This is a genomic window from Binatus sp. (SeqCode), from assembly GCF_049584895.1.
GTDB lineage: Bacteria > Desulfobacterota > Binatia > Binatales > Binataceae > Binatus.
The window spans coordinates 1-57,671 of the sequence record NZ_JBAUYR010000042.1 but is presented as its reverse complement, the minus strand read 5'-3'; the positions used below and the strand labels follow the sequence as shown (position 1 = coordinate 57,671).

Annotated in this window: 49 protein-coding genes (1 of these 49 running past the window's edge); 19 read left to right on the top strand and 30 right to left on the bottom strand. The window is 61.7% G+C overall.

Going from position 1 to position 57,671, the window contains the following annotated elements; all coding sequences use genetic code 11:
• The 6 genes from WB650_RS08690 to WB650_RS08665 form a co-directional block, all read left to right on the top strand.
• Positions 1–1,052 carry the 3' portion of a ribonuclease J gene (locus WB650_RS08690; protein WP_422306174.1) on the top strand. The gene continues 616 nt to the left of window position 1, outside the view, so 1,052 of the gene's 1,668 nt are visible here — the last part of the coding sequence; the start codon falls outside the window, past its left edge; its stop codon occupies positions 1,050–1,052.
• Entirely contained in the window at positions 1,049–3,286 is a 2,238-nt protein-coding gene (locus tag WB650_RS08685; RefSeq protein WP_423960174.1) for a DNA translocase FtsK, read from the top strand. The genes WB650_RS08690 and WB650_RS08685 overlap by 4 nt, the downstream gene beginning before the upstream one ends.
• A 14-nt stretch (positions 3,287–3,300) precedes the next feature.
• Positions 3,301–3,978, top strand: coding sequence for an outer membrane lipoprotein chaperone LolA (gene lolA / locus WB650_RS08680; RefSeq protein WP_423960172.1), 678 nt, complete (start codon positions 3,301–3,303; stop codon positions 3,976–3,978).
• 96 nt (positions 3,979–4,074) lie between these two features.
• Positions 4,075–5,415: a 30S ribosomal protein S12 methylthiotransferase RimO gene (gene rimO / locus WB650_RS08675; RefSeq protein WP_422306180.1), complete on the top strand. Its 1,341-nt coding sequence runs from the start codon at positions 4,075–4,077 to the stop codon at positions 5,413–5,415.
• Between the two features lie 21 nt (positions 5,416–5,436).
• On the top strand, positions 5,437–5,892 hold the full coding sequence (locus tag WB650_RS08670; protein ID WP_422306182.1) for a TraR/DksA family transcriptional regulator: 456 nt from the start codon (positions 5,437–5,439) through the stop codon (positions 5,890–5,892).
• Between the two features lie 132 nt (positions 5,893–6,024).
• Positions 6,025–6,957 (top strand): P-loop NTPase, encoded by a 933-nt coding sequence (locus WB650_RS08665; RefSeq protein WP_422306184.1) that lies wholly within the window; start codon positions 6,025–6,027, stop codon positions 6,955–6,957.
• Between the two features lie 3 nt (positions 6,958–6,960).
• Here the strand turns inward: WB650_RS08665 and WB650_RS08660 are convergent, their stop codons facing one another.
• The 7 genes from WB650_RS08660 to WB650_RS08630 are packed head-to-tail and all read right to left on the bottom strand — an operon-like array spanning position 6,961 to position 17,559.
• Positions 6,961–8,751 carry a hypothetical protein gene (locus WB650_RS08660; RefSeq protein WP_422306186.1) on the bottom strand — a complete coding sequence of 597 codons (1,791 nt, stop codon included), beginning with the start codon at positions 8,749–8,751 and terminating at the stop codon, positions 6,961–6,963.
• Entirely contained in the window at positions 8,751–9,518 is a 768-nt protein-coding gene (locus tag WB650_RS08655) for a CDP-alcohol phosphatidyltransferase family protein (RefSeq protein ID WP_422306188.1), read from the bottom strand. The genes WB650_RS08660 and WB650_RS08655 overlap by 1 nt, the downstream gene beginning before the upstream one ends.
• A gap of 1 nt (position 9,519) precedes the next feature.
• The gene (locus WB650_RS08650; RefSeq protein ID WP_423960168.1) at positions 9,520–10,056 is read right to left on the bottom strand and encodes a dual specificity protein phosphatase family protein; all 537 of its coding nucleotides are present in this window, start codon (positions 10,054–10,056) and stop codon (positions 9,520–9,522) included.
• A 39-nt stretch (positions 10,057–10,095) separates the two neighbouring features.
• Positions 10,096–14,451, bottom strand: coding sequence for an AMP-binding protein (locus WB650_RS08645; protein WP_422306192.1), 4,356 nt, complete (start codon positions 14,449–14,451; stop codon positions 10,096–10,098).
• The gene (locus WB650_RS08640; RefSeq protein WP_423960166.1) at positions 14,441–16,081 is read right to left on the bottom strand and encodes a lactate racemase domain-containing protein; all 1,641 of its coding nucleotides are present in this window, start codon (positions 16,079–16,081) and stop codon (positions 14,441–14,443) included. Before WB650_RS08640 ends, WB650_RS08645 begins: the two co-directional genes overlap by 11 nt.
• Positions 16,068–16,889, bottom strand: a complete 822-nt coding sequence (locus tag WB650_RS08635) for an HAD family hydrolase (protein ID WP_422303307.1) — start codon at positions 16,887–16,889, stop codon at positions 16,068–16,070. Before WB650_RS08635 ends, WB650_RS08640 begins: the two co-directional genes overlap by 14 nt.
• 1 nt (position 16,890) lies before the next feature.
• The gene (locus WB650_RS08630) at positions 16,891–17,559 is read right to left on the bottom strand and encodes a TetR/AcrR family transcriptional regulator (RefSeq protein WP_422303308.1); all 669 of its coding nucleotides are present in this window, start codon (positions 17,557–17,559) and stop codon (positions 16,891–16,893) included.
• Positions 17,560–17,744: 185 nt separating this feature from the next.
• On the opposite strand from WB650_RS08630, the gene WB650_RS08625 reads away from it, so the two are divergent.
• Positions 17,745–18,197: a pyridoxamine 5'-phosphate oxidase family protein gene (locus tag WB650_RS08625; protein WP_422303309.1), complete on the top strand. Its 453-nt coding sequence runs from the start codon at positions 17,745–17,747 to the stop codon at positions 18,195–18,197.
• A gap of 2 nt (positions 18,198–18,199) precedes the next feature.
• Here WB650_RS08625 and WB650_RS08620 read toward each other — a convergent pair whose 3' ends face one another.
• On the bottom strand, positions 18,200–18,700 hold the full coding sequence (locus tag WB650_RS08620; RefSeq protein ID WP_422303310.1) for a 4Fe-4S dicluster domain-containing protein: 501 nt from the start codon (positions 18,698–18,700) through the stop codon (positions 18,200–18,202).
• A gap of 206 nt (positions 18,701–18,906) precedes the next feature.
• On the opposite strand from WB650_RS08620, the gene WB650_RS08615 reads away from it, so the two are divergent.
• Positions 18,907–19,665, top strand: a complete 759-nt coding sequence (locus WB650_RS08615) for a hypothetical protein (protein ID WP_422303311.1) — start codon at positions 18,907–18,909, stop codon at positions 19,663–19,665.
• Positions 19,666–19,728: 63 nt separating this feature from the next.
• On the opposite strand, the gene WB650_RS08610 is transcribed toward WB650_RS08615, so the two are convergent.
• Positions 19,729–20,130: a PQQ-binding-like beta-propeller repeat protein gene (locus WB650_RS08610; RefSeq protein WP_422303312.1), complete on the bottom strand. Its 402-nt coding sequence runs from the start codon at positions 20,128–20,130 to the stop codon at positions 19,729–19,731.
• An 83-nt stretch (positions 20,131–20,213) separates the two neighbouring features.
• On the opposite strand from WB650_RS08610, the gene WB650_RS08605 reads away from it, so the two are divergent.
• The gene (locus WB650_RS08605) at positions 20,214–21,287 is read left to right on the top strand and encodes a hypothetical protein (RefSeq protein WP_422303313.1); all 1,074 of its coding nucleotides are present in this window, start codon (positions 20,214–20,216) and stop codon (positions 21,285–21,287) included.
• Between the two features lie 39 nt (positions 21,288–21,326).
• Here WB650_RS08605 and WB650_RS08600 read toward each other — a convergent pair whose 3' ends face one another.
• The gene (locus WB650_RS08600; RefSeq protein WP_423960163.1) at positions 21,327–22,922 is read right to left on the bottom strand and encodes a PQQ-binding-like beta-propeller repeat protein; all 1,596 of its coding nucleotides are present in this window, start codon (positions 22,920–22,922) and stop codon (positions 21,327–21,329) included.
• Between the two features lie 433 nt (positions 22,923–23,355).
• On the opposite strand from WB650_RS08600, the gene WB650_RS08595 reads away from it, so the two are divergent.
• Entirely contained in the window at positions 23,356–24,351 is a 996-nt protein-coding gene (locus tag WB650_RS08595) for an aldo/keto reductase (RefSeq protein ID WP_423960162.1), read from the top strand.
• Positions 24,352–24,460: 109 nt separating this feature from the next.
• On the opposite strand, the gene WB650_RS08590 is transcribed toward WB650_RS08595, so the two are convergent.
• Positions 24,461–25,309 (bottom strand): SDR family NAD(P)-dependent oxidoreductase, encoded by an 849-nt coding sequence (locus tag WB650_RS08590; protein ID WP_422307018.1) that lies wholly within the window; start codon positions 25,307–25,309, stop codon positions 24,461–24,463.
• Between the two features lie 100 nt (positions 25,310–25,409).
• A complete protein-coding gene (locus tag WB650_RS08585) occupies positions 25,410–26,234 on the bottom strand; it encodes an SDR family NAD(P)-dependent oxidoreductase (RefSeq protein ID WP_422307016.1) in 825 nt (274 codons plus the stop codon).
• A gap of 150 nt (positions 26,235–26,384) precedes the next feature.
• Between WB650_RS08585 and uvrC the strand changes: the two genes are divergently transcribed.
• The 6 genes from uvrC to WB650_RS08555 all read left to right on the top strand — a co-directional run bounded on the left by uvrC (position 26,385) and on the right by WB650_RS08555 (position 35,744).
• The gene (uvrC, locus tag WB650_RS08580; protein ID WP_422307014.1) at positions 26,385–28,499 is read left to right on the top strand and encodes an excinuclease ABC subunit UvrC; all 2,115 of its coding nucleotides are present in this window, start codon (positions 26,385–26,387) and stop codon (positions 28,497–28,499) included.
• Between the two features lie 219 nt (positions 28,500–28,718).
• Positions 28,719–31,277 (top strand): DNA internalization-related competence protein ComEC/Rec2, encoded by a 2,559-nt coding sequence (locus WB650_RS08575; RefSeq protein WP_423960159.1) that lies wholly within the window; start codon positions 28,719–28,721, stop codon positions 31,275–31,277.
• Between the two features lie 90 nt (positions 31,278–31,367).
• Positions 31,368–32,513, top strand: a complete 1,146-nt coding sequence (locus tag WB650_RS08570; RefSeq protein WP_422307010.1) for an acyl-CoA dehydrogenase family protein — start codon at positions 31,368–31,370, stop codon at positions 32,511–32,513.
• Between the two features lie 24 nt (positions 32,514–32,537).
• On the top strand, positions 32,538–34,172 hold the full coding sequence (locus tag WB650_RS08565) for an acyl-CoA mutase large subunit family protein (protein WP_422307008.1): 1,635 nt from the start codon (positions 32,538–32,540) through the stop codon (positions 34,170–34,172).
• Positions 34,173–34,175: 3 nt separating this feature from the next.
• Positions 34,176–34,580, top strand: a complete 405-nt coding sequence (locus WB650_RS08560) for a cobalamin B12-binding domain-containing protein (RefSeq protein ID WP_422307006.1) — start codon at positions 34,176–34,178, stop codon at positions 34,578–34,580.
• A gap of 6 nt (positions 34,581–34,586) precedes the next feature.
• On the top strand, positions 34,587–35,744 hold the full coding sequence (locus tag WB650_RS08555; RefSeq protein WP_422307004.1) for an acyl-CoA dehydrogenase family protein: 1,158 nt from the start codon (positions 34,587–34,589) through the stop codon (positions 35,742–35,744).
• Between the two features lie 4 nt (positions 35,745–35,748).
• Here the strand turns inward: WB650_RS08555 and WB650_RS08550 are convergent, their stop codons facing one another.
• Positions 35,749–36,465: a tyrosine-protein phosphatase gene (locus WB650_RS08550; RefSeq protein ID WP_423960155.1), complete on the bottom strand. Its 717-nt coding sequence runs from the start codon at positions 36,463–36,465 to the stop codon at positions 35,749–35,751.
• Between the two features lie 126 nt (positions 36,466–36,591).
• Here WB650_RS08550 and WB650_RS08545 point away from each other — a divergent pair, with 126 nt between their 5' ends.
• Together WB650_RS08545 and WB650_RS08540 are read left to right on the top strand one after the other, a co-directional pair.
• Positions 36,592–37,242, top strand: coding sequence for a TetR/AcrR family transcriptional regulator (locus tag WB650_RS08545; protein ID WP_422307000.1), 651 nt, complete (start codon positions 36,592–36,594; stop codon positions 37,240–37,242).
• A 54-nt stretch (positions 37,243–37,296) separates the two neighbouring features.
• A complete protein-coding gene (locus tag WB650_RS08540; protein ID WP_423960153.1) occupies positions 37,297–38,673 on the top strand; it encodes an NAD(P)/FAD-dependent oxidoreductase in 1,377 nt (458 codons plus the stop codon).
• Positions 38,674–38,675: 2 nt separating this feature from the next.
• On the opposite strand, the gene WB650_RS08535 is transcribed toward WB650_RS08540, so the two are convergent.
• The 6 genes from WB650_RS08535 to WB650_RS08510 form a co-directional block, all read right to left on the bottom strand.
• Positions 38,676–39,590: a transglutaminase family protein gene (locus WB650_RS08535; RefSeq protein WP_422306996.1), complete on the bottom strand. Its 915-nt coding sequence runs from the start codon at positions 39,588–39,590 to the stop codon at positions 38,676–38,678.
• 9 nt (positions 39,591–39,599) lie between these two features.
• Positions 39,600–40,541 carry an alpha-E domain-containing protein gene (locus WB650_RS08530; protein WP_422306994.1) on the bottom strand — a complete coding sequence of 314 codons (942 nt, stop codon included), beginning with the start codon at positions 40,539–40,541 and terminating at the stop codon, positions 39,600–39,602.
• Positions 40,541–41,830 (bottom strand): circularly permuted type 2 ATP-grasp protein, encoded by a 1,290-nt coding sequence (locus WB650_RS08525; protein ID WP_422307024.1) that lies wholly within the window; start codon positions 41,828–41,830, stop codon positions 40,541–40,543. Before WB650_RS08525 ends, WB650_RS08530 begins: the two co-directional genes overlap by 1 nt.
• Positions 41,831–42,119: 289 nt before the next feature.
• Positions 42,120–44,102 carry an ABC transporter ATP-binding protein gene (locus WB650_RS08520; protein WP_423960151.1) on the bottom strand — a complete coding sequence of 661 codons (1,983 nt, stop codon included), beginning with the start codon at positions 44,100–44,102 and terminating at the stop codon, positions 42,120–42,122.
• Entirely contained in the window at positions 44,095–45,969 is a 1,875-nt protein-coding gene (locus tag WB650_RS08515; RefSeq protein WP_423960150.1) for an ABC transporter ATP-binding protein, read from the bottom strand. Before WB650_RS08515 ends, WB650_RS08520 begins: the two co-directional genes overlap by 8 nt.
• 15 nt (positions 45,970–45,984) lie before the next feature.
• Positions 45,985–46,467: a hypothetical protein gene (locus tag WB650_RS08510; RefSeq protein ID WP_422302203.1), complete on the bottom strand. Its 483-nt coding sequence runs from the start codon at positions 46,465–46,467 to the stop codon at positions 45,985–45,987.
• A 153-nt stretch (positions 46,468–46,620) separates the two neighbouring features.
• Between WB650_RS08510 and WB650_RS08505 the strand changes: the two genes are divergently transcribed.
• Complete coding sequence (locus tag WB650_RS08505) at positions 46,621–47,427, top strand: enoyl-CoA hydratase-related protein (RefSeq protein WP_422302201.1); 807 nt, start codon at positions 46,621–46,623, stop codon at positions 47,425–47,427.
• Between the two features lie 115 nt (positions 47,428–47,542).
• On the opposite strand, the gene WB650_RS08500 is transcribed toward WB650_RS08505, so the two are convergent.
• The 11 genes from WB650_RS08500 to gspE all read right to left on the bottom strand — a co-directional run.
• A complete protein-coding gene (locus tag WB650_RS08500) occupies positions 47,543–48,553 on the bottom strand; it encodes an LLM class flavin-dependent oxidoreductase (protein ID WP_422302199.1) in 1,011 nt (336 codons plus the stop codon).
• Positions 48,554–48,762: 209 nt separating this feature from the next.
• Positions 48,763–49,623 carry a type II secretion system protein GspN gene (gene gspN, locus WB650_RS08495; protein ID WP_423960145.1) on the bottom strand — a complete coding sequence of 287 codons (861 nt, stop codon included), beginning with the start codon at positions 49,621–49,623 and terminating at the stop codon, positions 48,763–48,765.
• A complete protein-coding gene (gene gspM / locus WB650_RS08490) occupies positions 49,616–50,260 on the bottom strand; it encodes a type II secretion system protein GspM (protein WP_423960143.1) in 645 nt (214 codons plus the stop codon). The genes gspN and gspM overlap by 8 nt, the downstream gene beginning before the upstream one ends.
• A gap of 5 nt (positions 50,261–50,265) precedes the next feature.
• Positions 50,266–51,756, bottom strand: a complete 1,491-nt coding sequence (gene gspL / locus WB650_RS08485; RefSeq protein WP_422302193.1) for a type II secretion system protein GspL — start codon at positions 51,754–51,756, stop codon at positions 50,266–50,268.
• Between the two features lie 15 nt (positions 51,757–51,771).
• Complete coding sequence (gspK, locus tag WB650_RS08480; protein WP_422302191.1) at positions 51,772–52,719, bottom strand: type II secretion system minor pseudopilin GspK; 948 nt, start codon at positions 52,717–52,719, stop codon at positions 51,772–51,774.
• The gene (locus tag WB650_RS08475; protein WP_422302189.1) at positions 52,713–53,381 is read right to left on the bottom strand and encodes a type II secretion system protein GspJ; all 669 of its coding nucleotides are present in this window, start codon (positions 53,379–53,381) and stop codon (positions 52,713–52,715) included. Before WB650_RS08475 ends, gspK begins: the two co-directional genes overlap by 7 nt.
• Entirely contained in the window at positions 53,378–53,824 is a 447-nt protein-coding gene (locus WB650_RS08470) for a prepilin-type N-terminal cleavage/methylation domain-containing protein (protein ID WP_422302187.1), read from the bottom strand. The genes WB650_RS08475 and WB650_RS08470 overlap by 4 nt, the downstream gene beginning before the upstream one ends.
• On the bottom strand, positions 53,821–54,414 hold the full coding sequence (locus WB650_RS08465) for a type II secretion system protein (protein WP_423960141.1): 594 nt from the start codon (positions 54,412–54,414) through the stop codon (positions 53,821–53,823). Before WB650_RS08465 ends, WB650_RS08470 begins: the two co-directional genes overlap by 4 nt.
• 7 nt (positions 54,415–54,421) lie before the next feature.
• Positions 54,422–54,841 carry a type II secretion system major pseudopilin GspG gene (gene gspG / locus WB650_RS08460; RefSeq protein ID WP_423960139.1) on the bottom strand — a complete coding sequence of 140 codons (420 nt, stop codon included), beginning with the start codon at positions 54,839–54,841 and terminating at the stop codon, positions 54,422–54,424.
• Between the two features lie 38 nt (positions 54,842–54,879).
• Positions 54,880–56,109, bottom strand: coding sequence for a type II secretion system inner membrane protein GspF (gene gspF / locus WB650_RS08455; RefSeq protein ID WP_422302182.1), 1,230 nt, complete (start codon positions 56,107–56,109; stop codon positions 54,880–54,882).
• Between the two features lie 28 nt (positions 56,110–56,137).
• Positions 56,138–57,671 (bottom strand): type II secretion system ATPase GspE (gene gspE / locus WB650_RS08450; RefSeq protein ID WP_423960137.1); only part of this gene is annotated, 1,534 nt, incomplete at its 5' end.

Sequence of the window (57,671 nt, the reverse complement as noted above, 5' to 3'; positions counted from 1 at the left end):
GACGCTCGGGCTCTGAAAGTTCGCTCAAACCCGTGCTGCGCGAATTGGCGTCGCGCGCGCGCGGCAGATTTTTCCTGTCAGCATTTTCGTCGCATCTGCATCGGATTCGCCAGGTGGTCGAGGTCTCGCGCGAGTTCGGACGCCGCGTCGTTCCACTCGGGCGCGCGATGGCCGAGAGCGTGCGGCTGGGACTCGAGACCGGGCAGCTTCCGTTTGGGCACGCGATGTTCGTCGAGCCGGGCGAGGCGGAGTTCCTCGACGGCAATCGGCTCAGCTACCTGACCAGCGGGAGCCAGGGCGAGCCGCTCTCCGCGCTGGCGAAAATCGCCGGCGACGCGCACCCACGCGTGCGTATCGAGCATGGCGACGTGGTCGTGCTGTCGTCGCGCTTCATCCCTGGCAACGAGCGCACCATCAACACGCTGGTGAATCGCCTCTACAAGCAGGGCGCCGACGTTGTCTACGACGCGGTCGCTCCGGTTCACGTTTCGGGACATGCGAGCCAGGACGAGCTGACCGAGATGATCACGCTGACACGGCCGCGGCACTTCGTCCCGATTCATGGCGAGTACCGTCATCTGAGCCGTCACGTCGCGCTCGCGATTGCCGCCGGAATTCCTGAGCAGAACTGCTTCCTGCTCGAGGACGGCGACTCGCTGGTGTTGAACGGTGGCGACGCGCGTCGCGGATCGACGGTCGAGGCGGGGCGCGTGATGCTCGAAGGCGCGGACGGCGATCCCGCGGTGGTCGGCGAGCGTCGGGTTCTCGCGCGCGACGGCACGGTAACGGCGGTGGTAGTGCTGTCGGCGAAGACCGGGCGCATCGTCGCGGGTCCCGATTTGCTGTCGCGGGGTCTGGTGAGCGGCGACGGAACTTCGGCGCACATGCGTCGCGCGAAGGAAGAATTGACCCGGCGCCTGAACGCGCTCGGCGGTCCGTTGCATGCAAATGATTCCCGGGTGAAAGAAGAAATCGTGCGCGCGATTCGGCGCTACTTCAGCGATGAGCTGGGCAGGCGGCCGCTAGTGATTCCTTACGTGACGGAGGTGTGATCCTCATCGCGCGCAGGGAAAAAACGGTCATTGAGCTGCCTCTGCCCAGTGTGGTCGAGGAGGTTTCGTCTGCACTGTCGCCGAGCATTCGGATCGCGCGCGAGCTATGTGCGCTCGCGCTGCTGGCATTCGCGGCCTTCGGCACGGTCAGCCTGGTAAGCGTCGATATCGGACGGAGTCCGAACCTCGGCGGTCCGGTCGGTGCGGCGATCGCGGCGATGCTCGGTGGTATCGTTGGATACCAATCGTATACCGCGATGATCCTGGTGGCATGGCTCGCGCAGCGCGTATGGACCGGCGCGAGCGTCGTCACAGTTGCGCGCGAGATTGCCGGCGGCGTGCTTTTGATTCTTGCACTCGCGACCGCCAGCGCGTTGTGGGACTTGAACGATGTCCGCATGGGCGGCGAAGTCGGCGCGAGTATCGCGACGCTTCTCAACGACTCGATCAACGTCGCGGGAGGCTCGATCGTTGTCGCGCTCGGTTTCATCTGCGGGCTGGCCCTGATGCTCAAGCGGGCGCCGACTGAGCTGCTCGCGGGAATTGCCGGCAAGATTCGCCGGCGTCGTGACGAGTCCGAACTCCCTGACGTCGCGCGAGTCCCGTTCTCGCTCAGCGAGGGCGATGAAGTCGAGACCGATTCGGAGAGCGTCAATGGCAAGCCGTCGCCCTTGAAGGTCAGGCTGCTCGATATTCTCGAGAAGCGCGACAAGGCGGCGGCGTCGAAGCCGAGGCAGAAAGGCGCGTTCAAACTTCCGCCGCAGTCGCTCCTCGATCTGCCGCCTGCCGAGCATGCGCAGGTGGACGAGGGTCAGCTCGAGCGCAGTGCGCGCGTGCTCGAGCAGAAACTCGCGGACTTCGGCGTCGAGGGGCGCGTGGTCGAGGTTCAGCCGGGTCCCGTCGTGACGATGTACAAATTCGAGCCGGGCTCCGGAATCAAGGTGAGCCAGATCGTCAATCTCGCCGACGATCTATCGATGGCTCTCAGAGCAGCCGCGGTGCGAATCCAGGCTCCCGTGCCGGGCGAGGCCGTGGTCGGAATCGAAGTGCCGAACAAAAAGCGCGAACGCGTCTTCCTGCGTGAGATTCTCGAAGCCGACGAATTTTCATCCACGCAGAGCCAGCTCACGATCGCGCTCGGCAAGGATATCGCCGGGCGTCCGGTGGCGGCCGACCTCGCCAAGATGCCTCATCTGCTGATCGCTGGCGCGACCGGGACCGGCAAGTCGGTTTCTCTCCACACGATGATCGCGTCGATTCTTTTCAACGCGACCGCCGACGACGTGCGCCTGATTCTGGTCGATCCCAAGATGCTCGAGTTGTCGGTGTACGAAAATATTCCGCATCTGCTGGTGCCTGTTGTCGTCGATCCGCAGAAGGCCGCGAGCGCGCTGCTGTGGGCGACGCAGGAAATGGAGGGCCGCTACCTTCGAATGCGCGAGCTGGGCGTGCGCAATATCGACGGCTACAACCAGGCGCTCGCGTCGGGCACGTCGCTCGCGCAGCTCAAGATGGCGGGGCAGAGCGCGCCAGCGTCCGACGATCCCAACCAGCCCGCGGTCGGCGCGATCGAGCATCGCAAGCTGCCGAAAATTGTGATCGTCATCGACGAGCTCGCCGACCTGCTGCTGAGCGAGGGCAAGACCGTCGAGCGCGATATTACGCGTCTGGCGCAAAAGGCGCGCGCCGCGGGAATCCATCTGATACTCGCGACTCAGCGCCCGTCGGTCGACGTGATCACTGGCCTTATTAAGGCGAACCTGCCCGCGCGAATCTCGTTGCAGGTGACGTCGCGCGTCGATTCGCGCACGATTCTCGACTCGATCGGCGCGGAACGCCTGCTCGGCGCCGGCGATATGCTCTTCATGCCGCCCGGCAGCGCCAAACTTCGCCGGCTGCATGGGCCGTTCGTCGGCGAGCATGAGATTCGCAAGCTTACCGATTTTCTGCGGGAGCAGGGCGCGCCCGAGTACCGCATGGAAATCCTCGACACCAAGCCGCCCGGCGAGGACGGCGGCGACGGAATCGGTGGCGAGGTGCAGGACGAGATGTATGATGAAGCAGTGCGAATCGTGATGGAGACCAACCAGGCGTCGATCTCGATGATCCAGCGGCGCCTTCGAATCGGCTACAATCGCGCGGCGCGGATGGTCGAGCAGATGGAGCGCGAAGGAATCGTGATGCCCGCGGACGGCGCCAAGCCGCGCGAAGTCCGACTGCACAGCGCCCGATGACTTTTTTTAGGAAAGTGTTGCGAGCGTTGCTGGGGCCGATCGCGATGCTTCTCGTCGTCGCCGTTCCGGTGCATTCCGAGACGATGGCGCCGAGCGGTCCCCCCGTAGCCAAGGATTTGAAGCAGGCACTCGATCGCCTGCAGCGACACTACCGCGACACGAATTCATTCACGGCCAAATTCAACGAAGAGATCGCGGCGGTCGGCGCGCCGAAGAAGCAACGTCAGGGCACGGTTTCATTTCGCAAGCCGGGGCGCATGCGATGGGATTTCGAAACGCCGGAAAAACAGACGATCGTCAGCGACGGCGAGACGCTCTACAGCTACGATCCCGATCTCAACCAGGTCGTCGAGACCCCGCTGAAGCAGGCGATCAAGTCGAGCAGCGCGACCTCGTTCCTGCTCGGAATCGGAAATATCAATCGTGATTTCAAGGCCGCCTTTGCGAATCCCGCGCCGGCTAACGGTCTCGTCAATCTGATCCTCGATGCGAAGACAGGCGGCTACAAAATTGAAGTTGGACTCGATCCGAAGACGTACAATCTTATTACGTTGACGCTCACCGACCAGCTTGGTGACGTTACCAGGATCGATTTCAGCGACATTCAAGACAACGTGGAACTTGCCGATTCGCTCTTTGAGTTCAAAGTGCCGCCCGGCGCCGACATCGTGACGGCACCTGCCTCGCCGTGACGATCTGATACACTAAGAGCGCGTCGCAGCTCCCGATCGCGATTGCCTCGCGGGAATGCGACCGGTATTTTTGAAAGCCCTTTAAGTTTTCTGTCAATGGAAAAAGTTCACCTGCTCACGCTTGGATGCCCCAAGAATCTTGCCGACAGCGAGTTGATGCTTGGCGCGCTGACCTCGGCCGGTTTCGAGATCACACTCGACCCCGAAGAGGCACAGGTGCTGCTGGTGAACACGTGCGCGTTTATCGAGGCGGCGAAGAAAGAATCAATCGACGCGATCCTCGAGGCGGCGGAGGTCAAGAAGCGCGGCTTCGGCAAGCGGCTGGTGGTCGCCGGATGTTTGTCGCAACGCTATGCGACAGAGCTCGCCGCGACGATGCCCGAAGTCGACGTGTTCGTTGGCACCGGCAATTTTCTCGATCTGCCCGAGCTGCTGCGACGCACCGAAGCGCCCGAGTCGCGGCCGATTCCGTACGCCGGCGCGGCGCATTTGCTGCCGACCGCGGCAATCCCGCGAATCAAGACCGGAGATTTCTTCACGTCTTACTTGAAGATTTCAGAAGGGTGCAATCACAAGTGCGCTTTCTGCATTATTCCGAAAATTCGCGGGCTGCATGAGAGTCGCCCGACCGCCGACCTCGTCATTGAGGCGCGCAACCTCGTCAACGGCGGCGTTCGCGAGATCAATTTGATCGCGCAGGACTTGACCGCCTATGGCCGCGATCTCGACCAGCCGTCTTCGCTCGCGGCGTTGCTGCGGGAGCTCTCGACCATCGACGATCTGCGCTGGATACGGCTGCTCTACTGCTATCCGAATTTCGTCACCGCCGAATTGCTCGACGCAATCGCGGATCTGCCCAAGGTCGTGAAGTATATCGACATGCCGCTGCAGCATGCTGACGATGCGATGCTGCGCGCGATGCGCCGTGAGCGCTCGGGCGCCGCTCTGGTCAAGCTGCTCGACCGCGTGCGCGATCGAATTCCCGGAGTCGTGTTGCGGACGTCTTTCATCGTTGGTTTCCCGGGCGAGACCGACGCCGCCTTCGAGCGGCTGGCGGATTTCGTGCGCGCTGAGCAGTTCGATCGCGTCGGAGTTTTTACATATTCGCGCGAAGAGAATACTGCCGCATACGACATGCCGGACCAGGTGCCCGAGCGCGTCAAGCGCGCGCGGCGGGCAAGCCTGATGGCGACGCAATCGGAAATTTCGCTCGCCAGGAATCGCGGGCTGGTCGGACGCGAAGTCGAGGTGCTGGTCGAGGGCCCGATGCCCGGACGCTCGACGCGACTGCGCGGGCGGACCGCAGGCCAGGCGCCGGAAATCGACGGCTCGGTTTTTCTGACCGGCGACGCGGAGGCGGGTGAATTCGTTCGCGCCCGAATCGACAAGGCGCTCAGTTACGATCTGCATGCAACGGTCGCCGGCGCGGCCGCTTAATATTCCCGGAGTCTGAATCCAATGACGAAGAAACCAGTTGCCGCGGACCGAGCGAAGTTCCTTGCCAAGATGCGCGAACAACTGCTCGAGATGAAAGCAAAACTGCTCGCCGAGATCGATTCGACCTTGCGCGCCGAGCGCGAAGGCAACAAGGACGAAGGGATGGACACCTACGACCTTGCGTCGGAAGAGCGCGATCGCGAGATCAACTTCATCCTGTCCGACCGCGAACGCGTCAAGCTGAAGCAAATCGACGATGCGCTCGAGCGGATGGACGAAGGCACTTACGGCGTCTGCGAATCGTGCGGACTCGAGATCGCCGAAGAACGTCTCGAAGCGATGCCGTTTTCGCGCCTGTGCCGTGATTGTCAGCAGGACGAGGAGCGCGAGGCAAAATCGCAGCGACGGCCCGCCGACGACGAGCCAAATGCGTATCGCAAAGTAGGTTCGACCGACGCCGACGACGACGGCGCATAAAGTATGCGGGCGTGGATCGCCGGGTGTTGTTTACCGGGCTGCTTAAAACAGTCATCCTTAACACAACAACTTGCGTAAGACCCGCACGCCTCAACCATCGCCGGGATTGCGACAGATTTCAGCAGCCAGTTAATGAGAATATTTTCCGATATCGATAACGACGGATCAGCCGATCCTGCCGGCGTTCGCGAGCAAATTCGCACCAACCTTTCCGGCGTCGGCGCCACGATCGCGCTTGCGAGTGCTCGCGGAGGAGTCGGCAAGAGCATGCTCGCGGTGAATATCGCGGCGGCGTCGGCGATGAAGGGTCGCAAGGTCGCGATCATCGACGCGGACCTTAATTCGCCCAGCGTTGCCGCGATGCTCGGGATGAAACCGCAACGGCGCTACCCAATGATCGAGGGAATCGAGCCCGTCGCTGGGCCGCATGGATTGCGCCTCGTTTCGAGCGATCAGCTTTCCGGTGGTGAACCGCCGCCAATCAGCTTTGTGCAGGATCACGATCAGATCGACGGAAACGGCGGCGAGCCAATCGCACCCGCTTCTAATGGTCCCGCGGAGCTGAGCTATCGCGGAGCGCTGAGCCGAATGCTCGCGCAATCGCAATTCGGGAATGTGGATTTGTTGATAATCGATCTCGCGACCGGTCTCGATCGACTGCACGCGCTCGCGTCGATGGTAGCGCTCGACGGGGTCGTGCTACTGACTCATCCGTCGGCACAGGATACCAGCGCCGCGCGCCAGGCGATGAAAATTGGTCGCGCGATCGGCGCACCAATCGTCGGCATCGTGGAGAACATGGCCGGCTTTAATTGCGACGGATGCCGCGCGGTGCGGCCGCTGTGGCCGGAGGGCGATCTCAACGGAATCGCACGCGAGGCCGCCGTTCCAATTCTGGGGCGGCTCGCCTTTGAGCCGCGGCTCGCGGACAGCACCGATCGCGGCGTGCTGTTCGTTCGTGAATACGGATCCACCCCGACCGGTAAAGTGCTAGCCGATATCGCCGGCCGCATCGACGCGATCGTCGCCGCGCGCACTCGCGCGGTCGACACGCCCGCCAGCTAACTTTCAATCGCTATCGGAATCTTCATTCTCGTCGGATGCGGTCAGCACGGAGTCCGCAACGCGCGAATATTCAAACATCCCCGCGCCCCGATGTGCGCCGATGCTGAAGCTTGCGAATCCGAGCGACGTGTAGATGCGCGACTGCTCAGGCCCGGGGCGCGACAGCGGAATGAAGCATTCGACGCTGCCTTCGAGCTCGCACGACGATCCGTCAGCGCGCGTCAACGATGCGACGATACGATGCGGCGGTTCTTCGACCGAGGGTGTCTCGATGGTGAGATTGCGCAATTCGCACGGCGACCATCCTGCCGCTTCGAGAATCCTGGCGCTCTGATTTGGCGGCGCATCTTCAGTCGCGACCGAGCGGGCTTCGAGCGCACGCGGCGCCTTGTCGGCTTCGAAGCATGCCCAAATCATCCGGCGCGCAGTGAATTTCTGCGGGCCCAGTCCAGTGAAGGACATTCCCGCACGCGCAAATCCGTTGACCGCTCGCGATGCGCCGTCGACGCAGACCTTTCCCGAAACGCGGCCGAACGCAACGCTCGACGAGAGCGCATCCGCCGCAGCGCCTTGCGAGGATAGAATCCGGTCGAAGTCGAACTCACCACCGCCGCGATCGATTTCGAAGCGCATTTCGACTTCCGTGTTGCCATCGAGCCGGCCCGAAGCCAGCGCGCGTTCGATGCTCAAATATGCGGTAGCATCGGGCACGATCACGGCAGGTCCACGGAACGCCAGCACGATCGATTCGCCCTCGCGCCGCATCGAGAGCGGGCCGTGAGTGACGGCGCTCGCGGAACGCGTCGGACGCCCCTCGGCGGTGAACAATGCCGCGCGATGTTGATCGAACAGCATCATGATTCGCGCGCCCATGCCTGCGCCGCCGACGTCAAAGCTCGCCATCGCACCGAAGCGCGCCGCAGGATCATAGAACTCGATGCCGATACGTCCCGGCGCTGCGACTGTCGCCGCCGCACCGATTTCGGATCTGACGACCGGCGGCTGCGGCGCGCGATTAATCGCGATCGGAGCTCGAGCTACATCGGGACTACCGTTTCCCGAAAAAACTTCTGCGATCGCGTCTTCGCATCGGGCGCGCAATTCTCCGGGCATCCTCAGCGCGACCGACAATTCGAGCTGGGCCGCATCAATGACGCCGTTTGTTGCGATTTCGGAAATCGAGCGAAGCGCAGCGTTCGGACTTTGCCGATGACGCGCGGTGAAGGCCTGCAGCAGATTCTGCAAACCGCCGCCCGGATAACGCATGCCGTAGGTCGGCTTGATTCCATGCCGATGCAGGCGCTCGGCGAGGCCGGCGAGGGGGCCATTGATGAAATCGTCGCACGCCGAGACGCAAGCGGAACCGGGCGGACGCAATTCGCCGCCCAAAGTTCGTAGCCCGAGTCCGAAGTCGAGGCGCGGTTCAATAATGTTCCAACCGTGGATAAGCAGCACCGTAACGCGCCCGTGACGCGCAACCATCGCGTCGACGCGCTCCGCGATCAGTTCCAGCAGCCACGGAGCACGCTCGATTATTTGCGAGAGGCGGTTACAGTCGAGCCGGTTGCGATCCATCGCGACGTTGATCAGCGCCGACGCGCCCAGCCGCGCGGCGAGTCCCCGCGTTATCTCCGCGGTGTGAAGGTCGTTGACCTTGGGATTCAGCATCGAGCGCGTGCGCGGCTCGGCGCGTCCACCGTGCGGCGCAATCAACAGCAGCGGAGAATCGGAATCTATAACCTCGAGCCATGACTCGGCAGCAACGGCCGCAGTATGAGGCCCGGACTCAGCCATCAGGTCGACGCCGCTCGATTGGACTGGAGCACAAATCGCGCGTGAAGAATGAACGAAGCAATGAAGTAGTAAGCGATGTAACTCAGACCGGCCCACAACATGATCGGGTTCACAGTCGGCAGCATCAACAGTGACGCGACCGTCAAAAATCCCCAGATGACTCCAAGCGTGAGCGTGATTGGCCGTAGCGGCACGGTTCGATTTGGATAAATGTACTTGAGCGGCATGAACACCATCACGCCGAGGATCAAAAGCACGGCGACGTTGAAGACCGTGCTGCTGCCGAGACAGTAGAGATAAAACGCGACGAGGTTCCAATAGTTCGGGAAGCCGAGGAAGTAGTGGTCGGGCGTTTTGGCTTCGGTGTGGCAGAAGCCGTAGACGCTCGCGAGCATCACGAAACAGGCCAGCGCCAAGCCCCATCGCGAGTCCGGAATGATCCCGGCTTCGAGCATCAGAAAAACCGGCGCCACTGTGTAGGTAAGATAGTCGACGATGTTGTCGAGCAGCGCGCCATCGAAGGTCGGGACGCGAATCTTGACCATCAGCCAGCGCGCGAGGGGACCGTCGCTGCAATCGATGATCGTTGCCGCGCCCATCGCAAGGAACGCCGCGCGGAAATCGCCGCGCGAGGCGAAGAAGATCGCGAGCAGCCCGAGGGCTGCGCCGAGCGCGGTATATAGATGTACGCCCCACGCGCAGGCCGTGAGAAATTTCTGCGTCGGGAAGACCCGCGGCAGACTTCCGGCTGCGCCTGAGGTGTTCAAGTCATTTGTCCGGCTTGTAGTCGCGCGGCCCGAAGTATTCTTCGAGCACCGTCATAAACGGCCCGCATGCGCGATTTTTTTTCACGAGCACCATCGCCTCTTCGAGAGACATTTGCCGATAAGCGCGCAAAAACGCAATCGCCAGCGTCGGCGCGCGATTCATCCCGGCGTTGCAATGCAGGTAGACGCGCGAGCCCGGCGCGACCAGTTCGCGAAGATCGTTGAGCGCAACCTCGAGCCGCTCGGCCATCGCGTCCGCGCTGCCATCCTGAATTGGAGTCCGCATGTAGTCGATTCCCTGTGCAGTGTACTCCGCGACGAGCCCGCGATGGTCCAGTCCGTTCATGCGCAGGTCGTCGTCGTCCTGCAGATTGTGGACTGCGGTAATCCCATAGGTGTCCTTGAGCCAGGCGATATCAGTCTCACCGGGATATTCGCCAACCAACAATTCGTCCGAGATTACACTCACCGACGGTCGCCGGCCGTTGCGAGTCGGGCGCGGCGTGTGGTCAGGGCGTTTGCTGAACCAATCAACCATGATTCAAATGTAACCATCCGGGCGGTAAGTATTCCAGCTTCACGCTTTAGCGTGGCCTCGAGGAAGTTCGGCCGAATGATCGATTTTGGCGCGCGTCCGCTTTGCTGGCTGAGCGCCATTCGACGCCGCAGTATCAGCCTCGAGGGAGGGCGTCAATTTTGAACGCGATCCTGAAAGCGCGATGATCGCAGTGCGCATCAAGTCCGCGATTTTGCGATACGCGCCAGCGCCTTCCGAACTTTCCGCAACTTCGCGAAGCTCCGAGGCCGTGATCGCGCGACCGATGCGGACTTCTACCGGACGGCGTCGCGGGACGAGACTGCCCTTGCCCATCACGTCGTGAGTGCCGCGAATCAGCACCGGCAGCACATCGCATCGACTGCGCAGCGCGAGGAATCCGGCGCCGCTCTTGAACTCGTGAATCTCGCCGTCGGCTGAACGCGTTCCCTCGGGGAACATCAGGACGCTACGCCCCTGCGCCAATTCGGTGAGCGCGTCTTCCAGCGACTCGAGCTGCGCGCGCTCGCGATCGAACGGCATCAGCGACGTGAAGTTCGAAGCGAGAAAACGCCGCGCGGGCGTGTTGAAGAAATAATCCTTGGCGGCGAGCACGCGGATATCGTCGCCTACTGCGCCCAGCGCATAGCCGACCAGGCTGAAGTCGAGGTGACTCGAATGATTCGCGACCACGATAAAGTTGCGATTGGCCGGAATGTTGCCGCGCCCGAGAATCTTCGGCGTCAGCCATCCGTCGAAAATCGCCTGTGACGCACCGCGCACCGCAAAACGTCCGAGCCATTTTATCGGGGACGGCAAACGAACAGTGTAAGGTTCGGCGAACTTTGCGTACGAGGGCATACGAGGACGTCCGTTGCCGCCGGGCTGAGTCGCGAGGAGTTGCAGGTCCGCGACGGTGCGCAGGTCGGCAATTTCCTCGAGTGCGATTTCGCGGCTCGCGCGTTCGCCGATCAGCTCGCCGAGTTCGGCCAGGGCGAGCGAGTCGAGGCCCAGGTCCTCAATCAACCGCGTCGCCGGCGTGATGTTCACCGGCTCGGTAGCAAAGGACGTGAGCGCCTCGGCGAGCCATGTCTCGACCTCGGAGTTGCTGCTATCGTCGGCGACAGTCGCGCGGACGTCGAGCATTCGCCGCAGCGTCGCGGCCACGTCTGCACGTTTGATCTTGCGCGTGCGCGTCCGCGGCAGTTCGGCGTCGGTGAAGCGGAGGATTCTGATTCGTTTATGCGCGCTGAGCTCGAGCGCGACTTTGTCGAAGTCGCTGCGCAATCGGTCTTCCACCGCGCGTCTGCTCTCGCCGCGCGAGTAAGCGGGCACGGTCAGCGCCGCGACCTGCTCGCCCTGGCCGACCTTCAGGCCGACGACAGCCATCTCCTTCACGTACTCCGAACGGCCGTAAATTTCTTCGAGCTCCTCGATGTAGATATTGTTGCCGCCGGAATCGACGATGACTTCCTTGGCGCGGCCGACGATGTGCAGCCGCCCATCGTCGTCGATACGCCCGAGGTCTCCGGTGTGAAGCCATCCGTCGCGCAGAACTTCGGCGGTCGCGGCCTCGTTGCGATAGTAACCCGCCATCACGTTCGGCCCGTGTGCGATTATCTCGCCAATCGATCCCGTCGCGGGCATCAACTTGATCTCGACGCCGTTCAGGGGCCGTCCTACCGAGCCGACTTGCAGCGTTTCGTCGGGCCGCGCGACTGCCAGAACCGGTGCGCCCTCAGTCAAACCGTAGCCTTCAAGCAGCGGAATTCCGATGTCCTTGAAAAACTCCGCGACGCGATGGGGCAGGGCGGAGCCGCCACTGACAGCGAGCCTCAGCCGTCCGCCCAGCGCGGAATGAACTTGCCGGAAAACGATCGAGCCGAAGTTGAGGCCAGAGTTCGCGTCGAGGCGGCGATTGAGATCGCGCAGGTTGTCGAAGGCGGCGTGGAAAAACGGACCGCGCCCTTCGACTTCGTCGACGATGCGCCGATGCACCGCCTCCCACACCGCGGGCACTCCGATCAGCGCGGTCGGACGGACGTCGGAGAGCGTGCGCGATAGCGTTTTCGCATCGACCTCGAGCGGATAGACGATGGTCGCGCCGCTGGCGAGCGGCAGCAACATCCCGCAAGTGAACTCGAACGCGTGATGCAGCGGCAAGAGTGAGAGCACGACATCGTCGGCGCCCAGTGAAAAGACGCGCGAGAGCATCGCGATTTCGGCGGCGAAGTTGGCATGCGACAGCATCACGCCCTTGGGCGTGCCGGTGCTGCCAGAGGTGAACAGGATCGATGCGAGCGCTTTTCGCTCGGGCGGAGCGGGCGGAGTCTTCGCGTCGCCACGCAAAATGAATGGACGCGCGAGCTCGCCGAGGTCGATCTCGATAAGTTTCGGATGTGCATCCTTGAGCGTTGAGCCGAGGCGCTTGTGGACCGCGCTCGAGCGCAGCGCAGCCGCGGGCTCGGCGATTTTGCAAATCGGTGCGAGCTCTTCGGCGGAAATCAACTGGTCGAGCGGCACCGCAATCGCACCTGCGCACAGAATCGCGAAGTAGCCGAGCACCCAGTCAGGCGAGTTCTCGCCGATCAGAAGCACCCGATCGCCCCGCTTGATTCCGCGCGTCGCGAGCAGGAGTGCCGCGCGATGCGCCTTGTCGCGCAGCTCGCGATAAGTGGTCTGCGTCTGCTCGCCGGACGGCCGCCGCGCAATCATCGCGACGCGCGAACCGTATCGGTCGGCGGCGCGATCGAGCATGTCGACGAGGCTCCGATGACGCGGCAGCGACTTCGCTCTACCCCGCGTGTGAAGATCGAGCTGCGGGAAAATATGGCGGCGCAATCCCGGCAGATGAATGTTGATCCAGTAGTCGTGCCAATCGATCAGATCGGGACGAAACGGATGACGCTCGGCGTCGGCGGGCTTGAGCGTCGCATAAAGCGCGCGAATGTTTGCGCCATGAAAGGTGTAAACGAGTTCCTGGATGTACGGGCGATAGACCTCGACCAGCTCGCGCGCCAGGTCGGTGTTCTCCTTGAACTTGTCGATTCCCGCCTCGAGTTTTTTCGCGCGCTGATTTTCCTCACCTACTATGCTGCGGGCGAACGCCGCCGCTTGCTTGAGAACTTGCGGAACCGTGTTGCTGGCGAGGTCGTAAGTGCTCTGCGACACGACCACGGCTTCCAGATGCGGTCCGAGCCAGCGCATCGTGCCGCCGTCCTTGCGATGCTCGCGGCGATGGCTCAGCCCAGTCAGCTCGATCAGCCGGCGCATCGGCAGCGGATTCCGATCCGAAGTGCAAAGCTGGTAGATGGGCTTGTGCTTGCGCGAGAGCAGCGCGCCGAGAATCGGAATCATCGCGTGCGCCGCGAGATCGACCGGGATCACGTCGAGCACCAATTCCGCCTTGGCGGGATAAAACCGGTAGCCGCGGCCCGCGAGATAGGTCAGCGGCGCGCTGGTGTTGACGCCCTGGTTCCATCCGGGGAACGGATCGCGCAGCGCGCTTTCAATCACCGCCGGGCGGACCACCGTGACGTCGAGGGTCGCGCGATTCGCGAGCACCAATTGTTCGCCAAGACTCTTGGTGTAGCTGTACGTGTTGGGCCATCCCCAACTCTGCGCGCGCTTGCGGCCGACGTCTTTCAGGCGCTGCTCGACCCATTGCTTGCGCCGATGCTCGAGCGCCGACTCGCGTGGATTGCCGTCATCGTCTTCGTCGCCGCGAAACTCCGCATGACGCAGTTGATCGCGCGACTCGGCCTGCACCCGCTCGATTGCCGCCAGCGCGTCGCGAATTTCGCGCTCGAGCCGAAACGACTTGCGAGCGTTGGGGCACCAGTTCTCGGGGATATCGTCTTCGTAGCGATGCCCGTCGGCGATTCCCGCCACGTAGCAGGTCGATACGTGCATCATCGCGGCGCCGACTTTGCCGCAAAACTCGATCACATTGGCGACACCGGTGGTGTTTACCTCGATCGCCTTTGCCAGCGACGCCTCGAAGTTCACCAGCCCCGCGCTGTGCACGACTGCGTCGAGGCTACCCGGCTTGAACGGCTTAGCTTCCTCGCCGAGCAGGCCTTGGTTGGTGATGTCGCCGGGAACGACGACGATCTTTTCTTCGATGTAGCGATCGAACTTGTCGCCGAGATGTTCGCGCAGCGGCGCAAACACCGGCGAGTCGAGAATCTCGCGGCGAAATCGGCCGACACTGCTGCGCCGGTCGCCGCGAATCAGCAAGTACACCCGCTCGATCTCGGGATGCCATCGCAGCAGGATCGCGAGAAACACCTTGCCGAGAAATCCGGTCGCACCCGTCAGCAGGATACGACGGCCCTTGAGCATTTGCTCGAGCGGCGGCATCGTCGTTCCGTTGCGTTTGCCGTTGCTACTCGACATCCGCGATCACCAGTGGCGGAAGGTGCAGGTAGGTTATCTCGGCCGACCGACCGAGATCTGACGTAGCCATCGCGATTGCCTCATCGAGCGTGTCCGCCGCTTCCCATCCAAGTCGCGCGGCGACGTCCGGCTCCTCGCATCCCGCCGCGATCACGCGTCCGACGTGCTGGCGCGCCGGCTCGCCCCAGTACCACATGTAGAACGGATGCACGCCGTGGTAGGCGTTCCCGTATCGGTACATATGGATGTAGGTCGGGTTGCGCGCGAACTCGCGCTCGAAATTTTTCTCGAGCTCGACGGCGTCAGTCGTCTCCGCGAGGCATCGATGGAAAAATTCGATGTAACTCGGATGATGCTCGGGATGAAACTCGTCGCGCAGCGGATGACAGATGATCATCGTGCCGCCTTCGCGCACCAGCGGCTTGTTCCGATACATATTGAACAGGTAGCCGAGGCCGGTGCACTGCACGAGCACGGGATTCATGATCGAGTTGACGTTGTACGGACAAATGTACGGCACGCCGACGATTAAAATATCGGCCTGACCTTTCACCGGCACCGCGTATTGCTGAAACACCCGCGCGAGCGCCTTCTGATGCACGGCCTCGGTGTCTCCAGCCCACACGCCAATCATCCCGTACGGCGCGGCGTAGTTGTGCAGCACGGTGCGCCGCATCTCGTTGGACATGTTGCGCATCGTCCACTGAAAACCTTTCAGGCGCGTCCGATCCCAGTCGGTGAAGTGGTCTTCGTTTTTGTGCAGGAAGTCGAGCATCCCGCCGTACATCCGTGTGTTGACCGCGGTCTCGATCTGAAAAATGTTGACCGACTCGTGAATCAGCGTGCCCATCCGATCCGACGATCGATGCAGCGCCGAGCGCGTCGGGTCCATGTACGAATGCGAATCGCGCAGCGTGCCGACGTTGTGGTGATGCCGCAGGCTCTGGTACGGCGCGAGTCCGACCGCGACGGATTTGTGCCCACCGTCCATCGGCACGAGGTTGATGTTCAGGTAGATCAGCAGGTCCGACTCGACCGCGCGCCGCGACAGCCACACTTCCTCGCCATGATCCGTCTTGCCGAGCATCGCAAGCTCGGCGCGATTTTCCGCATCGAAGTTGTAGAGCCGGTCCGGCCAATACTGCTTGAACGCGCGCTCACCAACGACGCGGCGAATCTCGGCCTCCGTCATCCGCCGATGCAACGACGTCGCAATCACGAGATGAACGTCGTCAACGCCGTAGTCGGCCAGCGTCTGCAACACCTGGTTGAGCAGGCGCTCGCGAATGTCAGGCCGTCGCATCTGCGGCAGCGGCAGGCTGATGTCGTCGATCGCTATGGTCACGCGCATGTTGGGACTCAACTGCGCGAACAGCGGGTCTTGATTTTCGGGATGGAGCAGGGCGTAGCGAATCGCCTGGTCGGCGTCGGCGAGCGGATCCAGCGGCGGCGGCGGATAGATCACGCGCGTGCCGACCGGCAATTTTTCGAACAGAAATTCCTCGCCGTAAGGAATGATGCGACGCTCGGAGCGTCGATTCACCTTCACGACCAGCTCGCTGCGCGCGCCGACCTCATGCCGCAGTTCCGCGGTTTTCAGTTCCTTGAGTTTCGCCTCAGGTCGCGCCATCCGAGCCTCGCGTCGATCGTTCGATGTCGTTGTTTGAGTCCTGGTCGTTGTCGAAAGCGTCTTGCGGTTCCGATGACGCTGCCTTTTCGAAATGGATCACCGGCCATTGCCGGCTGAGCGCGGCCGCGCGCAATCTGCGGTCGGGGTTGACGGCGACGGGATGCCCCAGCGCGGCGAGGAACGCGGTGTCGTAATGCGAATCGGCGTAGCCCCAGCAATCCGCCAAATCGAGGTCGTGCGCGCTGGCGTAGTCGTCGCACCAGACTGCTTTTTCGTCGCCCGCCATAACAGGCTCGGCCAGACGGCCGGTCGCGCGACCGCGGCTGAAGACAAACCGGTTCGCCGCGAAGTCCGCGATTCCGAGATGACGCGCGAGCGGCGCCACGATGAAGTCCGGTGACCCCGTGACCAGCACCGGCTCGATTCCCGCCTGTCGATTCGCCTCGATCAATTCCACTGCGCGCGGAAAAAGATGACCGACCAGGATGCGTTCGCAATATTCCTCGCCGAGCGAAAAAAGCCGGTCGCGCGAGACGCCCTTGAACGCGTCGAACAGCACCGTGTTCAGGGTTCGTCGGTCGCGACTCTCTGCGATGTACAACCTCGGGATGCGCGCGGCGAATCCGAGCAGATAGCTGAAGCGTCCGCTCCATTCGCCGACGTTGGCGAGCGTGAAGACTGCGGCATGCACCAGGTTCAAATCGACCAGCGTCCCGTCAAGATCGTAAAAAGCCGCGCGACGCTTCGGGGCCTTGATTCCCTTGGGCGCGTGGCCGTTGGAGGTTTTCGTGTGATTGGAAACTGACATGTCAGTCTAGTTTAGGCCCAAAAAAAGAGAGGTTGCCGGGTGGTCGGTCGCTCGCGGATGCTCTCCGCGCCGGTACGAATTTCAGCAGCTCGGGACGCGCGACTCCGCCCAACCCAAACGCGAGTATTTCCTCGACCAGTGCCTCGATATCCGTGTCCTCGCTGCGCGAGAGCATCCCGATCAATTCCTTGATTCCGCCGAGGATCGCGTACGAAACCGCGCGCGTATCCGAATTGCGCACCAGGTTCATCTCGATTCCGAGATCCAGCGATCGTTTGATCAGCGCCGCGATGCGATCGTAGAAATCCTGGATCTTGTCGTCGAGCTCGTGATCGAATCCGGTCGAATGGTTGAGCAGGATGTCGGTGAGTTCGCGCTCCGCCATCGCGTAGCTTAGCACCCGCATCAGGTTCGCGCGCAATTGATCGACCGGGTCCGGCTCTCCCGCTCCCGGGCGCAGCCGCTGAATCCGATGCGTCAACTCGGTGACCGCCTGCTCGAGCAATTCCTCGAACAGGTCTTTCTTATTCTGGAAATAAAGATAGAACGTGCCACGCGCGATGCGGGCGCGGGCAATGATGTCCGCGACATTGGTCCTGTGATATCCCTTGCGAGCAAAGATGCGCTTGGCGTGACGCAGCACCTGCGCGCGTCGGGCTTGACGTTCCATCAAGATTCTCCGTGGGTACTTCAACCGTAGTTCGGGACGGCGCGCGCTGTCAAATCAGCAATCGGGGGATGCTCTCAGGTTCTTGATTTTGGTGGGACAGGCTTTAGCCTGTGATTCTTTTCGTGGATTTGCATGGACCAGAAAATCACAGGCTAAAGCCTGTGCCACTTGCGTTGGAGGTTCAGATGACCGATTCAAATTTCTGGGACAAGGTTCACGCGACCGCCGCCAAGGCGACGTGGGCGTATCTGGCGACCGCCAAAGGATCGCAGCCGAAGGTTCGCGTTGTGCATCCTGCCGTCGAGGGCGAGCGCGTATGGGTCGCGACCGGACGCGCGTCGGCCAAGGCCGGCCATATCGACAAGAACCCAAGCGTCGAGCTCTTCTACCAAATCGGCGCCGACATGGTTCATCTGACGGTCACCGGCAAAGCAAAGTTCGTCGAAGACGTCGCTGAAAAAAGGCGGATATGGAACGGCAAGGTCTTCGACTACGATCTCTCGCAATTCTGGCCGGGCGGCCCCGAGTCAAAGGACTTCGGCCTGATGCTGATTACGCCCGATCGCGTCGAGCTTACGTCACTGCCCGAAATGATGAGCGGCAAAAAGCCCGAAGTCTGGCGCGCCTCGCGCAAGTGACGTTATCCCCGCACGCGCTCTCTTGCGAAAATCGCGCGCTCTTCGGCCGTCATCTTTTCGCGGATGCGCGAGCCCTTACCGACATGACGGTACTCGCCGCCTTCCGAGAAATATTCCTCATAGGGCTGAGCCGGGATCGGCTCCGCCGGAGGACTGTCGGTGATCTTCACATCGAGCACCTGCTCGACCAGGCTCGAGTCGTACATCCTGACTGCGTCGTAGTCCGTCAGCAGCGCGCATACTTCGACGCAAATGTAGCATCCGATGCATTCCTGAAAACGATCCTGCACCGGTTGCACGCCGCGACCCGGTACCGATCCCTGCGACAGGTACTCGATGCATTGCACCGGGCAGAACTCGGGACATTTGCCGCACGGGAAGCACAGGTTCACGTCCATGAACGCGACTTCGCGCGGACGCTTTTTCTTTTGTCCAACTTCTTCGGGTGTCTCTGGGATACGGTCTTCCTTGAGACGCCGCTTGATGATGTCGATTGCGCTCATGCTTCTATTGTCACGCCAATCCAGCGCGCCCGGTCAAGTGCCCGACTCAATTGAGTCGTGGCTGAACTGACAGCACCAAATCCCAGGGTCAATGCCTTGCCGCAAGACTGCGTTTCGTCTAGAAGGCGGGTTGAACTCCCAGAGTAAAACTCTTTCTGGAACAGGTCATCGGGTTACTTCGCGATCGCGCACCGGGGGAAGAATCAATGCAGACACGAATCGTTCAGATGGTGGCGGCGATAGCCGCAGTTGCAATTGCTCTCATAGTGGCTCGAACCGAGGCGTTCGCGTCGGGCAACGAGTCATGCTCGACGACCAGCACGAACGTCACGTCTGGTCCGAGCTCCAACGGTGCTGAGGCCACTTGCGATGCTGAAGTCGGCCCATCCAACAAGGCGAAGGCCCAAGCCTCGGGAAACGATGCCGATGCGACATCAGATGCCTCAAACGGCAGCGATGCTACGGCAGCCGCGAAGGGAACGGACGCCGACGCGACTGCCGAGGCAGACAGCGGCAGCGATGCTAAAGCAACCGCGAAGGGAGCCGACGCCGATGCGACATCGGAGGCGGTAGGCCCCAGCGGCAGCGAGGCCATCAGCTCCGCGTCGGGAGAGGACTCCGATGCGACTGCCGCAGCCGGCGGCGGGAGCGAGGCTAAAGCAACCGCGAAGGGAAAGGACGCCGATGCAACATCCTCGGCGGGAGGCGGCTCCCAGGCCGTCAGCTCCGCGAAGGGTGAGGACACCTACGCGACTGCCGTGGCAGATAACGGCAGCAACGCTAAGGCAACCGCGTCGGGCACCGACAGCGAGGCGGAAGCGTCTGCTGAGGAGACCGGGAGCAGCGTAACCGCATTCGCGACCAAGGGTTCCACAGCCATCGGCAGTGACACCGCGCCGCCAACTTGTACGCCAAAGAACGGCGGCAAGGCTAAAGTCACCAGCCCGATGGGAAACTGCGGCTGACGACCGAAGGAATTATTACAACCAGGCGCCTGACCCGAACTAAGCCGGCACCCGGAGCTGCTGCTACCTGACGGCGAAGATGCCGCCGGTCGACGTCCCGACGTATAGCATTCCCGATGGCGACGATGCGGCCGTCGTGATCTTGCCGAAGCTGCGCGCGGTCCAGACGTAGCTGCCGTCGCCGGTCAGCACGGCGGCCATGTCGTCCGTCGCCGCCTCGAACATGCCGTCGTAGCCGAGCACTGTCAGACCGGCTTCGCCTGGTTTCAGCGAGGAGTCCGTCCAATGGACCTGGCCGTCGGCGGCGATGCCGTAAGTCGAGTCTGCCCCGGCAAAGATTGCGCCCGACGGAGCGACGACCGGTCCGGTGGTCACCGCGCGGTTGGAATTGACGTGCCAGATGGGACTGCCGGTCCGCATATCGATCGCATAGACGCCGGCCGATCCAGCGTAAACCACGCTCATGCTTCTATTGTCACGCCAATCCAGCGCGCCCGGTCAAGTGCCCCGGAGGTTGAGTATTTCTCAATGACAAATAATGGTACAATTTGTTTGGCATCGCTTTTCGTGCGCTAAACATTCCAGGATTATGGCTCGTTCCAGGGAGGAACTCTGTCCAATTGAACTCGAAAATCAATGGCTTTCGCTCGCGACGCATCACGACAGCGGTCGCATCTCTGCTGCTTACTTGCTTCATTGCGTCGCAGGCATGGTGCGCGAACCTGTGGGTATCATTCGACGATGGTGGGGGCGTCGCGTCCTATACCTCAGCACAAATCAAGAAGACGGGTTCGCCCAGCCCCGTAGTTCTAAGCACTTACAGTTATAGTTCTGGTCTAGCGTTCGACCAGGCGCACAGTCTCTGGGTTGTCAGTAACGGCAACCAGGTGGCGCGATTTACTGCCGCGCAACTCAAGAACCTTAAAAATAACCCGAGTCCGACGCCCGAGGCGATCATCACCAGCACGGGCTTCGACTATCTATATGGCTGCAATTTCGATCCGCAGGGAAACCTGTGGCTCGCGGATTACAGCGCCGATTCGATCGAGGAATTGTCAAAAGCACAGCTCGATGCAGGTACCGCGAATCTACCCAGTCCTGCAAAAGCGATCACCTCGTCCAGTCTTGACGGTCCGAATTTTGTTACCTTCGATCGAGAAGGCAACGCCTGGGTGGATAATGAGAGCAGCAGCACCATAGTCGAATTCTCCGCCAGCCAGCTGGCTGCGGGGGGCAGTCAGATGCCGAAGGTTATACTGAGGGACGACGGCAGCGGCTCGAGCATCAGCGCGCCGGGAGAGCTCGCTTTCGACAAGGCTGGCGATCTGTGGGTTCCCAATTACGGCTCGGACACCGTCGCGGAGTATGCGAAGGACCAACTGACCACCTCCGGCACTCCCGCTCCGAAAGTGAAGTTGAACAGTGCTGCCTTTAACGACGAGGGACCGTGGGCTGCGGTTTTCAACAGCAAAGGAGATCTGGTGGTCATGAACTATTCCGACGGGACGATCCTGGAGTTTACGCCCCGGCAGTTGAAGGCGAGCGGGGCACCGGTTCCCAAGGTCTCGGTCACGGGAAGCGAAACCGAAAATTATCAGATCATCTTCGGCCCATCGTCATAGCGTTCGCCGCGGCCAGGCGCCGGCGGCGGAGCGACATTATTATCTGACGGCGAAGATGCGGCCGGTCGACGTCCCGACGTATAGCATTCCCGATGGCGACGATGCGGCCGTCGTGATCTTGCCGAAGCTGCGCGCGGTCCAGACGTAGCTGCCGTCACCGGTCAGCACGGCGCCCATGTCGTCCGTCGCCGCCTCGAACATGCCGTCGTAGCCGAGCACTGTCAGACCGGCTTCGCCCGGTTTCAGCGAGGAGTCCGTCCAATGGACCTGGCCGTCGGCGGTGACGCCATAAGTCGAGTCTGCCCCGGCGAAGATTGCGCCCGACGGAGCGACGACCGGTCCGGTGGTCACCGCACGGTTGGAATTGACGTGCCAGATGGGACTGCCGGTCCGCATATCGATCGCATACACGCCGCCGCTGGCCGATCCGGCGTAAACAACGTCGTCGGAGTAAGCGACCGATCCTGAAAATCCGCCGTCAGGCTGGAATGTCCATATCACCGCGCCGTCCGATGCGAGCGCCGTGACCGCGCCGCGCGAGGTTCCCACCACGACTCCGTCCGATGTCGCCGCTGCGCTGGTCACCGGCCCTAGATTCACGCGCCAGTTGAGAGAACCCGTGGTGCTGATCGACTCGAGGTCGGCGCCGGTGGACGCGTAAATAGTATGGTCGGTAACCGCGAGCGGTCCCGCGCTGTTCCCGATTTCAAGATTCCACAGCGGTGCCCCGTCGGGACCTATCGCCGCAAGCGCTGACGCTGACCCCATCGCGACCACGGTCCCGTCGGGCAGCACTGCCGGCGATGAACCGTCCGCATCGCGATGCATGATTTCCTTGCCCGTCGAATCCAGGCCATGCAGCACGCCGTCGCGGGTGATGAAGAATATCGAGCCGTCGGAGCCGACCGCGATTCTCCCGCGCAGTTCTGAGCCCGGATCGAAGGTCCACATCAGGACGCCCGCACTGCGCGTCGATACTGCCGGCGTACTCGACGCCGCCGGCTTTTCGCCGGGTGCCGGCGTCGACGTTGCGGTGGCAGTCGGCGTGGGTGGCAGTGGCGCGCATAGCGGGCAGGTATCGACGTCCACGTAAACGCCGACCCCGACGAACTGACTGCTAACTCCGCCACTGCTGGCAAGGATGCAGGCGCATCCCGCCAGGTTGGTCGTATAAACGCCGCCCATCGGGCCGGACAGAGGCGCTTGCAGCACAGCATTGTTCGAGGAGGTCCAAAGCGTGAACGGTCCCGCGGTGATATCGATGAACTTGGTTGCGGTTTTCTTGGTGAAGGTGCCGATCGCGTTGAACGCCACCGTCCCACCGGTCGGAACACTGCCCGGCTCTATAGTCGTACTCGTCGCCGCAGGACGCGGCGTCAACGTAGGCGTCGGTTTTTTTGGCGTACTTGTCGGCGTCGGTGTCTTCTGCCCTCTCGACGCCGTTGCCGTCGGGGTGAATGTAGGCGAGGGAGGGGCGCCGGTCGAGATAGTGATCGACTGCAGCTCGAAGCCGGGTGACTTGGTAGGCAGAGGACCCCCGCCGCTACTGCCGCCGCTGCAACTCAGAAGAATCGCTCCGAACACGAACAACACAACCGGCGTAACCACCAGCCATCTGAGCCACCGCGACAACATCAAGCCAACACCTATGACTGATGCCGCCGAGCGCTGTCAAGTTGATGCGCGATTTCGAGCTCTCACAACCACTGACGAAAAGCTGGTTACAAGTCACTGAATAGAAATGTCGTCGGAATTTGCGGTGCACGATGTCATCAGCCAAGAACGCTGGATCACAAAAGCACGCTGCGAGATTCTAAAAAAAGAAAAATGGCGGGCAACTGAAGAGGGGGGGGACTCTCCAATGCCCGCCTGTTCGTAGCGGCCGTCCGCGTACGCTGCGGACGGTAACCGGTTGATTGGGAGGAACAAACCAACCGGCCAGGTGCCAGAGCCGTTCGCACCTATATTTAGAGACGATGCATTTCAGTGATTATTCAAACTCGAAAAATTTTTTATTTGCACCGGGTGCCGGTCGTAATAGACTCTGCCGTGGAGGCTCGAAAAAGCGATGGAATACAGGCGATTAGGTGGAACCGGGCTCAAAGTGTCGGAGCTTTGTCTTGGATGCATGACGTTTGGACGAGAAACAGACGAAAAAACTGCAGGAAAAATTCTCTTTTCGCCGCTCGCCGAGAATTCGCCCGAGAATTTCTTCCGATGCGCCCGCGGCGTAAACATTTGCGGTGTCGAGAAAATTTCCGCCGACTTCAATGAATCTATCGCAACCAAAGTGCGCTTCAACGCCAACATTTTTTTGGGCAAAACCGTGGCGCCGAATCAAATCGGTCTGTCGCGCGGGCATATCATGTCGGAAGTCGAGGCGAGTCTGCGCCGCCTGAAGATGGACTATATCGATCTTTACCAGGTGCATTCATGGGACTTCGAAACCCCAATCGACGAGACTATGCGTGCGCTCGACGATCTCGTGCGTCACGGCAAAGTCAGGTACATCGGCGCATCTAATTTTACCGCGTGGCAACTGATGAAAAGTCTGTGGGTCAGCGATAAACACGATTTTGCGCGTTTTGATTGTCTGCAGCCTCAATACAGTTTGATTTCGCGCGAGATCGAACGCGAGATTCTGCCGCTGTGCCGCTATGAAGGCGTCGGCGTAATTCCGTGGAGTCCGCTCGGCGGCGGATTTCTGACCGGCAAGTATCGTTCAGGTCAGCGCCCGCCCGAGGACAGTCGGCTGGCGAAGATGGATATGTGGAATCGGCTTGCCGACGAACGCAATTATTCGACGCTCGAAGCGGTCGAGCACGTCGCGAAAGAACGCGGCCGTCCAATTTCGCAGGTCGCACTTGCGTGGGTGAATCAGCAGCCCGGAGTCAGTTCGGTAATTTACGGCGCGCGGACCGAAGAGCAGAACGAGCAGAATCTCGGCGCGATCGGCTTTCGTCTCGAGGCCGCGGAACTGGCGGCGCTAAACAAGGCGAGCGCATTGCCCGCCGAGTATCCCGACGCGATGCAGGCCCGCTTGCCGGGCTACCAAAGGCAGTAAGGAGCTTCGACTCTTAGTAGGACGGAATTTATTCCGTCGCCCTCTCCGCGTAGACGCCCGAGGCGACGGAATAAATTCCGTCCTACTGTGCAGACTCAGACTTTGTCGATCAGCCCTCGAAGGACGGGCCGATAAAACTGCGAGGAGGCATCGCCTGTGCCGCTGCGGAGCGCTGACCGTCGGGCGGTGAGAACTGGCTGCCGACAGTCAGGCCGCCATCCACGATCATCGCCTGCCCGGTGACGAATTCCGAATCGTCGCTGGCGAGATACAGCGCCATCCCCGCGATATCGTCCGGATGCCCCGCGCGCGGAATCGGTTGCCCTTTCGCCATCCATTGTTCCATGGCCTCTTTCACGCCCGGCTGGTTGCGATGCAGGATCGGCGTGTTGATTCCGCCGGGGCAGATGCAGTTGACACGGATTTTATCCTTGGCGAACTCCAATGATGCCGAGCGCGTCAGGTTTACCACGCCGGCCTTCGCCGCACAGTAAGCATGCAAGCCGTTGAAACCGCGGATGCCCGCGACGGATGCCGTTGAGATGATCGAGCCGCCACCGATTTTGCGCATCTCGGGCGCCGCATGCTTCATCCCGAGGAACACGCCGCGCAGCAACACTGCCTGGCTCTTGTCCCAGTCTTCGACCGAGATTTGTTCCAGCGGTCCGACCGCGCCGCCGATTCCCGCGTTGTTATAAATGATGTCGAGGCGCCCGAACTCCGAAATTGCGCGCGCGATGAGCGCCTTGATTTCAGTTTCTGCGGAGACGTCGGCTTTCTGGAAGACCGCACGCCCCGCATTCTCCTTGCAATCGCGCGCCGCTGCTTCGCCGCCTTCGACATTGAGATCGGCGATTACGACTGCCGCGCCTTCGCCTGCGAACTTGATTGCGGTCGCGCGCCCGATTCCGCTCGCCGCACCCGTGATTACAGCCACTTTGCCCTTAAGCCTGTCCATTTCAGATTTTCCTCATGCTTAAATTTACGATCACGCCCCCGCGCGTGACCCGCATCTTCTAAATATCAGACCAGGCTTTGAAGCCGTTAACCGCGCCGGCTCACATCTCAAATGACGGGCCGGAGAAGCCGGTGTCCGGCAGGCCTGCCAGCCGGAAGCGCGCGTTGCCGGTGTTGATGCCTCCGTCGACTACCATCGCGGTGCCGCTGATCCACTCCGCTTCGTCGCTGGCCAGGAACAGCGCCATCGCCGCGATGTCGTCAGGCTTGCCCGCGCGCGGTATCGGCTGCATCCGGGCCATCGACTTCTCCGATCGCTCCTCGGCGCCGGGACGCCCGCGATGTATCAGCGGCGTGTTGACGCCGCCGGGGCAGATGCAGTTGACGCGAATCTTGTCATGCCCGACTTCGATCGCGACCGCCTGCGTAAGGTTCACCACCGCGGCCTTGGCCGCGCTGTATGCGGAGAGATAGCCGACCCCGCGGAGTCCCGCGACCGACGCGGTCGAGATGATCGATCCGCCGCCCGCCTTGCGCATCTCGGGGATCGAATACTTCATGCCGAGAAACGCGGCGCGGAGCAGTACGGCGATCGTTTTGTCGAAGTCTGCCGATGCCACGTTCTCGATTGGCCCGACGGCGCCCGCGACGCCCGCGTTGTTGAACATGATGTCGAGGCGGCCGAATTCCTTGACCGCGCGCGCGACCGCGGCCTTGATGTCCGCCTCGCTGGTCACGTCGGTGCGCTGAAACACCGCGCGCCCGCCTGCCGCAGCGCATTCTGCCACCGCAGTTTCGCCGCCTTGCGCGTTCAAGTCGGTCAGCACTACGCTCGCGCCTTCCTTTGCGAAGCGGAGCGCGGTCGCGCGCCCCATCCCGCTCGCGGCCCCTGTTATCACTGCAACCTTTCCATCGATTCTGCCCATTGCCATTCTCCTGCGCGCATCCTGTCGCGCGGTATTTTGATGTGAGTCGTAAAATCTCAATAGCAATGATTCAGCCGTGCCGGGTAGCGCGCCGATAACCGATCTGCGGACAGCGAATCGACGCGGCGCGATGATATAATAGCGCCCGCAATGCTCCCCGAAGATGAAAAGGAAAAGCGCGACGCCAACGACGCTCCGCCTGAAACCGCTGCGCAGACATCGACCGGTCCGCAATACGGCTCGTTGATCGAGTATCCCAAGGATGCGCCCGCGCGGAGCGGCGAGGCGCTGGTCCTCGAAGATGAATCGGCCTCCATCGATCAAAAGTTGGCGGCCGCTTCGACCGAGCCGGGCATCTACCTGCTGCGCGATCGCGCGGGCAAGGTGCTCTACGTCGGCAAGGCGAAGTCGCTGCGCACACGAGTGCGCGCATATTTCCGCGAGGGGGGTGACGGCCGCTTCCAGGTGCGCTTCCTGATGAAGCGGGTGCGCGACTTCGACACCATCGTCACCGCGAGCGAGAAGGAAGCGCTGATCCTCGAGAACAACCTGATCAAGCAGTACAAGCCCCGGTACAACATCCGCCTGAAGGACGACAAATCCTACCTGAGCGCGAAGATGACCAATCACGCATGGCCGCGCATCACCGTCACCCGCAAGATCGTCAAGGACGGCGGCCGCTACTTCGGCCCGTTCGGCTCGGCTGACGGACTGCGCGAGACTATCGACGTCATCCGTAAAGTTTTTCCGCTGCGCACCTGCACCGACGCGGTCTTCCGCAATCGTTCGCGGCCGTGCCTCGAGTATCAGATCAAACGATGCCTCGGGCCGTGCTGCCTGCCTGTCGATCGCGAAGAGTACGGGCGCCATCTGCATGCGGCGCAGATGCTGCTGGAAGGGAAAAACCTCGAACTGCTCCGCGAGATGCGCGATCAAATGAAGGATCATGCGTCTCGGCTCGAATTCGAGGACGCGGCGCGAATTCGCGACCGCGTGAAGGCAATCGAGAAAACCGTCGAGCGCCAGACCGTCCTCCATCACTGGGGAATCGACGAGGACGTGTTCGGAATCTACCGCGAGGGCGGCTACATCGAGGCGATCGTGCTGATCGTGCGCGGCGGCAAGCTGACCAGCACCCAGGGATGGAGCTTCCAGGACCTGGAATTTCCGGTGCACGAAATTCTCTCGGATCTGCTCACGCAGTATTACTCGGGCGCGCGCAACATTCCCGACGAAGTGATCGTGCCGGTCGAGCTCGAGGACGCCGCCGTGCGCGCGGAGCTGCTCTCAGAGCGGCGCGGAAAGAAGTGCGAAGTAATAGTGCCGCAGCGCGGTGAAAAGCTCCGCCTGCTCGAAATGGCGATGGACAATGCACGCCAGAGCTTTGCCTCGCGCCGCGATAACGAAAAGACGCGTGAGCAGATGCTCGAGGATCTCCGCGTCAAGCTCGGTCTGCGCAATACGCCCAAGCGGATGGAATGTTACGACATCTCGAATCTGCAAGGCTCGATGGTGGTTGGATCGCAAGTCACCTTCGACGAAGGCGAGCCGTGCAAGAATCTCTACCGCCGCTACCGGATCCGCAGTTTCGAAGGGCAGGACGACTTCGCCAGCATGTACGAAGTCCTGAAGCGCCGGCTCGAGCGCGCAGTGCGTGAAAACGTGTACCCGGATTTGTGGGTGATCGACGGCGGCAAAGGACAACTCAACGTCGCGCTCGAAGTGCTGCGCGAGTTCCGGCTGCTCGATCAGATCGACTGCGTCTCGCTCGCCAAGCAGCATGTGCTGAACGACCGGCGCGAAAAAGAGGTGACGAAATCCGAGGAGCGCGTCTTCGTCCCGCGACGCAAGGATCCGATCGTGCTGCCGAAGAACTCGACCGCGCTGTTCCTGCTCGTGAGGATTCGCGACGAGGCGCATCGATTTGCGATTACCTACAACCGCGAACTGCGGCGTCGCGCGCGGCTGCGCTCGGTGCTCGACGATATCGAGGGCATCGGTCCGGTGCGTCGGCGTGCGCTGCTTCGTCACTTCGGCAGCCTCAAGCGGATTCGTGAGGCTACGGTCGATGAGATCGCGGAGGTCAAGGGACTCAACCGTGAACTTGCGGCCGAGATTCGCCGGCATCTCGACCAAATGACGGCGCTACTCGATGTCGACGAATCTGCCGATCCCGCCGATCAACTGGATCCTGCGCTCGAGCCGCCCGCAATACCTGCCGAGGATGCCGGCGCGCAAATCAATGATTCGCCTGTGCGCGACTGACGCAAAAGTTCCCCCGAGCACACATCCTGCTCGCGCTATCTCTTTGTCTTAGCGCATAATCTCCGAGTCAACATTGACCGCGCGCCGCCCTCGATGCGCAAGGAGTGCGTACTTATCGCTGCGGGAGCGCTTTCCGTAAGAGGCTCGATCTCGCGACCCGTCGCACTGGAATCGACCAGGCGTCGCGAGATCTTGCCTCCGATTCCGGCGGTCAGCCTGGTGGACCGAGTTGCGCCGATCTACCTGGTGGCGATCGCGATCGTTACCGGCGACGCGCTCGGCAACTTCCATGTAGCGACTCCGCCGTGGCTGGCATCGACGTTCGCCCTCGTCGCACTTGGCGCATTTCTCAGTTCCCGACGCGCGCTCGGTCTCTCGACAACGTTCCTGGCGATCGTGCTCGCTGCCAATGTCGCGGTCGCGAATGTGCTCGAACCGCCGCGCAAGCCGCACAGCGTTGCGGCGATGGTCGAGGGTTCGCGCGTCACGATCGAAGGACGTGTGTATCGCGAGACCGAGCACGAAGCCTACGGCGATCGAATCTACGTCAAAGTTACGCGGGCCGCAGAGCAGGGCGGTACGATGTCCGAGTCGAGCGGCAATGTTCGAATCGCTGTACTCGGGTTCAGTGCTTTCAAGCTGGGCGACGAGATCCGACTGACTGCGCGGATCCATTTCCCTCGCAACTACGGGAATCCCGGCGAGTTCGATTACGTGGGACTGATGGCGCGCGACGGCATCGACGCCACGATGACTGCTCCGAAAAATTCGCTCGGGTCCGCGCGGTTTCAATTGATCGGGCATCGTTCAATCTTCCCCGCGAGCCAGATTGAGTCGATACGAACCCACATCGGCGGCTTCTTCGATCGCAACCTCGCCTATCCTGAAAACGCCGAGATGCGGGCGCTCGTGATCGGCGATCAAGGCGAGATCGGCGATCCGCTGCGGCAGACGTTCGCGCGCACCGGGATGGCGCATCTGCTGGTTATCTCGGGTCTGCACCTGAGCATCGTGGCTGCTGCGATGTTCGCCGCGGTGCGCCTTGCGATGATGCTGTTACCTGGGCTCGCGAACCGCGGGTACGCGAACAAGGTTGCCGCGCTCGCCGCGATGATTGCGGTGTGCGCGTACGCGTCGATCGCGGGCCATCACGTGTCGACGGTGCGCGCGCTGACGATGGTGCTCGCATACATGCTGGCGGTGGCGATCGATCGTTCTCGCGAGGCGATCGCATCGTTGGCGCTTGCCGCAATCGTGATTTGCGTCGCGCTCCCTGGCTCGACCGCCGACATCGGGTTTCAGTTATCGTTCGCGTCGGTGATTGCGATTGTGCTCGGCATGCGCCGATTCGCCGCCTGGTTCGCTCGCCGAAAACGTCTTGGCCGGCTTCGCGGCGAACCGTCATCGCCACGGTGGCGATATATTGAAGCGCCGGCCGGCTATCTCGCGGTGTCGTTCTGGGCGATGGCCGGGACGGCTCCTCTTACCGCGTACCATTTCAACCAGTTCGCGATAGTTGGAATCGTCGCCAATGCAGTGGTGGTGCCGATCATGGCGTTCGGCGCAACGGTCAGCGGACTGATCGCGGCAGGTGTGAGTTTCTTTTCGGAGTCGGCCGCGCGTCCGATCCTCTTATTCGGCGGGAGCGCGCTCGCGGCAGGCAACTGGCTCGCTGCATGGTTCGTCGATTGGCCACTCGCGTGGTTCCGCATTTTCACGCCGACAATTCTCGAACTCACGATCGCGTACGCGTTCCTGGCGCTCTGGCTGCTCGCCCCGCTCGCGGTCGCGATAACTGGAAAGCGATCGCGCGCCGAGATTCCCGGCAACACGACTAGACGCAAGTTTGGATGGCGTTCGCGATTCGTTGTTGCGCTCGCCGCCGTGCTGACGATTGACGCCGGATACTGGATCTACGATCGCTTCTACAATCCTGACTTGCGTGTGACGTTTCTATCGGTGGGCGAGGGTGACGGTGCGGTCATCCGATTTCCGGGATCGCGCGTGATGCTGATCGACGGCGGCGGCTCCTATGGCGGCTTTGACGCGGGCGAGCGAATTGTCGCGCCCTACTTGTGGTCGCAGAAAATCATGCGCGTCGATTACATCGCGCTGAGCCATCCCGACCTTGACCATTTCGGCGGTCTGGATTTTATCGCGATGAACTTCTCGCCGCGTGCGTTCTGGACCACCGGCGTGTCGAACCTCGACGTCAGTTACTCACGCTTCATGGACGACCTCGAGCGTGCGAACATTCCGAAGGTGCAGGTGCTAGAGAAGGCTCCGCTCGCTGCCATCGAGGGCGTTGCGATTTCGTCGCTCAATGGCAACGCGGCCGTCGCGAAATCGCACAACAACAGTTCGATGGTCTTGCGATTCAGCTTCGGCAGCACGTCAATTTTGTTCACTGGCGATATTGAGTCTGCCGGAGAGCGCTCGCTGATCGAGAATCACGGCGATCTACACGCCACGATACTGAAGGTGCCGCATCATGGCAGCGCGACTTCCTCGACGGCGGCATTCATCGCCGCGGTGCATCCGGAAACTGCGGTGATCTCGGACGGATACTTGAACAACTTTCATTTCCCGGCGGCCGCGGTGGTTGAACGTTATGTCGAAGCGGGCGCCATCCTGATGCGCACCGACCTGGACGGCGCCGTGATGGTCGATGCGAGTCCAAATCGGATGACCGTTCGAACGTTTTGGGGGCGTCCCAATAGTACAATCCGCATAGTGCCCGCCGTCTCCGGCGTTGCCGGGCACAAGATCCTTGAATGATCAGTCAGAGCGAGCGTTCAGAGCATATTGTAAAATCGGCGCGCGATTCTATCGACCCCGCCCATCACTCTAAGCTACATATGGATTGGAATGGATCTTGAACTAACTGAAGCGCAACGCGGAGCTCGCGACGTTGCCCGCCGCTTCGCCCGCGAGAAGCTCGGGCCGATCGGGGTCGAGGCCGACCGCTCGCATCGATATCCGGCCGAAGCGATCGACGAGCTCGCGCGGCTCGGGATGCTCGGCATCTTTCTTCCCGAGCAATACGGCGGTGCGGGCCTCGATCACGTCGCGTATTCGCTCGTGCTCGAGGAGCTCGCGGTCGAATGCGCTTCGACGGCGGTCATCATGTCGGCGCACTGCTCGCTCGCGTCGTGGCCGATTCTCGGCCTCGGTACCGCGAAGCAGAAAAGTCATTTTCTGCCGAAGATGGCGACCGGCAAGTGGCTTGGATGCTTCGCCCTCACCGAGCCGCAGGCAGGATCCGATGCCGCGGGTCAGAAGACGCGCGCGGTGCTCGACGGCGATTCGTACGTGATCAACGGCACCAAGAATTTTATTACCAACGCGCCGCAGTCGAAGGTGGCGATCGTGTTTGCGATGACGCAACCCGACAAGGGCCATCACGGGATCAGCGCGTTTGCGGTTGAGACCGATACGCCGGGATGGGCGGTCACGCGGGTCGAAGACAAAATGGGAATTCACGGCGCGCATTCCGCGCAGTTGAGCTTTTCGGATATGCGCGTGTCGCGCGAGAATCTGCTGCTCGGGGAAGGACAGGGGTTCAAGGTCGCGATGAAGACGCTGGATGGCGGCCGGATCGGAATCGCATCGCAGGCGCTCGGAATCGCACGCGCGTCGCTCGAGGCGTCATTGAAATACGCGCAGGAGAGGCTCACGTTCGGCAAACCGATCGCGCAGTACCAGGCGATTCAGTGGAAGCTTGCCGACATGGCAGTCGAGATCGATGCGGCGCGCCTGCTGACGCATCGCGCGGCGACGCTCAAGGATCGCGGCGAGGCGTGCACCAAAGAATCGGCGATGGCGAAATTGTTCGCCGCCGAAACCGCGATGAAATCCGCGACCGAGGCGGTGCAGATTCACGGCGGCTACGGCTACACCAAGGAGTTCAAGGTCGAGCGCTTTTTCCGTGACGCCAAGATAACCGAGATTTACGAAGGCACGTCGGAGATTCAGCGGCTGGTAATCGCGGGCAGTGTGCTCGAAAGTCGGTGAAGCAAAGTTGATAAGGACTGTACTGTGAGCAAAAAAAAGCAGTGGCTCGAGACGACCTACAAGCAGGCGAACGAGCGCCCGGTGCGTTTCTCTACCGTGTCGGACATGGAGCTCGATCCGCTATACACGCCTGACGACGTGACCGGCTCGTACGACGATGCGCTCGGCGATCCGGGCGAATTTCCGTACACACGCGGTGTGTACGGCTCGATGTACCGCGGGCGGCTGTGGACGATGCGCCAGTTCGCTGGATTCGGACTCGCCGAGGACACCAACGCGCGCTTCCACTTTTTACTCGGCCAGGGTCAAGATGGGCTCTCCACCGCCTTCGACATGCCGACGTTGATGGGCTACGACGCAGACCACGAACGCGCGCTCGGCGAAGTGGGGCGCGAAGGCGTGTCGGTCTCGACAGTCTACGACATGGCGACGCTGTTCGATCGAATCCCGCTCGACCGCGTCAGCACCTCGATGACGGTAAACTGTTCCGCGTCGATCCTGCTCGCGATGTACCTGGTGGTGGCCGAGCGCAACGGAATTCCGTGGGATCGCGTCGGCGGCACTATCCAGAACGACATGCTCAAGGAATATATCGCGCAGAAGGAATGGATTTGCCCGCCGCGCCCTGCGCTCCGAATTGTCACCGACATGATCGAGTTTTGCGCGCGCAAAGTTCCGCGCTGGCACGCCGTTTCGATTTCGGGTTACCACATCCGCGAGGCCGGCTCGACCGCCGTGCAGGAGTTGGCGTTCACGATTGCCGACGGCATCTGCTACGTCGATGAGGCCGTGAAGCGCGGTATCGCCGTCGACGATTTCGCGCAGCGGCTGTCGTTCTTCTGGAATCTGCACAACGATTTTCTCGAAGAGGTTGCCAAGCTTCGTGCCGCGCGCCGGATGTGGGCGCGAATCATGAAGGATCGCTTCGGTGCGAAGAATCCGAAATCGATGATGCTGCGTACGCATGCGCAGACCGCCGGTGCTTCGCTCACCGCGCAACAGCCCATCAACAACGTGGTGCGCGTCGCGATCCAGGCGCTCGCGGGAGTGCTTGGTGGAATCCAGTCGTTGCACACCAATTCGATGGACGAGACGCTCGCGCTGCCGACGGAGCAGGCGGTAATGGTCGCGCTGCGGACGCAACAGGTTATCGCGGAAGAAACCGGCGTGACGAATACTATCGATCCATTCGGCGGCAGCTACGCGGTCGAGGCGCTGACGGACAGGATGGAACGCGAGGCCAACGACTATATTCGGCGCATCGACGAGATGGGTGGGATGGTCAAGGCGATCGAGACCGGCTATCCGCAGCGCGAAATCGCAGAGGCGGCATTTCACTTTCAACGTCAGCTCGAGCAGGGAATCAAGACGGTCGTCGGCGTCAACAAGTACTCGATCCCCGAGGAGATCCCGATCGCCACGCTCAAGATTGATCCCGAGATCGAAGAGCGACAGATTCAGCGCGTGCGCAAGGTCAAGCGCGAACGAAACTCTGTTGCCGTCAAGGAAGCGCTCGCGCGCGTCTCTGAGGCGTGCCGCTCCGGCGAAAATCTCATGGAGCCGATTTGCGAGGCGGTACGGCGCGACGCGACTGTCGGCGAAGTATGCGACATCTTTCGCACGGAGTTTGGCGTGTACACTGACCCAGGCTGGATTTAGGCGATGGCGGAAAAGAGACTCAGAATTCTGGTCGCGAAACCGGGGCTCGACGGCCACGATCGCGGCGCAAAAATAATTGCGCGCGCACTGCGCGACGGCGGCTTCGAGGTCATCTACACCGGGCTCCATCAAACACCCGAAATGATCGCGGAGGCCGCCGTACAGGAAGACGCCGACGCGGTCGGGCTCAGCGTACTTTCGGGCGCGCACATGACGCTGTTCCCCGAGGTGATGCGCCTGCTGAAAGAGCGGGGCGCCGGCGAGGTCGCGGTTTTCGGGGGCGGAATTATTCCCGACGACGACGCAGAGAAGCTCAAGCAGCTAGGCGTGCGGCAGATCTTCACGCCCGGCGCGTCAACCGAAGACATCGTCAAGTGGGTGCGCGAGAACGTCACGGCCCGCATTTAGGTTCAAATGAATTTCGATCTCACCGAAGAGCAGCGGCGCATCCGCGAGACGCTCACCGACTTTGCCGAGCGCGAGATCAAACCGCATTCGACCAAGTGGGACAAGGAAGAGACCTTTCCGCGGCATATCGTCGAGCAGCTCGGCCAGCTCGGCTTTCTCGGCGTCGCGTTTCCGGAAAAGTTTGGCGGCGGCGGCGCTGACACGCTCTCGCAGGTGCTGGTCGTCGAAGGACTCTCGCGCTACGACGCGTCGATCGGACTCACCTGCGCCGCGCACATGTCGCTCTCGACCGGGCACATCGCGGGGTTCGCATCCGACGATCAGCGCAATCATTACGTGCCCGAGATGCTGCAGGCGAAGAAGCTCGGCGCGTGGTGCCTGACCGAGCCGAGTTCCGGTTCCGATGCGGCCGCGATGCATACGAAGGCGACCCGCATCGGCGACAACTATTCGATCACCGGCTCCAAGATGTTCATCACCAACGGCACGGTCGCCGACGTGTACGTCGTGATGGCGATCACCGATCAGGCGGGCGGGCGCGACGGCGTGTCGGCGTTCATCGTCGATCGCGGCACGGCGGGACTCTCGAACGGAAAGAAAATTGAAAAGTTGGGACTGCGCGCGTCCGACACCGCCGAAGTGATCTTCGAAAACGTCACGGTGCCGGCGCGCAACCTGGTCGGCGAGCTGGGCGCGGGCTACCGGCAGACTCTCAAGGTACTCGAGGCCGGCAGGATCGGAATCGCGGGATTCGCGGCGGGAATCGCGCGCGGCGGATTCGAGGAAGCGCGCGCATACGCGCTCGAGCGCGGGCAGTTCGGCAAGAAAATTGCCGAGTTCCAGGCGATCCAGTGGATGTTCGCCGACATGGCGACGCGAATCGACGCGTCGTGGGTGCTCATCTGTCGCGCCGCGGCCCTCAAGGATGCGGGCAAGCCGTTCGCGCGAGAAGCGGCGATGGCGAAGCTGTTCGCGTCTGAGACCGCGATGTGGTCGACGATTAAAGCGGTGCAGATTCACGGCGGCTACGGCTACGTCACCGATTTCCCGGTCGAGCGCTACATGCGCGACGCGAAGCTGTCCGAAATCGGCGAGGGCACCAGCGAAGTACAGCGGATGATCATCGCGAAGTCGTTGCTGCGCGACGGCTACCTGCCCGCCTGAGAGTTCAATCTTCCAGCAAGTTTTCCTGAATGATGGCGAGTTCACCGGCGTCGAGGCCGATGACCTGGCGCATGAAGCCTTCGATACCGCCGTTTTCGTCGATCAGTTCGAAAACCGGATCGAGTTGCTCGGCGGCGAGCGGAATCTTTTTGAAGACCAGGTTGCTTTCGAGAAAGTCCGCGACGATTCGATCGCGCCCGACCCCGAGCATCGAGAGCAGCATCGCGGCGCCGACTCCCGTGCGATCGCGTCCGGCCGAACAATGGAAGAGCAGAGGGTAAACGTCGCGCTCGGCGAGCAGTTTGAAGAAGCGGCGCCAGTCGTGCCGAAAATGCATCACGAGCGCGAGATGCTCGCGGCCGGGCTCCGGTGCGACTCGCGTGTAACCCTGGTCGTTGAACCATTCGTCGCCCATCGGGATGTGTTCCCACCGTACGCCCACGCGCGTCGCGGGTTCCGGCGAGCCCAGATGTTTTACTTCGGCGCGGCTCTGAAGAGTGACGAGTGTGCGAAGTTTCAGCTGACTGATGGGACTCTCGGGTGGGACCTCGGCGAGATGCGACGACCGAAAGATCTTCCCGGCGCGGACGCGCCGCAGATTGGCGACCGGATGCCCGCCGAGATCGCGAAAATTCTGCGCAGCGAAACTGCGGAGCAGCTCGAAGTCGACGACGACGCGCGGCGTCTCTATCGCGTCTTCAATTTTGTCTTTTTTCGACAAAGTATTCAGCAACTCTCTTTCGCTCAAGTTTAACAGGCGTGCAGCGCGGGCCAAAGCTGCTCATCGACCGACTATCCGCCCTTGCTTCGTGTATCGCGGTCGGTTAATAGACTTGAGTCTAGTTATATGGCTGAGTATATCGAGAGCTCCATTGTTCATGCCGTTGCCGCGGCGCCGGTCTCGCGGCGTGAGCGCAAGAAGGGACGCACCCGCGCTGATATATACAACGCCGCGATGAATTTATTTGTGCGCCGCGGTTTCGATTCGGTTACGATCGAGGATATTTGCGATGCCGCCGACGTGGCGCGCGCGACTTTCTTTCTGCATTTTCCAGCCAAGGAAGCTCTGCTGATCGAGTACGGCGAGCGCGCCAACGACGAACTCGCAGCCGCGATAGCCGAGTATCGCGGGAGCGCGACCGCGACCATTCGGATGGCGCTCAAGATGCTGGCCGAACGGGCTGTGCGCCACACCGACGTCGTCCGGCTGGTGATGCGTGAAATGCTGGCGCGGCCGCGCGTACTCAGCGAACACGACGAGAAGGCAGCCGGCCTGGTTGATCTGCTCGCGGGGATTATCCGACGCGGCCAGAAGAGCGGCGAGTTCCGGCGGCGTACGGAGCCGACGGTCGCTGCGCTGACCGCGTGTTCCGCGTTTTTTGCACTGATTTATACGTGGGTACGGCACGACGGAAAGATCGATATTGAGGGGGCCGTCGCGGAGACTCTGGACATTATTTTGAATGGGATCAGTGAGAAGAAATTCAAACGGGGATGAGGCGCAGGAACAGCTGAAATGGAAAATACTCATGCGATTATAATTGGAGGAAGCATGGCGGGGCTTTGTGCTGCGCGCGTGCTGAGCAAATTCTACGACAAAGTTACCGTGATCGACCGGGATGCTTATCCTGCCGGTGCGCATGAGCGGCCCGGGGTTCCGCAGAGCCGGCATGTGCATGCTTTGCTGATGCGTGGGCGGCTCGAACTCGATCGGCTGTTCCCGGGTTTCGAAAAGACGATGCTCGATCGCGGCGCGCTCGAGATTAATTTCGGGCGCGACTTTGCGGCGCTGCGGGCCGACGGATGGGCCGAGCGGCGTCCCAACTCGATCACGACGCTCTTTGCCAGCCGCGTGCTGATCGAGGAGACCGTGCGCGAGTTGCTGCGTCGCATTCCAAACGTCGAGCTGATCGAACGGGCAGAAGCGGTTGGATTCGAGACGGCGCGCGGCGACTCGATTCGGGTGAATGGAGTGAAAGTGAATCCGCGCGACGGCGGCGCGTCATTCACGCTTACTGGTGATCTGATCGTCGATGCGAGCGGGCGCACGACCAAAGTTCCGTCATGGATCGAGGCGATGGGGTTGCCGTCGCCGCCCGAGACTGTGGTCGATTCGCATACCGGATACGCGTCGCGATGGTACAAGGTGAATCCCGATCGGCGCGGGAAAGACTGGTGGTGGAAGGGAATCTGGATCGATCCGATCGCGCAGAACTTCTCGACTGCCGGCGTGTTGTTTCCGGTCGAGGGCAATCGAATGATTGTTTCCCTGGCCGGAATCGGTGGCCATTACCCGCCGAGCGACGAGACCGAATTCACCGCCATGCTGGCGAAATTGCGCTCGCCGATTATCGCCGAGGAAGTCGCGCTGGCGGAGCCGATGTCGCAGGTCTATTCGTATCGGCAGATGGCCAATCGCTGGCGGCATTATGACAAATGGGGCGCGCGGCTCGACGGCTTCGTCGCGCTCGGCGACTCGTCATGTGCGTTCAATCCTGTCTACGGACAGGGGATGACGTCGGGCGCATTGTCGGCGTTGATGCTCGGCGAGTGCCTCGAAAAGAACGGGATCAACGACGTCGAGGTCCCGCGAAAATTCTTCGCGGCGCAGGCGCGCTTCCAGGCCGAGCCGTGGGGACTCGCGACCGCGTCGGATTTCAGAGTGCCGGGGACAGAAGGCAAGCGTCCGCTGATGAGCCGGGTGATGGATCCTTTGATTAGTAAAATGTTCCAGGTCGCCAACGACGATCCCGCGATCGGCGAGCGTATCGGCGAAGTGATCAACATGATGAAGCCGCCGTCCGCGCTGTTCGAGGCGTCGTTGCTGAAGATGATCGCGAAGGCGTGGTCGCGCAGGCTGATCAAGGGCAGGAAGCAAGAGAAAGAATCGACGGCGATGCCGCCGCTCGCGCTCGGCATCGAGGGCTAGAGTTACTGCTGGTTTTGTTGATTGGAACTGTCGTTGGGATCGATCGGGCGAGCGAGATCTGGCAGCGGTTCTATCGTCAGGTCTACCGACATCAATTGCATGCCGCCCTGGCTTCGATACACGCCGCGCATTGGCGGGACGTCGGAGTAGTCGCGGCCGATGGCTACTCTTATGTGCCGCTCATCCACCATGCATCCGTTGGTCGGATCGAACCCCGTCCATCCCAAGCCCGGTAACTGCGCTTCCAGCCACGCGTGGCTCGCTTGCGCGCCGACGCTCGATGCGGCGGAGTTCGCGGCGGGCGCCAGGTATCCTGAGACGTAGCGCGTGGGAATGCCGGCGAGGCGGAGCACGCCGATCGTGAGATGCGCGAAGTCCTGGCACACGCCGCCGCCGACGCTGAGAATTTCGTCGGCCGTCGAGTGCACTTTCGTCATCCCCGGCTCATAGACGAACTGATCGCGGATAAAGGCGACGATGCGATTCGCATACGCGGCGACGTCTTCGGACGGGTCGGGTTTCGCCAGCCAGAAGAATTTGCGCAGCGGATCGCTGAACGGGACGTGGCGGCTCGCGTTCAGGAAATCGTACTCGAGTCGATTGCGGACGTGGTCATCGAGCAGGTACTCGCCGAACGGGGTCGGAATCGCAGCAGGATGCGGCGCATGCACGCGCTCGACCAGAGATTTCGCCGCGACGATTAGTTCAGGATGCCGATCGTGGAGCGAGAATCCATAAACGCGATTGCCGTAGTAGTCATCGTATTCAAACGTCGACGCGTCGGGAGTCAGATCCAGATCGAACTCGACGCATCGCTGATCCGCACTTTCGAGCGGGCGCATTCGCACCTCGTTGTGCGAATCGTAGGCGGGCGCCTGGTACTCGAAGCGGGTGATGTGGCAGATCCGCAGCAGCATCGCATCAATTCAATCGGTCCTGAGGTAGCGTTGAAAGACCTCGTCGCTCAGCGCCGCGCATCCGTCCTGAATCTCAAGCAGAAACTGGTGCAGGCCGGACTTAATGACCTCGAGCGAGCGCTTCGAGCGCATCAGCTCCAACAGTTCTTCAAGCCGCGAGGAAGGCGGCGAAGGTTCGGGCGACTCATTCTGGATGCGGTTGAGCGAGGTTTCGACCATCGCGAGCGAGAATCGCGCGGAACGCGGAAAAGTTGGATCGAACAGCAGGATTTCGACCACGTTGTCGATTCGGATCGAGTTGCCGAAGCGTTTGCGATACGCCTCGAGGCCCGAGGCGCTGCGCAGCACCGCGGCCCATTGCAGGATGTCGAGCGAGCCGCCGACATCTTCCAGGCGCGGCAGCAGGAAGTGGTACTTGACGTCGAGCATCCGCGAAACGTCCTCAGTCCGTTCGAGCATGATGCCGAGTTGCATGAAGTCGTACGCGATGTCGCGCGGGATGGTGCTCTGACGGATGCCGGAGAGCCGGTAGAAACTGTCCTTGAGATCGGCGAAGAACGCGAACACGCCGGGCGTGATGAAAAGTTCGGGCGTCCATTCCTGCGCGTTGAGATAGAGCGTATTGAGATCGAGCCACAGCTCGGACGAAATGTAGTGACGCAGCGAGATCGCGTTGTTGCGGGCGGTGTTGATGCAACTCCGAATCGAATTGGGGTTATCGGTATCGAGCGCGAAGAAGTTGAGAATAGAGGCGTCGTCCGCGGTCTTGTAGTACTCGGCAAACAGTTCGCGCTCGCCGAAAATCGCGAGTAGCGGCGCCCACGGCTGCACGTCGCGCGGCGGACTCTCGATCAGCAGATGGTAATTGACGTCGAGCAGGCGCGCGCGCCATTCGGCTCGTTCCAAATTGCGGGCGGTCCAGAAAAGATGACTCGCGATTCGCCGCAGCATCAGGCCTCGAGCACCCAGGTGTCCTTGCTGCCGCCGCCCTGAGATGAGTTCACGATCAACGAGCCTTCACGGAGCGCGACGCGGGTCAGACCGCCGGCGAGCACCCGTGGCTTGGCGCCGAACAGTACGAACGGGCGAAAGTCGATGTGCCGCGGCATCATCTTCATATCGCTCGCCCCGCCATTGTGAATGATCGTCGGATGAACAGAGAGCGCGATGACCGGCTGCGCGATGAAGGCCGACGGATCGTTGATGATTTGTTCGCGCGACTCTGCAAGTTCCTGTTCGCTGGCCTTGGGACCGATGACGACGCCGTAGCCGCCGGACGCGCCGGTTGGCTTGACGACGTAGCGTTCGAGATTTTTCAGCACCTGCTCGCGAACCTCAGGATCGCGCAGCAGATAGGTTTCGACGATTGGCAGAATCGGTTCCTCGGCGAGATAGTAACGAATCATCGCAGGCGTATACGCGTAAACGGCCTTGTCGTCGGCGACTCCGGTGCCGACACCGTTGGCAATCGCGGCGTTTCCGGTGCGCAGAACTGCGGTCAGGCCGGCCACGCCGAGCAGAGAATCGGGACGGAAGACCAGGGGGTCGAGGAAGTCGTCGTCGATGCGGCGATAGAGGACGTCGATTTGCCGCAGCCCGTGAACGTCCTTCATGTACAGCTTGCGATCGACGCACACGAGGTCCTGACCCTCGACCAGCTCGATGCCCATCTGTTGCGAAAGGAAGACGTGCTCGAAGAACGCGGAGTTGAAAGGGCCGGGCGTCAGCAGCGCGATGGTCGGATTGGATTTGCCCGACGGCGACATCTCTCTCAGACATTGCAGCAGGTCGGCGGGATAGCGCTCGACGCTGCGGACGCGCGATGCGCGCATCAGAGTCGGGACGAGTCGCGTCATGACGACGCGATTTTCGATCACGTAAGAAACGCCGCTCGGGGTGCGCACGTTATCTTCGAGGACGTAGAAGCGGCCATCGGCGCCGCGTACCAGATCGATTCCTGCTACTGTGACGAAATTACCGAGTGGAGGCTTGATGCCGACCGCGGCGCGACGGAACTGCGGGCATCCGAGGACGAGATCTCGCGGGACCACGCCGTCTGCGAGAACGCATCCTTCGCCATAAACGTCGGCGACGAACGCGTTGAGCGCGCGCACTCGTTGAATCAGGCCGGCCTCCAGCGTGGCCCAGGTGGCGGCGTCGATGACGCGTGGAATCGGGTCGAACGGGAAGATACGTTCGGATCCGTCGGCCGCGCCATAGACATTGAAGGTCACGCCCATCCTGCGGAACATTCGGTCGGCGCGCGCGCAGATTTCGGTGAACTGCGCCGGCCGCATCGAGAACAGCGTGTCGATGACCCCCTGGCAGCCGGAACGCGGCTCGCTGGAGTGGTCCATCATTTCGTCGAAAACATTCGCATCCGGCTTGTACGCCGCCCAAACGGGCACCGTCTTGCCTGTTTCGGAAACAGTCGAATCCATCGAGCTTACCCCATCGCTGCCCGCTGGCGCGGAAATCATCACCGCCAGCATGGCGGACGTCATTTTAAGAGCAATCGACGGGCCAGAGTCAGGCGGGAATCTCGGCGTCGGTCTGCGCGAGGTAGGCCTGGTAGTCGCGGTCGGTCGCGAGCAGGTGCGCATGGGTTCCACCGGCGCCAATGGTTTTGCCATGAATGAAAAAGACCTTGTCGCAAGCGGCGAGCGTGCCTGCGCGATGGGCGACTATGATTACAATTCGATCATGGGCAAGTGCGGCCAGCGTTTTTAACAGATCGGACTCGGAGGCTGGATCGAGTGGTGCGGCGGGCTCGTCGAGGACCATGATCTCTGGGCGTCGAAGCAGGGCGCGCGCGATCGCGATTCGCTGTTTCTGTCCGACGGACAGGCGGGCGCCGCGCCGCCCGAGCATCGTCGAGTAACCGTCGGGAAGCCGGTCGATAAATTCCGCCGCACCCGCCATCGCCGCCGCTTCGCGAACATCTGCCGCCGAGGCGCTATCGCTGCCGTAGCGGATGTTGTCCTCGATCGAGGTCGAGAACAGTGACTCGTTCTGAAATACAAATCCCATTCGCGCACGAATCGTGTCAGGTGCGACGGCGCGCGAATCGACGCCGTCGAAAGCGATCGTTCCCGCCGACGGTTCGATAAAACGCGGGATCGAGTGGATGAGGGTCGTCTTGCCGCATCCGCTCGGCCCCGCCAGCGCAACCATTTCGCCGGCGCGCATCGACATCGTGACATCGCTCAGCACGGTGGTGGTACCGTAGCCGACAGCAACGCCGCTGAATTCCAGGTTGCTGACGCGAGCCGTAAGGCCGTCGCCGCTTCCGTCACTGATCGGCTCGGCGAAGTTGTCGAGCACGCTGTGCACGCGTCTGAGTCCTGCAACCGACGCCTGTATCGAGGCCCAGGTGCCGCCGATGACCCCCATCGGATTCGCCAGCATTCCGAGGTAGCTCGCGAGCAGCACGATATCGCCGAGCGTCATGCGGCCCGCAATCACCTGCATCATAAGGTAGTAGAGGCTGTATCCGATCAGCACGCAGCAAATGGGCGCGAGCACGATCACCATCACGAAAACGATTGCGAGCATGCGGAGGGTCGAGCGGAACGACTGCCAGCTTGCAGCGTCGACGACCGCGGTCTCGCGCGACTCCTGTCCGAACGCCTTGATGAGCTGGACCTGCGCGACGCGTTCCTCGAAAGCGGCCATCACGTTGCTGCCGCTTTCGCGCATCGACTGGCTCTGATCGCGGAGTAAGCGTCCGAAAAGTGTACTGCCGATCGCGACCACCGGCAGAAACAGAATCGCAACGACGATGATCACCGGCTCGTTGCTGAATTGTATCGAGAGCACGATGATCGCCATCACGAACATGAACACCGACATGATTGGCGCGAGCACGCCGCGATAAAAAACCGGGCCGATCGACGCGCTGTCGTACATCACGCGAAAGACCGCGTCGCCGATTTTCTGATCCGCGTAGAGCGCCAGCGGCGAGCGCAGGAATCGCTCGTAGATCGCGGTGCGCAGCGATTGGTTCATCCGCTGCGTGAGATCGATCGTGATGCACGACTCGAGATAGCCGAACAGGCCGTTCCACAGGCTGCCGCCGTCGTTGGCGTCGTTCGCGGTGATACCGGCCTGATCGAGACCGCCGCTGTTTACGTTGGTGCCGAGTCCCTGCGCCTCGCCATGGACCATTCCAATGAGAATCACAGTCAGCACGAGAAATAATGAAACGGCGATGAGCAGCGCGGTGCGGCTGTCGCCGACCATCGGGGTCAATATTGCGCCTGGAATGCCGGTCAGCGGGTGCTTATCGATGACGTTGTCGATGACGATTTTCAACGGCCACGGCGTCATCAGATAAAAGGTCAGCGAGACGAAAACCAGCACACACTTGATTGCGACCAGCCGGCGATAGCGGCTGATGAACGGCCAACTCTTGACGAGTACGCTCCAGGCCTCGCGCCAGGTGAGGGGAGCCTGCTCGTCGGCGTAGAGAACATTCGCGCGCGAGTCGCGCGGTGCGCCGTTGTCAGGCATTGCTTACCTCGCGAATCGGGACGTCGTCGAGTACGGAACCGTCGGCGGCAACGAGCCGGCCCCCGGCCAGATGGTAAATCCGATCGGCGCGGGACGCGGTGGTGCGGCGATGGGTTGCGAGAATCACCATGCGGCGCTTGGGATCTTCGTTGACCCAATCGCGGAGACCGATCATGACCGCGTCTTCGGTCGCGACATCGAGCGAGGAGGTCGGTTCGTCCAGCAAGAGAATCGGTGCGTTGCGCAACAGCGCGCGCGCGAGTCCGAGACGTTGCGCCTGCCCGACCGAAAGCTTCGATCCCTTCTCGCCGAGCATCGTGTCGAGGCCGGCCGGCAGAGAACGAACGAAGTCGCCGAGGCCTGCGCGATGAATCGCTTCGGCAACTTCGACCGTCGATGCGTTCGGGCGTCCGTACGCGACGTTGTCGCGAATCGTTGCGGTGAAAAGGGGATTCTCCTGCAGCGCGACGGAAAGCATCCCCCGCCACGCCGGAAGTTCGAAGTTTGAAATCGGTTCGGCGTCGAGCAGGATCGTGCCCGCGGTTGGATCGAAGAACCTCACCACGAGCGAGATGATTGTGCTCTTGCCGGAGCCGCTGGGACCGGCGATTGCGGTGATCTCACCGGCCCGCGCTTCGAGATTCACCTCGGCAAGTACGGGTGTGCGTGGGTCGTACCCGAAAGTCACGTGGTCGAAGCTCAGCACCTTCGCGGATTTTGGCGGAATCGCAGTGCCGCTGCCGATGCTTTGCTCGGGGGTTTGACCGATCATCTCGAGCACGCGCGAGATCGCGACGACCACGTCCTGCATGCTGCCCCACTGGTCGGTGATATTTCTCGTGCGATTGCTGACGTTGGAAACAAGATTGATCGATCCTTCGAACAGTCCGAGCGAAACGACGACGCCGCCGAGACCCGCGGTCCCGCCAGCCATCACTTCTCTCGCGCCGATGTACAGTGCCGCGACGTAAGCCAGGCCGCGAACAGTGTTGGTCACGACGCGGTATCGCGCGAGCATCAGGCGCGCGCGGCGGCCGGCGAGGAACGCGTCCCAGTTCTCGCGCGCGTAGTTTTCCGCCTCGCGAGCCTCGGTGCCGAAGGCTTTGACGGTTTTGATCGACGCGAGCGTTTCCTCGATTCGCGTTGTCGCGCGCGCGGTGGTCTCGCGCTCCGCGATGAAAGCGGCGCGCAAAGAATTGGCGTACATCCACGCCAGTATGAAGTTGGCGGGCATCAGCAGAGCGACGATCAGCGCCATCCGCGTGTCGTACCAGAGCAAGTAGAGGAGGGCGCCGATGGCGGCGGGAAAGAAAATGAGCGGCTGAACGATCAAGCCGTCGATTACGTTTGGAATCGCGGCCGAGTCCTGGAACATCCGGAAGATCGCATCACCGATCTTTTCCTCGGAGTGAAAGCGGATGCTCAGTTCCTGCATCCGCGTGTAGAGATTGACGCGGAAGAGATTGCTGATGCGCTGTAAAATCCAGACCGCGTAACCCAAAAGGAGCAGGACGAAGGTCAGGCCCACCACCGCCACGATGCCGCCGACGACGCATGCGTGAATGAGAACAGTGCGCCGATCGGCATGCAGCGGCACCCGAAGCATCCACGCCTGCGCGCGGGTCAACCTGGCGCCGTGGCCGACGACGTCGAAGAAAACGCGCGTCAGGTTTAGTCCGATCAGTCCGCCGAGTAGGACCGGCAGCGATGCCAGGAACAGATACACGAGATGACGGCGGTAAGGGCGGATGAAGGGCCATACCCGCGCGACCAGGCGGAAGACGTCGCGCGAACGCAGGCGGCGCGCGTCGGGGAACGCGATCTCGCTCGCTGCAGGGGGCGCGAGGATTGTTGGTTCAGCGTTCAAATCGAATTGCGGGACTCATTTGCCGGGGACGGCGCCAGCGGCGGCCAGTATGCTGTCTTCGAGGGTGAACTTAGAAGTACACGCGACGGTGTTTTGATTGCCGCCGAGCGCGTAGCGGCCCTGGAAGTCCGCTGACACGGAGGCGAGCGTTGAATGTGGAGTAGATCGCTCGAGCTTGACGGTGATCGTTACCGTGCCGTCCTGCAACTTGTAGATCATCTGGACGGGACCGGTCTCGCAGAACGCCCAATGGCGCCACGATAGGTCGTCGGTAGTAGTCTGTTTAGCAACAAGAGTATGAGTTCGCTCGTCGGCGCTGACGAGCGCGAAATGGCTCGACGCGTCAGTGAAGTATTTCTTGAAGGTGACAAAGACTTCGCCGATCGGCTTCGGGATCTCCTGTACCCGCGGGACGATGCGAGGTGTTTCGATCGCGTACGCGGACGCGAGGATGAAAAGTAGCAGAGGCGTTATGATCCATGTGGCGCGTAGTTTCATGACTCCTCCTTGACAGGTACGAGGTTGGCAGGTGAGAGGTTGCGAGGCTCACTCGATCATAACGGCCCGCGAAACGGCGCGTAAAGGGGCGTGGTCCACGAAGACGGTTGATGGTAGGTTCGCGCCGGTAAAGGAAAAGGAGACAGCGACCCTATGCCTGCGTTGATTTTCGAAAAGCGTGATCACATCGCCTACCTCACGATGAACCGTCCCGAGGTTCACAACTCGTTGAATCCGGAAATGCTCGTGAGCCTCGCGGCCGCGTGGAAGGAGATCGAGAGCGACGACGCGGTTCGCGCGACGATCGTGACGGGCGCGGGCAAGGTCGCGTTCTCGGCCGGCGCCGATCTGGGCAAGCTGATTCCGCTGTTCACCGGCGCGCGAAAGCCGGAGGACGAATGGGACCGCAAGCTGCTCGCGGACCGCAAGCTCGGTGACATCGCGCTGCTGCGCGGCTACGACATGGACAAGCCCGTCATTTCTGCGGTCAACGGCTTTTGCATCGCGGGTGGGATGGAGTTCATTCAAGGCACCGATCTTCGCGTCGCGTCGGAGAACGCGAGCTTTGGATTGCAGGAAGTGAAGTGGGCGATCATCCCGGCGGCCGGGTCGCTCGCGCGATTGCAACGCCAGATCCCGTACTGCAAAGCGATGGAGATACTGCTGACGGGCAACAGGATCGATGCGCAAGAGGCGTGGCGGCTCGGGCTTGTGAACTACGTCGTGCCGCAGGACAAACTGATCGGGAAGGCGGAGGAACTCGCGGCTACGATCGCGCAGAACGGGCCGCTGGCGGTGCGGAAGATCAAAGAGGCGGTGCGGCGAACCTCGGGGCGTCCATACGAGGAAGCGTTCAAGATTGAGAACGAGATTGCGCGCGAAGTGATGAAGTCCGAGGACGCAAAGGAAGGCCCGCGCTCGTTCATGGAGAAGCGAAAGCCCAACTACAAAGGTCGGTAGCGCTGCCCGAAGACAGCGAACAGAATCTTGAATCGCGCGCGAAAGACGCGCGCTGTACAAGGACCCTCACCTTCGATCCTCTCCCATTCTGGGAGAGGGGATGGAGAAAGGCGCCTCACGCTCCGGCGAGCGCGCGCATTGTGTTTGGATAGTCGCGCGCCGTCGTCGCGGCGGGACCGATTGGAAACACCACCGGATGCGTGACGCCGGCGGCGCGGAATCTCGCGACGAAATCGCGGCCGGCTTTGGCGTTCCCGAAGACTGCGATTTTGCGGCATGACGCTTCCGAGATGGCTCTCGGAGCCTCGTCGCGCTTGCCTTCCTTCCAGAGGCGGCGCACCTCGTCGAACTCGGCAGCGAGTCCGTAGCGCGCGAACATCTTGTTGTAGCTGTCGACGAATGCGTAGCCGGCAAGCTCGCGACGGAAGGAATCGACGGCTTTGTCTTCGTCCTCAGTGATGCACATGCGGATGTAGATTCCGACGTCGACGGCTGACGGATCGCGGCCCGCGGCTTTGGCGCCTTCAGCAATGTGCTGGACCATCGGCGCGATTGGCTCGGGCGGCGAGTAGTTCATCAGTACGCCGTCGGCGACTTCGCCGGCGAGCCGGAGCATCGGGGCATTGAGGCCCGCGAGATAAATTTTCGGCGGATGCGGCGCCGTGATGCGCATGCTTAGCTTGAAGTCGGATTTGTACACTTCGCCCTGGAACTTCGAGCGGCCCTCGGTGAATAGCTGGCGCATGATCGTGACGCATTCGCGCATCGCGGTGACCGGCTTGCGATACGACGCGCCGTGCCATCGCTCGACGATGATCGGACTCGACACGCCGAGGCCCGCAATCGCGCGCCCGCCTGACAGTTCGTTGATTGTGAGAAAGCCCATCGCCATCGCGCCAGGCGTGCGAATCTGAATCGGGATGACTCCGGTGGACAGTTCGGCTTTGCGCGTGTTGACTGCGAGCGCGGCGAGACTGACGAACGCATCAGGCCCGCTGACCTCTGCGATCCACAACGAGCTGTAGCCGAGGTCTTCGGCCTCGCGGATTAGTGCGAGGCGGGCGGGAAGTGCGTCGGCACCGACGCCGACGTTAGTCTGAAGTCCGAGCTTTTGATTCGATGGCATCTGAGTTCCGTGCGAGTTTGATTTGCGCAGATTGTGCGGTTATTCGATTATGGCTGCAAGACACAGGAGCGTTGAACGATGGCTTATCGCCGTACACCGCCGAATCGTGCGGCTTGCCGCTCTTGTCATGGCCGCGACATCGGCTGAGAAATCCATTTGATCGCATCAAGCGCGCCGCTCTCTACTTGAAACTGACTCCGACACCGGCATCAACTAATTCGCGGGGCGTTGAGAGTGCCAGTCAGGTGATAGGGCTCTGGGCCCGGTGGGTGCGGGAGGATTGCGAGCAGTAGTCCCAGCTGCGAGGCGGCGCCGGGAGTTGTTGAGAGGGTGAATTGGATTGCCAGCTCGCTATCGCCGGGGTCCTGGGCGAGTTGAATTGTTCCTTCAGCGGTGAGGGTCAAGTCGCCGCCGCTGGTTGTGAGTTGTTCAATCGTCAATTTGCCCTGGTCCAGTTTGAATTTTGAATGGCCTTCGCCGAGGCGGATCGGAGTACTTGCGAGCGCCGAGGTGAAGGTGAGTCCGGCGGCGCTCAGGACGCCTTCGCCCTTTTCCGCGATGTCATCGGGAGAGAGTAACAGATCGCCGCTTCCGGAAAGCGCGCCGGCGGCGCTCGCGCCGGGGATCCTCCACAACTGCTGACGCGCGAGCTCGACAGAGTCGAGATCGTAACTGATGGCGGTGCCGCGACGGTTGGGCCGCAGCGTCACGTTCACGACGCCGTCGTAGAGTGCGGCTTTCACGCGCACGCCAGGATGCATCGTGAGCATCGAGAGAAATGCGGGCACGATGGTGACGGCCGGGCTCTCGACGATCAGGCCGCCGGATGCGGGACGGGTCGAGATCAAGCGGACACCCGACAATTGCGCACCGAAGGGAAAGCTGGCGGACTGGCTGGTGCTCGAGACCTCGAGGCCCATCGGCGCGAGGACTTTGGTGAGAGTGGTGGAATACGGGAAGGTGGAAATCAGATACGCGACGAACAGCGACAGGCCGACAGCCACGTAGCCGACTCGAATCAGACGCGTTCCGCAGTACGGCGCGGGCGCGTCGTCGAGCGTCTCAGGCATTCTTCGCGAGCGCAACACAGGTGAGGTCAACGTCGTAGGAATGCGTGTCCTGGGTGCGGCGCTGGATGCGAATATTCGACACGCCAATCGGCATCGGCAGCGAATTGATGCCGTAGAGCGCGTCGACCAACTGCGCGAGATTCACGTTGTCCAGCTTCAACTGCACGCTGAATTCGGTGAACCCGTCGGCGAGTTTGCGATCGGAGCCGGGGGTGATTGAGCCAATCTTGTCGCGGCCGACACTCTTGGTCATCGACGCTTCGATGACTGAGAAGAGCGAGAAATCCCTGCCCATCGGAACGGTGCGCTGTTCGGCCTTGGCGAGATTCGCCTTGAGCTGTGCGTAGGTGCCCGCGAGCCGCCGAACCTCGGCGAGGTCGTGTTGACGCTGGGCGATCTTGTCCTCGAGGCCCGAGCTCAGATCGACGATTGGACTGTAGACCAGGTTGTAGATAAGAAAAACTGCGAGCAGGCCGCCGGCGACTTGCACCAGGATGCGTTCGCGCGGTTCGAGCTTCTGGTAGCGGCTGCGGGCCTGCGCGATATACGGATCGATGCGGGTGGCGCCCTGCTTGAGGTAGGGCCGCAGCAAATCCATTATTCGCGCGCGCAGGTTGTCGATCCATTCTTTAAGCATTGCGGCTATTCTTCGATCTCGCGATCAGTCGCCGGCACGGCGTCCTTGAAATTTGCGTCCATTCGAAAATCCACTTTGCTCGGATCCGATCCGGCCTTGGCATGCGCGACTTCGATCGAGCCGAAGTAGCCGCTCTTGTCGAGCGCGCGCTTGGCTTGATCGACTGTGGTGAACGAATCGGCTTGGCCAGTGACGCGCAAGCCCTGCGAATCGATCTGAACGTCGGTCATCTGAACTGGAAATCTGCGGTTCAACGCTTGCGAGACCGCGACCATCGTGTCGAGCGGCGAATGAGTCAGGTTGCCGCCAATCAGATTGAGCCGCTTGTTCATTTTCGCGATCCCGCTCTGCAACTGCACCTTGGCGTTGGCGGGATCGGTTTCGCCCAGGACCGGTCCGGCGACCGCGGCGATTTCCGCGTTGACCCGCCTCAGGCGATTAAGCTTTGCGGAGACGCCCAGCGCGAAATGAAAAATGAGGACGGCCAATAGCGCGGCTGCAAGCATCCCCGAAGTGTAGAACGGGCTGAGATCGCCGCGCACGCGGCCACGAAACATGAATTCGCCCTGGCGGAAATTGATTAGATCGAGCGGGTGGTTGGGTAACTCGCCCAAAAGCATCGCGATGCAAGTTGAAAACTTGCCGCCATTCGGCACCGAGCCTTCGAACAGGCCAGTGTAGTCGAACGCGCCGCCGTCGCGCACCGACATTGCGAGCGAATCGGAGAGCATACCGCGCACCTTGGGATACGCAGCCGCCGCACCGGCGACGATGACCTCGGTCGGTTCGGCTTCCTCGCCATGCGCGAGCAGGGTCTGACGCAGCGAGTTGAGAATCGGCGCGGCGGCGTCCTGCGTGACCGGCGAGCCGTCGGACATCATCAGGCCCGCGGGCACCGAGCGCATCGCACGCGGCGTTCCTCCGAGATCGACCAGCACGACCGAGGTGGATGACTCGTCACCTTCGACCACCAGGTGCGCCATCGGCTTGGCGCCGTTGCCGTTTCCGTTTTTGCTGCGCGTGAGCATCGCAGCGAGCGCGAGCGGGGCGAGCGTGACGATCTTCGGATCGAGTCCGGCCTTTTTTAGCAAATCGAGATGTTGTTGGAGGTCCGTTTTGCGGACCATCGCGGCCATGACGAGGGTGTGGTCGCCCTCACGCCCGACGCGGATAAACGCGACGGTGCCATTGTCGACCGGGAACGGCAGATGCTCTTCGAGCGCGAACGGAACGACCTGGTGCAGCCTACGCGCATCCTTGAACGGCAGATCGAGCAATCGCTTGACGACTCGGTCGACGGGCAGCGCCGAGATCACGATGTCAGGCTGGCCGGCCTCGACCACCAGCCGCGACAGCGCGCCGGTCAGATCGGCTTCGTCATCGGCGCGGACCTTGTCGTAGACGCCGGCGAGCGTGAATGAATTCCACGAACGCTCGGCGACCGCCGCGCGCACGCGATCACCCGACAGCTCCAGCGCAAGTATTCGTTGAGCCATTAAGCGACCTTGACCCTAGTCCTCATGCCACGCCGCGAGTGTGCCGATGCCGGTGCTCTCGCGATGAAAAGTTGCAGTTATTATTTTGCGCGCGCCCGCGTAAGTCCCAGTCCCGGTGATCGTGAAGTACTGACTGCGCATATCGACGTCCTTCATCAGCTTCTGGCCGATCTCGCCGAGGTCCGGAAGATTGCCAATGTCGGTGGGCTGGCTGAACGGCCGAATCGCGCGCGCGTCGATTATCGCCATCACGAGTTTCTGATCCTCGGTCAACTCGGGCTCGAGCGCCGCCAGCACCTGCGGCGACGCGGTATTGGCATTGACCGTAGTCTCGGCCATCACGGTCAGAAACGGGCTGACCCTATTGAAAATAGCCTCGTTGAACCCCTTGACCATCTGCAAATCACCTATCGTCGGCATCGCGCCGTAACGCGGCTGATATGGAGGCTGCAGTCCCGCGTAGTAATCTCCGATGCCGCCGCCAAGCCCGGTGCCGTTATTCGGAGTAATCCAATCGATGATACCTTGAACCAAGTCAGGGCTCACGTCGAGCACCGCGAAAAGCCGCTGGACCTTCTGAATCGCCGCGAGGTTCGGCGCGCCGTTTTGCACCATCGCATTGAGATTGATCTTGCGGCCCTCGTCCACGATCGAGAGTGCGACAGTGCCGCCCGCGAGCTGCATCGGCGGAAACGGCACCGCCCACACGTCGCTCAGGGTGTCGATCGGGGTCTGCGATTGCAGGTCGGCGCGCGCGTCAGCCGCCAACAGCGCTAGACCGACGCTGACGGCAGACCGCGCCAGGTAGCTGGCGCGCAGCTCGTTGGCCTGGTTGGCGGCCGAGACGAATCCGAGTCCCGAGGTCATCGCGAAGTCCACGACGATCAAGGTCATCAGCGCGATTCCCAGCAGGACCGCGAGCAGCGCCACGCCGCGCTCACTTTTTCGCAGGCGCGTTACCATTGCTGTATCGCCATCGGCAGGGTGACCTGCGTCGCGAAGTCCATCACCTGTCCGCCCGGGGCGGCCATCTGAATCTGGATCGCCACTGCGACCGGCAACTGGCGTCCCTGCGGCATACTCGACGACTCCCAGCTCTCGTCCCATTTCTGGCCGTCGAAATAGCGGAAGTGCAGCGAGAGTACGTTGCCCGCGAGCGTCGTCATTTGCGGCGCGACCGCATTCGTCAGCAAGCCGCTCTGCTGCGAGCGCTGCAGGATGAACCAGCCGGGCTGGTCGGGATTCGACGACAGGTTGTAGGAGACTATCGTCTCGGGCGTCATCCCGGTAAGCGCTTTGCGATGCCCTCCGCTGAAGGTGGACAGCGTGATCGTGTCCATCGGCACGCCATTGCTCATGTGCCCGGCGCCGAACAGCGCGACGTTGCTGGCGGTGTACGGAGTCTGCACGGCGTTGCGCAGCTCCTTGGTCAGCTGCCAGAGCAGGGCGCGGCCTTCGCGATCGACCATCAGGCGTCCTTCCGCGTGCACCTTGCTATGCGCGATCGTGCTGAACGAGCTCGCCAGCATCGTGAGGATCAGCGCGAGCACTCCTATCGCGAGCATCATCTCGATGAGCGTGAAGCCGCGCGGCGCGCGACGCGTGGATCTGCGCGGTATCGTCATGGCTGCGCTCCCGAAGGAACAACCGTGCCTGGGGGCAGGTTCTCCGGATCGGGCGGAATCGGCGAATGCAGAAACTCTACCAGAAGAAAACTTTGCGAAAGCGCGGGACCGTAACTGATCAGAACCTTGACCTGGCGGACATCCGGAAACGTGCCCGACGCGTCGACCTCGCGCTGCCATCGGAAGTCCCGGAACTCACCGGGAAACGAAGTCTCGAAGTCGCCGCTGGTGCGACCGAGATCGGGCCATCGCTCGAGCTCCGCCTCTGTCATCACCGCCTGCGCCAGCATCGAGGCGCGCGTCGCCTGCTGAGCGCGAATCACGGATTGCATGCTCTGATGTTGCAGGCCGAGCAGCCCGAGCAGCGCGATCCCGAGGATCGCAATCGCGACCATCACCTCGAGCAGCGTAAATGCGCGCGCGCGCCGGCGAAGATGATTCATTGCGGCACCTTCATGCCCGGCGGCATCACGTCGCCGCTGATGATTGCGACCTGGCCCGTCAGCGGCGAAAACTCCAGAGTCATCACGTCGCCCGATGCGTCCTCGAGATGCACCACCGTCGCGTCGACGTAACCCTCGGGATAAAAGTTGGTCGCGATAGTGCCGCGATTGAACGTGCCGATGCCTTCCACGGTGACGTCGCGAATCCGAATCGCAGCAGGGAGCATCACCGGCCGTCCCGACATGGTGGTGTCTGGCGCGAAGACCGGCTGGACCGCGTACGGATCGAGCTGCGCGGCGGCGTAGCCGTTGTTGTCGATATCGAAAATAAGTCGCAGCACGAGTTTATGGCCGGTGGCCTCGTCGTACATGTAAGTTGCGCGTCCTGCGAGCCGGCGCGCCTGGCTTTTCAACGCAGCCTCACGAAATCCGCCGAGGTACGGCAACGCCAGCGTCAGCATCAGCCCCATGATAAAAATTACGACCGCCAGTTCGAGCAGGGTGAAGCCCGGCGATGCGGACGACGACAACGCGCCCAGACGTGCGATCCCTTTTGCGTGGCGAGCAGCTGGCCTGGGGCGCAACTTCATAGTGTCGTCACGACGACTGGCTGGCGTCTATATCGTCCGAACTTTCGACCCCGTCCGGGCCGAACGATTTGAGCACGTAAGAATTCCCGTCGCTCTGGTAGAAGTAGGCGGTCCCCCACGGATCCTGCGGGAGGCGCTCAATATAGCCGCCACTTTCGTAGTTGGCCGGCACGCGTCCATTGGTCGGTGGCGTTACCAGCGCGTTCAAGCCCTGGTCGGTGGTCGGATAGTAGCCGTTGTCGAGGTAGTAGCGATCGAGCGCGGTCTTGATTTCGGCCAGGTCGGCCTGCGCCTTGGTCTTCTTGGCCTTGTCGGCCGCGCCGCGGAGGCTTTGCACGACGATCGTCGCGAGCAGACCGAGGATCAGAATAACCACCATGATTTCAATCAGGGTGAATCCATCCTGATTGTATCGGCGTGATTTCATCGCCTTTACCTCCGGCGCGTTCTTCATCTTTTCAATTCTCACTGCATCAACTGGTTGAGCTGGAAGATTGGCATCAGCACCGCCAGCATCATGAACACGATAATAGCGGCCATCGCCAGTGTCATCACCGGTTCCAGCACGGTGGTCATCTGGCCGAGCGAGTGCGAGACTTCGCGCTCGTAGTTGTCGGCGACCCGCTCGAGCATCCGCTCGAGTTCGCCGGAGCGCTCTCCCACCCGGATCATCTCGATCAGCAACGGCGGAAAGAGCCCGCTATGCGACAGCGTCTGCGCCATGCCGTGGCCTTCGCGGATACTCTCGCGGCTCTGCTCGACCGCGTCCTTCAGCAGTCCGTTGGTGACAACGCCTTTGACTGCGTCGAGCGCAGGCAGCAACTGGACGCCACTGGCGAGCAGGGTGGCCAGTGTCCGCGCGAAGCGTGCGCAGATGATTCGGATCATCGTGGGACCGATGTAGTAAACCTTCAGGATCGCGGTGTCGTACATGCGCCGGCCGCGCGGCGTCGCCATCAAGGCTGTGAATCCCGCCACCATGCCAACCAGCAGCAGCGCCAGTGGAATCCAGTAGCCGGTGACGAGTCCCGAAAATGTAATCAGGATTCGGGTCGCCAACGGCAGCGCCGCATGTTGCTGCTCGAAAATAGTCGCGACCTGCGGCACTACGTACGCCACCAGGAACGCCATGATTCCGGTGCCGACGCACATCATGATGATCGGATAGGTCAGCGCGCCGCGCACCTTGGTGACGAATTCATTCTGACGCTCGCTGTATTCCGCGAGCCGGTCGAGCACCGCTTCGAGCGCGGCGGCCTGCTCACCCGCACGTACCATCCCGATGTAGAGGTCTGAAAAGACGTCGCGATGATTGGTGAGCGCGTCGGCCAGCGACGAGCCCTCACGCACGCGCTCGCGCACCTGCGAAAGCATCCTCTTTGTCGCTGCGCGTGACGATTGATCGCTGAGCGCGCTGAGCGCATCGACCAGCTGCACGCCCGCGCCGAGCAACGCGCTCAACTGTCGCGTCAGAAGCGCGAGGTCCGACGCCGGCATCTTGCGCCGCCACAGCGAGGGCAGCCACTCGCGCTGGGCGGTCGAGCGCTGGGCGGCATCTGCTTCCTCGTTCAGCTCGGTCGGGAAAACTCCCTGCGAGCGAAGCTTGCCGCGCGCGGTGCGAGCGCTGTCGGCGTCAACTACGCCGTTGACGGAACGTCCGTCGGCGCCAAGTCCTCGATAAGCAAATACTGGCATCGGTGAAAAAACTTAAAGTGCCTGCGCGCTAGTCGATGTCTTCCTGCGTGACCCGCAACAACTCCTCGATCGAGGTCTCGCCGCGCAGCACGCGCGCGGCGCCGTCCTGCCGCAGCAACGTCATGCCGCCGCTGGTGCATTTGCGTCGCAGGGTAGCGGCATCGGCGTTCTGCATCACGAGCGATCGGATTTCGTCGTCCATGATCATCAATTCCTGGACCGCCATTCGGCCGCGATAACCCGTGTTGCGGCAGTTGCGGCATCCCTTGGGGCGGCAGACCTTGTTGGTCGTTTCGAGGCCCTTGAGGCCGATTCGCGCCAGCTCGGTTTCGGTCGCCTTGTAGGGTTCGCGGCAATCGGGGCAGAGCTTGCGGACCAGGCGTTGAGCGAGCACCGCCAGAATCGACGACGAAACCAGGAACGGCTCGATTCCCATGTCGACCAATCGCGTCACCGCGCCAAACGAATCGTTGGTGTGGAGCGTCGAGAACACGAGATGGCCGGTGAGTGCGGCCTGGATCGCGATTTCCGCGGTCTCGCTGTCGCGGATTTCGCCGACCATGATCACGTCAGGGTCCTGGCGCAGAATCGATCGCAGCCCGCTGGCGAAGGTCAGCTCGATCTTCGGATTTACCTGCATCTGGCCGACGCCACGCAACTGATACTCGATCGGATCTTCGATCGTGATGATATTCTTTTCAGGAGAGTTTATCCTCGACAGACACGCGTACAGCGTGGTCGATTTTCCCGAACCGGTCGGCCCGGTCGCCAAGATGATCCCGTGGCTCTGTCTGATCAAGCGATCGAGCCGCGCAAGATTGTCTCCTGAAAAACCGAGATGGTCGAGGTTGATTGCTTCGACCGCCTGCGCGCGATCGAGCAGTCGCAGCACGATACGCTCGCCGAACGCCGTCGGAATCGACGAGACGCGCAGGTCGATATCGCGGCCCGCGATACGCAGACGAATTCTGCCGTCCTGCGGCAGCCGCTTCTCCGCGATATTGAGGCCCGCCATGACCTTGACGCGCGACGTGATCGCCGGCTGAAAGCGCTTGGGCGGCGACAGCACGTCGTACATCATGCCGTCCACGCGGAAGCGCACCACCATTTCTCTTTCGAACACTTCGACGTGAACGTCGCTCGCGCGGTCCTTGACTGCCTGCGACAGGATGCCGTTGACGAGCTTGATAATCGGCGCCGAATCGTCGGACTCGAGCAAGTCCAGCGGCTCCGACGCGAGTTCGTTGGCGACCACGTCGAGCCGCTCTTCCTGGAGATCGATCATCAGGTCTTCCGCCGAGGTGGCCGACGCCTGGTCGTATGCGCGGTTGATCGCTTCCGCGATCACTTCCGCCGGCGCGACCAGCGCCTGTATCGGCGCGCCGAACAGGATTCGCAAATCGTCGAGCGGCTCGAAGTTGGCCGGGTCGGCGATTGCAACGGTCACCGTGCCGTCCACGCTCGACAGTGGCAGCAGCCGGTTCTTCTTGGCGTAATTGATCGGAATTTTGGCGACCAGCTTGGAATCGAGCGAGTTCTCGTCGATATGCGCCTGGAAAGGC

Bases quoted from the DNA above. Each gene is read 5' to 3' on its own strand.
- rimO (WP_422306180.1), top strand. From the start codon at position 4,075: ATGGAAAAAGTTCACCTGCTCACGCTTGGATGCCCCAAGAATCTTGCC.
- WB650_RS08670 (WP_422306182.1), top strand. From the start codon at position 5,437: ATGACGAAGAAACCAGTTGCCGCGGACCGAGCGAAGTTCCTTGCCAAG.
- WB650_RS08665 (WP_422306184.1), top strand. From the start codon at position 6,025: ATGAGAATATTTTCCGATATCGATAACGACGGATCAGCCGATCCTGCC.
- WB650_RS08660 (WP_422306186.1), bottom strand. From the start codon at position 8,751: ATGGCTGAGTCCGGGCCTCATACTGCGGCCGTTGCTGCCGAGTCATGG.
- WB650_RS08650 (WP_423960168.1), bottom strand. From the start codon at position 10,056: ATGGTTGATTGGTTCAGCAAACGCCCTGACCACACGCCGCGCCCGACT.
- WB650_RS08645 (WP_422306192.1), bottom strand. From the start codon at position 14,451: ATGTCGAGTAGCAACGGCAAACGCAACGGAACGACGATGCCGCCGCTC.
- WB650_RS08640 (WP_423960166.1), bottom strand. From the start codon at position 16,081: ATGGCGCGACCTGAGGCGAAACTCAAGGAACTGAAAACCGCGGAACTG.
- WB650_RS08635 (WP_422303307.1), bottom strand. From the start codon at position 16,889: ATGTCAGTTTCCAATCACACGAAAACCTCCAACGGCCACGCGCCCAAG.
- WB650_RS08630 (WP_422303308.1), bottom strand. From the start codon at position 17,559: ATGGAACGTCAAGCCCGACGCGCGCAGGTGCTGCGTCACGCCAAGCGC.
- WB650_RS08625 (WP_422303309.1), top strand. From the start codon at position 17,745: ATGACCGATTCAAATTTCTGGGACAAGGTTCACGCGACCGCCGCCAAG.
- WB650_RS08620 (WP_422303310.1), bottom strand. From the start codon at position 18,700: ATGAGCGCAATCGACATCATCAAGCGGCGTCTCAAGGAAGACCGTATC.
- WB650_RS08615 (WP_422303311.1), top strand. From the start codon at position 18,907: ATGCAGACACGAATCGTTCAGATGGTGGCGGCGATAGCCGCAGTTGCA.
- WB650_RS08610 (WP_422303312.1), bottom strand. From the start codon at position 20,130: ATGAGCGTGGTTTACGCTGGATCGGCCGGCGTCTATGCGATCGATATG.
- WB650_RS08600 (WP_423960163.1), bottom strand. From the start codon at position 22,922: ATGTTGTCGCGGTGGCTCAGATGGCTGGTGGTTACGCCGGTTGTGTTG.
- WB650_RS08595 (WP_423960162.1), top strand. From the start codon at position 23,356: ATGGAATACAGGCGATTAGGTGGAACCGGGCTCAAAGTGTCGGAGCTT.
- WB650_RS08590 (WP_422307018.1), bottom strand. From the start codon at position 25,309: ATGGACAGGCTTAAGGGCAAAGTGGCTGTAATCACGGGTGCGGCGAGC.
- WB650_RS08585 (WP_422307016.1), bottom strand. From the start codon at position 26,234: ATGGGCAGAATCGATGGAAAGGTTGCAGTGATAACAGGGGCCGCGAGC.
- uvrC (WP_422307014.1), top strand. From the start codon at position 26,385: ATGCTCCCCGAAGATGAAAAGGAAAAGCGCGACGCCAACGACGCTCCG.
- WB650_RS08570 (WP_422307010.1), top strand. From the start codon at position 31,368: ATGGATCTTGAACTAACTGAAGCGCAACGCGGAGCTCGCGACGTTGCC.
- WB650_RS08560 (WP_422307006.1), top strand. From the start codon at position 34,176: ATGGCGGAAAAGAGACTCAGAATTCTGGTCGCGAAACCGGGGCTCGAC.
- WB650_RS08555 (WP_422307004.1), top strand. From the start codon at position 34,587: ATGAATTTCGATCTCACCGAAGAGCAGCGGCGCATCCGCGAGACGCTC.
- WB650_RS08545 (WP_422307000.1), top strand. From the start codon at position 36,592: ATGGCTGAGTATATCGAGAGCTCCATTGTTCATGCCGTTGCCGCGGCG.
- WB650_RS08540 (WP_423960153.1), top strand. From the start codon at position 37,297: ATGGCGGGGCTTTGTGCTGCGCGCGTGCTGAGCAAATTCTACGACAAA.
- WB650_RS08535 (WP_422306996.1), bottom strand. From the start codon at position 39,590: ATGCTGCTGCGGATCTGCCACATCACCCGCTTCGAGTACCAGGCGCCC.
- WB650_RS08530 (WP_422306994.1), bottom strand. From the start codon at position 40,541: ATGCTGCGGCGAATCGCGAGTCATCTTTTCTGGACCGCCCGCAATTTG.
- WB650_RS08525 (WP_422307024.1), bottom strand. From the start codon at position 41,830: ATGGGCGTGACCTTCAATGTCTATGGCGCGGCCGACGGATCCGAACGT.
- WB650_RS08520 (WP_423960151.1), bottom strand. From the start codon at position 44,102: ATGCCTGACAACGGCGCACCGCGCGACTCGCGCGCGAATGTTCTCTAC.
- WB650_RS08510 (WP_422302203.1), bottom strand. From the start codon at position 46,467: ATGAAACTACGCGCCACATGGATCATAACGCCTCTGCTACTTTTCATC.
- WB650_RS08505 (WP_422302201.1), top strand. From the start codon at position 46,621: ATGCCTGCGTTGATTTTCGAAAAGCGTGATCACATCGCCTACCTCACG.
- WB650_RS08500 (WP_422302199.1), bottom strand. From the start codon at position 48,553: ATGCCATCGAATCAAAAGCTCGGACTTCAGACTAACGTCGGCGTCGGT.
- gspN (WP_423960145.1), bottom strand. From the start codon at position 49,623: ATGCCTGAGACGCTCGACGACGCGCCCGCGCCGTACTGCGGAACGCGT.
- gspM (WP_423960143.1), bottom strand. From the start codon at position 50,260: ATGCTTAAAGAATGGATCGACAACCTGCGCGCGCGAATAATGGATTTG.
- gspL (WP_422302193.1), bottom strand. From the start codon at position 51,756: ATGGCTCAACGAATACTTGCGCTGGAGCTGTCGGGTGATCGCGTGCGC.
- gspK (WP_422302191.1), bottom strand. From the start codon at position 52,719: ATGGTAACGCGCCTGCGAAAAAGTGAGCGCGGCGTGGCGCTGCTCGCG.
- WB650_RS08475 (WP_422302189.1), bottom strand. From the start codon at position 53,381: ATGACGATACCGCGCAGATCCACGCGTCGCGCGCCGCGCGGCTTCACG.
- WB650_RS08470 (WP_422302187.1), bottom strand. From the start codon at position 53,824: ATGAATCATCTTCGCCGGCGCGCGCGCGCATTTACGCTGCTCGAGGTG.
- WB650_RS08465 (WP_423960141.1), bottom strand. From the start codon at position 54,414: ATGAAGTTGCGCCCCAGGCCAGCTGCTCGCCACGCAAAAGGGATCGCA.
- gspG (WP_423960139.1), bottom strand. From the start codon at position 54,841: ATGAAATCACGCCGATACAATCAGGATGGATTCACCCTGATTGAAATC.
- gspF (WP_422302182.1), bottom strand. From the start codon at position 56,109: ATGCCAGTATTTGCTTATCGAGGACTTGGCGCCGACGGACGTTCCGTC.